55 protein-coding genes, 1 pseudogene and 1 riboswitch (1 of these 57 cut by a window edge) are annotated in these 53,449 nt (G+C 73.2%); of the genes and pseudogenes, 30 read left to right on the forward strand and 26 right to left on the reverse strand.

Annotation, left to right across the window (positions count from 1 at the left end; translation table 11 throughout):
• Positions 1–210: 210 nt before the first annotated feature.
• Positions 211–858 carry a hypothetical protein gene (locus ACFVU7_RS31170; protein ID WP_388048432.1) on the reverse strand — a complete coding sequence of 216 codons (648 nt, stop codon included), beginning with the start codon at positions 856–858 and terminating at the stop codon, positions 211–213.
• 93 nt (positions 859–951) lie between these two features.
• Here ACFVU7_RS31170 and ACFVU7_RS31175 point away from each other — a divergent pair, with 93 nt between their 5' ends.
• Both ACFVU7_RS31175 and ACFVU7_RS31180 read left to right on the forward strand, forming a co-directional pair.
• Positions 952–1,587, forward strand: a complete 636-nt coding sequence (locus ACFVU7_RS31175) for a TetR family transcriptional regulator (RefSeq protein WP_388048434.1) — start codon at positions 952–954, stop codon at positions 1,585–1,587.
• The gene (locus ACFVU7_RS31180; protein ID WP_380740683.1) at positions 1,584–2,345 is read left to right on the forward strand and encodes a TrmH family RNA methyltransferase; all 762 of its coding nucleotides are present in this window, start codon (positions 1,584–1,586) and stop codon (positions 2,343–2,345) included. Before ACFVU7_RS31175 ends, ACFVU7_RS31180 begins: the two co-directional genes overlap by 4 nt.
• Before the next feature lie 40 nt (positions 2,346–2,385).
• Here ACFVU7_RS31180 and ACFVU7_RS31185 read toward each other — a convergent pair whose 3' ends face one another.
• The 5 genes from ACFVU7_RS31185 to ACFVU7_RS31205 all read right to left on the reverse strand — a co-directional run bounded on the left by ACFVU7_RS31185 (position 2,386) and on the right by ACFVU7_RS31205 (position 8,949).
• The gene (locus ACFVU7_RS31185; protein WP_388048435.1) at positions 2,386–3,732 is read right to left on the reverse strand and encodes a peptidoglycan-binding protein; all 1,347 of its coding nucleotides are present in this window, start codon (positions 3,730–3,732) and stop codon (positions 2,386–2,388) included.
• A 157-nt stretch (positions 3,733–3,889) separates the two neighbouring features.
• The gene (locus ACFVU7_RS31190) at positions 3,890–4,801 is read right to left on the reverse strand and encodes a pyridoxamine 5'-phosphate oxidase family protein (RefSeq protein ID WP_388048437.1); all 912 of its coding nucleotides are present in this window, start codon (positions 4,799–4,801) and stop codon (positions 3,890–3,892) included.
• A 15-nt stretch (positions 4,802–4,816) separates the two neighbouring features.
• A complete protein-coding gene (locus ACFVU7_RS31195; protein WP_388048438.1) occupies positions 4,817–5,287 on the reverse strand; it encodes a VOC family protein in 471 nt (156 codons plus the stop codon).
• Positions 5,288–5,471: 184 nt separating this feature from the next.
• On the reverse strand, positions 5,472–6,485 hold the full coding sequence (locus ACFVU7_RS31200; RefSeq protein ID WP_388048440.1) for an XRE family transcriptional regulator: 1,014 nt from the start codon (positions 6,483–6,485) through the stop codon (positions 5,472–5,474).
• A gap of 307 nt (positions 6,486–6,792) precedes the next feature.
• Positions 6,793–8,949 carry a protease pro-enzyme activation domain-containing protein gene (locus tag ACFVU7_RS31205; RefSeq protein WP_082345817.1) on the reverse strand — a complete coding sequence of 719 codons (2,157 nt, stop codon included), beginning with the start codon at positions 8,947–8,949 and terminating at the stop codon, positions 6,793–6,795.
• 258 nt (positions 8,950–9,207) lie between these two features.
• Between ACFVU7_RS31205 and ACFVU7_RS31210 the strand changes: the two genes are divergently transcribed.
• The gene (locus ACFVU7_RS31210) at positions 9,208–9,774 is read left to right on the forward strand and encodes a CGNR zinc finger domain-containing protein (protein WP_074001964.1); all 567 of its coding nucleotides are present in this window, start codon (positions 9,208–9,210) and stop codon (positions 9,772–9,774) included.
• A 60-nt stretch (positions 9,775–9,834) separates the two neighbouring features.
• Here ACFVU7_RS31210 and ACFVU7_RS31215 read toward each other — a convergent pair whose 3' ends face one another.
• From ACFVU7_RS31215 to ACFVU7_RS31225, 3 genes are all read right to left on the reverse strand, one after another.
• A complete protein-coding gene (locus ACFVU7_RS31215; RefSeq protein WP_049652814.1) occupies positions 9,835–11,325 on the reverse strand; it encodes an FAD-dependent monooxygenase in 1,491 nt (496 codons plus the stop codon).
• Between the two features lie 145 nt (positions 11,326–11,470).
• Entirely contained in the window at positions 11,471–13,171 is a 1,701-nt protein-coding gene (gene paaN / locus ACFVU7_RS31220; RefSeq protein WP_388048442.1) for a phenylacetic acid degradation protein PaaN, read from the reverse strand.
• 161 nt (positions 13,172–13,332) lie between these two features.
• Positions 13,333–14,601 (reverse strand): hypothetical protein, encoded by a 1,269-nt coding sequence (locus ACFVU7_RS31225; RefSeq protein ID WP_388048444.1) that lies wholly within the window; start codon positions 14,599–14,601, stop codon positions 13,333–13,335.
• 129 nt (positions 14,602–14,730) lie between these two features.
• On the opposite strand from ACFVU7_RS31225, the gene ACFVU7_RS31230 reads away from it, so the two are divergent.
• Positions 14,731–15,315 carry a TetR/AcrR family transcriptional regulator gene (locus ACFVU7_RS31230; RefSeq protein WP_049652808.1) on the forward strand — a complete coding sequence of 195 codons (585 nt, stop codon included), beginning with the start codon at positions 14,731–14,733 and terminating at the stop codon, positions 15,313–15,315.
• Positions 15,316–15,363: 48 nt separating this feature from the next.
• Here the strand turns inward: ACFVU7_RS31230 and ACFVU7_RS31235 are convergent, their stop codons facing one another.
• Positions 15,364–15,825: an Lrp/AsnC family transcriptional regulator gene (locus tag ACFVU7_RS31235; RefSeq protein WP_049652805.1), complete on the reverse strand. Its 462-nt coding sequence runs from the start codon at positions 15,823–15,825 to the stop codon at positions 15,364–15,366.
• A 149-nt stretch (positions 15,826–15,974) separates the two neighbouring features.
• On the opposite strand from ACFVU7_RS31235, the gene pdhA reads away from it, so the two are divergent.
• From pdhA to ACFVU7_RS31255, 4 genes are all read left to right on the forward strand, one after another.
• On the forward strand, positions 15,975–17,117 hold the full coding sequence (gene pdhA, locus ACFVU7_RS31240; RefSeq protein ID WP_049652804.1) for a pyruvate dehydrogenase (acetyl-transferring) E1 component subunit alpha: 1,143 nt from the start codon (positions 15,975–15,977) through the stop codon (positions 17,115–17,117).
• A gap of 77 nt (positions 17,118–17,194) precedes the next feature.
• Positions 17,195–18,163: an alpha-ketoacid dehydrogenase subunit beta gene (locus ACFVU7_RS31245; RefSeq protein ID WP_388048573.1), complete on the forward strand. Its 969-nt coding sequence runs from the start codon at positions 17,195–17,197 to the stop codon at positions 18,161–18,163.
• Complete coding sequence (locus ACFVU7_RS31250; protein ID WP_388048575.1) at positions 18,163–19,488, forward strand: dihydrolipoamide acetyltransferase family protein; 1,326 nt, start codon at positions 18,163–18,165, stop codon at positions 19,486–19,488. Before ACFVU7_RS31245 ends, ACFVU7_RS31250 begins: the two co-directional genes overlap by 1 nt.
• Positions 19,489–19,920: 432 nt before the next feature.
• Entirely contained in the window at positions 19,921–21,390 is a 1,470-nt protein-coding gene (locus ACFVU7_RS31255; RefSeq protein WP_388048446.1) for a globin domain-containing protein, read from the forward strand.
• On the opposite strand, the gene ACFVU7_RS31260 is transcribed toward ACFVU7_RS31255, so the two are convergent.
• Positions 21,391–21,933, reverse strand: coding sequence for an NUDIX domain-containing protein (locus ACFVU7_RS31260; protein WP_388048448.1), 543 nt, complete (start codon positions 21,931–21,933; stop codon positions 21,391–21,393).
• A gap of 238 nt (positions 21,934–22,171) precedes the next feature.
• On the opposite strand from ACFVU7_RS31260, the gene ACFVU7_RS31265 reads away from it, so the two are divergent.
• Entirely contained in the window at positions 22,172–23,101 is a 930-nt protein-coding gene (locus tag ACFVU7_RS31265) for an IclR family transcriptional regulator (RefSeq protein WP_388048450.1), read from the forward strand.
• A gap of 197 nt (positions 23,102–23,298) precedes the next feature.
• Complete coding sequence (locus ACFVU7_RS31270; RefSeq protein ID WP_049653243.1) at positions 23,299–23,724, forward strand: SsgA family sporulation/cell division regulator; 426 nt, start codon at positions 23,299–23,301, stop codon at positions 23,722–23,724.
• A 96-nt stretch (positions 23,725–23,820) separates the two neighbouring features.
• On the opposite strand, the gene ACFVU7_RS31275 is transcribed toward ACFVU7_RS31270, so the two are convergent.
• Positions 23,821–24,201, reverse strand: a complete 381-nt coding sequence (locus ACFVU7_RS31275) for a phage holin family protein (protein WP_049653241.1) — start codon at positions 24,199–24,201, stop codon at positions 23,821–23,823.
• Between the two features lie 163 nt (positions 24,202–24,364).
• Between ACFVU7_RS31275 and tenA the strand changes: the two genes are divergently transcribed.
• The 3 genes from tenA (at position 24,365) to thiC (ending at position 27,582) form a co-directional block, all read left to right on the forward strand.
• Positions 24,365–25,036: a thiaminase II gene (gene tenA, locus ACFVU7_RS31280; RefSeq protein ID WP_049653239.1), complete on the forward strand. Its 672-nt coding sequence runs from the start codon at positions 24,365–24,367 to the stop codon at positions 25,034–25,036.
• A 272-nt stretch (positions 25,037–25,308) separates the two neighbouring features.
• Complete coding sequence (locus ACFVU7_RS31285; protein ID WP_049653234.1) at positions 25,309–25,509, forward strand: DUF5326 family protein; 201 nt, start codon at positions 25,309–25,311, stop codon at positions 25,507–25,509.
• Between the two features lie 129 nt (positions 25,510–25,638).
• Positions 25,639–25,773: riboswitch (TPP riboswitch) on the forward strand.
• Positions 25,768–27,582, forward strand: coding sequence for a phosphomethylpyrimidine synthase ThiC (gene thiC, locus ACFVU7_RS31290; protein WP_388048452.1), 1,815 nt, complete (start codon positions 25,768–25,770; stop codon positions 27,580–27,582). (Overlaps the previous riboswitch by 6 nt.)
• A 59-nt stretch (positions 27,583–27,641) precedes the next feature.
• Here the strand turns inward: thiC and ACFVU7_RS31295 are convergent, their stop codons facing one another.
• Both ACFVU7_RS31295 and ACFVU7_RS31300 read right to left on the reverse strand, forming a co-directional pair.
• Positions 27,642–28,073 (reverse strand): SRPBCC family protein, encoded by a 432-nt coding sequence (locus ACFVU7_RS31295; protein WP_388048453.1) that lies wholly within the window; start codon positions 28,071–28,073, stop codon positions 27,642–27,644.
• A gap of 17 nt (positions 28,074–28,090) precedes the next feature.
• Entirely contained in the window at positions 28,091–28,447 is a 357-nt protein-coding gene (locus ACFVU7_RS31300; protein WP_388048455.1) for a VOC family protein, read from the reverse strand.
• Between the two features lie 113 nt (positions 28,448–28,560).
• On the opposite strand from ACFVU7_RS31300, the gene ACFVU7_RS31305 reads away from it, so the two are divergent.
• A complete protein-coding gene (locus ACFVU7_RS31305) occupies positions 28,561–29,358 on the forward strand; it encodes a helix-turn-helix domain-containing protein (RefSeq protein WP_388048456.1) in 798 nt (265 codons plus the stop codon).
• 15 nt (positions 29,359–29,373) lie between these two features.
• Here ACFVU7_RS31305 and ACFVU7_RS31310 read toward each other — a convergent pair whose 3' ends face one another.
• Entirely contained in the window at positions 29,374–29,814 is a 441-nt protein-coding gene (locus ACFVU7_RS31310; protein ID WP_388048457.1) for a CBS domain-containing protein, read from the reverse strand.
• Between the two features lie 355 nt (positions 29,815–30,169).
• On the opposite strand from ACFVU7_RS31310, the gene ACFVU7_RS31315 reads away from it, so the two are divergent.
• Complete coding sequence (locus ACFVU7_RS31315) at positions 30,170–30,619, forward strand: DUF5994 family protein (protein WP_375876529.1); 450 nt, start codon at positions 30,170–30,172, stop codon at positions 30,617–30,619.
• A gap of 211 nt (positions 30,620–30,830) precedes the next feature.
• Positions 30,831–31,268, forward strand: a complete 438-nt coding sequence (locus ACFVU7_RS31320) for an SRPBCC domain-containing protein (RefSeq protein ID WP_049659222.1) — start codon at positions 30,831–30,833, stop codon at positions 31,266–31,268.
• Between the two features lie 91 nt (positions 31,269–31,359).
• On the opposite strand, the gene ACFVU7_RS31325 is transcribed toward ACFVU7_RS31320, so the two are convergent.
• Positions 31,360–31,746 (reverse strand): VOC family protein, encoded by a 387-nt coding sequence (locus ACFVU7_RS31325; protein WP_074001979.1) that lies wholly within the window; start codon positions 31,744–31,746, stop codon positions 31,360–31,362.
• A gap of 134 nt (positions 31,747–31,880) precedes the next feature.
• On the opposite strand from ACFVU7_RS31325, the gene ACFVU7_RS31330 reads away from it, so the two are divergent.
• The gene (locus tag ACFVU7_RS31330) at positions 31,881–32,804 is read left to right on the forward strand and encodes a LysR family transcriptional regulator (RefSeq protein ID WP_049659220.1); all 924 of its coding nucleotides are present in this window, start codon (positions 31,881–31,883) and stop codon (positions 32,802–32,804) included.
• A 21-nt stretch (positions 32,805–32,825) separates the two neighbouring features.
• Here ACFVU7_RS31330 and ACFVU7_RS31335 read toward each other — a convergent pair whose 3' ends face one another.
• From ACFVU7_RS31335 to ACFVU7_RS31355, 5 genes are all read right to left on the reverse strand, one after another.
• Positions 32,826–32,954: a hypothetical protein gene (locus ACFVU7_RS31335; protein WP_388048459.1), complete on the reverse strand. Its 129-nt coding sequence runs from the start codon at positions 32,952–32,954 to the stop codon at positions 32,826–32,828.
• Positions 32,955–33,383: 429 nt separating this feature from the next.
• Positions 33,384–34,859, reverse strand: coding sequence for an alpha/beta hydrolase family protein (locus tag ACFVU7_RS31340; RefSeq protein WP_388048460.1), 1,476 nt, complete (start codon positions 34,857–34,859; stop codon positions 33,384–33,386).
• A gap of 138 nt (positions 34,860–34,997) precedes the next feature.
• Positions 34,998–36,089: a hypothetical protein gene (locus ACFVU7_RS31345; protein ID WP_388048462.1), complete on the reverse strand. Its 1,092-nt coding sequence runs from the start codon at positions 36,087–36,089 to the stop codon at positions 34,998–35,000.
• A 272-nt stretch (positions 36,090–36,361) separates the two neighbouring features.
• On the reverse strand, positions 36,362–37,474 hold the full coding sequence (locus tag ACFVU7_RS31350) for a metallophosphoesterase (RefSeq protein WP_079272051.1): 1,113 nt from the start codon (positions 37,472–37,474) through the stop codon (positions 36,362–36,364).
• Positions 37,475–37,895: 421 nt separating this feature from the next.
• Positions 37,896–39,053 (reverse strand): LacI family DNA-binding transcriptional regulator, encoded by a 1,158-nt coding sequence (locus tag ACFVU7_RS31355; RefSeq protein WP_074001983.1) that lies wholly within the window; start codon positions 39,051–39,053, stop codon positions 37,896–37,898.
• Positions 39,054–39,395: 342 nt separating this feature from the next.
• On the opposite strand from ACFVU7_RS31355, the gene hisC reads away from it, so the two are divergent.
• The 5 genes from hisC to ACFVU7_RS31380 all read left to right on the forward strand — a co-directional run bounded on the left by hisC (position 39,396) and on the right by ACFVU7_RS31380 (position 44,943).
• Positions 39,396–40,475 carry a histidinol-phosphate transaminase gene (gene hisC, locus ACFVU7_RS31360; RefSeq protein WP_049651240.1) on the forward strand — a complete coding sequence of 360 codons (1,080 nt, stop codon included), beginning with the start codon at positions 39,396–39,398 and terminating at the stop codon, positions 40,473–40,475.
• A 323-nt stretch (positions 40,476–40,798) separates the two neighbouring features.
• A complete protein-coding gene (locus ACFVU7_RS31365; protein WP_388048464.1) occupies positions 40,799–42,181 on the forward strand; it encodes an efflux RND transporter periplasmic adaptor subunit in 1,383 nt (460 codons plus the stop codon).
• A 9-nt stretch (positions 42,182–42,190) separates the two neighbouring features.
• A complete protein-coding gene (locus ACFVU7_RS31370; RefSeq protein WP_388048577.1) occupies positions 42,191–43,045 on the forward strand; it encodes an ABC transporter ATP-binding protein in 855 nt (284 codons plus the stop codon).
• Entirely contained in the window at positions 43,042–44,253 is a 1,212-nt protein-coding gene (locus ACFVU7_RS31375) for an ABC transporter permease (RefSeq protein WP_380781635.1), read from the forward strand. Before ACFVU7_RS31370 ends, ACFVU7_RS31375 begins: the two co-directional genes overlap by 4 nt.
• A gap of 12 nt (positions 44,254–44,265) precedes the next feature.
• The gene (locus ACFVU7_RS31380; RefSeq protein WP_388048466.1) at positions 44,266–44,943 is read left to right on the forward strand and encodes a DUF5666 domain-containing protein; all 678 of its coding nucleotides are present in this window, start codon (positions 44,266–44,268) and stop codon (positions 44,941–44,943) included.
• Between the two features lie 83 nt (positions 44,944–45,026).
• Here ACFVU7_RS31380 and ACFVU7_RS31385 read toward each other — a convergent pair whose 3' ends face one another.
• Both ACFVU7_RS31385 and ACFVU7_RS31390 read right to left on the reverse strand, forming a co-directional pair.
• Positions 45,027–45,278: a hypothetical protein gene (locus ACFVU7_RS31385; protein ID WP_049651245.1), complete on the reverse strand. Its 252-nt coding sequence runs from the start codon at positions 45,276–45,278 to the stop codon at positions 45,027–45,029.
• A complete protein-coding gene (locus tag ACFVU7_RS31390; RefSeq protein WP_380743920.1) occupies positions 45,275–45,628 on the reverse strand; it encodes an ATP-binding protein in 354 nt (117 codons plus the stop codon). Before ACFVU7_RS31390 ends, ACFVU7_RS31385 begins: the two co-directional genes overlap by 4 nt.
• A 227-nt stretch (positions 45,629–45,855) precedes the next feature.
• On the opposite strand from ACFVU7_RS31390, the gene ACFVU7_RS31395 reads away from it, so the two are divergent.
• The 3 genes from ACFVU7_RS31395 (at position 45,856) to ACFVU7_RS31405 (ending at position 47,186) form a co-directional block, all read left to right on the forward strand.
• Complete coding sequence (locus ACFVU7_RS31395; RefSeq protein ID WP_117488826.1) at positions 45,856–46,722, forward strand: helix-turn-helix transcriptional regulator; 867 nt, start codon at positions 45,856–45,858, stop codon at positions 46,720–46,722.
• On the forward strand, positions 46,715–46,918 hold the full coding sequence (locus ACFVU7_RS31400; RefSeq protein ID WP_117488828.1) for a DUF397 domain-containing protein: 204 nt from the start codon (positions 46,715–46,717) through the stop codon (positions 46,916–46,918). Before ACFVU7_RS31395 ends, ACFVU7_RS31400 begins: the two co-directional genes overlap by 8 nt.
• Before the next feature lie 64 nt (positions 46,919–46,982).
• The gene (locus ACFVU7_RS31405; protein ID WP_375876519.1) at positions 46,983–47,186 is read left to right on the forward strand and encodes a DUF397 domain-containing protein; all 204 of its coding nucleotides are present in this window, start codon (positions 46,983–46,985) and stop codon (positions 47,184–47,186) included.
• 172 nt (positions 47,187–47,358) lie between these two features.
• On the opposite strand, the gene ACFVU7_RS31410 is transcribed toward ACFVU7_RS31405, so the two are convergent.
• Complete coding sequence (locus tag ACFVU7_RS31410) at positions 47,359–47,745, reverse strand: hypothetical protein (protein ID WP_387970805.1); 387 nt, start codon at positions 47,743–47,745, stop codon at positions 47,359–47,361.
• A 227-nt stretch (positions 47,746–47,972) separates the two neighbouring features.
• Between ACFVU7_RS31410 and ACFVU7_RS31415 the strand changes: the two genes are divergently transcribed.
• The 3 genes and pseudogenes from ACFVU7_RS31415 to ACFVU7_RS31425 form a co-directional block, all read left to right on the forward strand.
• Positions 47,973–48,266, forward strand: coding sequence for a hypothetical protein (locus ACFVU7_RS31415; RefSeq protein ID WP_143204522.1), 294 nt, complete (start codon positions 47,973–47,975; stop codon positions 48,264–48,266).
• 98 nt (positions 48,267–48,364) lie between these two features.
• The gene (locus tag ACFVU7_RS31420; protein WP_375876517.1) at positions 48,365–48,766 is read left to right on the forward strand and encodes a hypothetical protein; all 402 of its coding nucleotides are present in this window, start codon (positions 48,365–48,367) and stop codon (positions 48,764–48,766) included.
• Between the two features lie 92 nt (positions 48,767–48,858).
• A pseudogene (locus ACFVU7_RS31425) lies at positions 48,859–49,044 on the forward strand (DUF6879 family protein); the annotation flags it as partial.
• A 100-nt stretch (positions 49,045–49,144) separates the two neighbouring features.
• Here ACFVU7_RS31425 and ACFVU7_RS31430 read toward each other — a convergent pair.
• Together ACFVU7_RS31430 and ACFVU7_RS31435 are read right to left on the reverse strand one after the other, a co-directional pair.
• Positions 49,145–49,579: a VOC family protein gene (locus tag ACFVU7_RS31430; protein ID WP_074001997.1), complete on the reverse strand. Its 435-nt coding sequence runs from the start codon at positions 49,577–49,579 to the stop codon at positions 49,145–49,147.
• 125 nt (positions 49,580–49,704) lie between these two features.
• Positions 49,705–51,939: a transglycosylase domain-containing protein gene (locus ACFVU7_RS31435; protein WP_380782364.1), complete on the reverse strand. Its 2,235-nt coding sequence runs from the start codon at positions 51,937–51,939 to the stop codon at positions 49,705–49,707.
• A gap of 469 nt (positions 51,940–52,408) precedes the next feature.
• Between ACFVU7_RS31435 and ACFVU7_RS31440 the strand changes: the two genes are divergently transcribed.
• A complete protein-coding gene (locus ACFVU7_RS31440; protein WP_049651258.1) occupies positions 52,409–52,762 on the forward strand; it encodes a UBP-type zinc finger domain-containing protein in 354 nt (117 codons plus the stop codon).
• Between the two features lie 317 nt (positions 52,763–53,079).
• Positions 53,080–53,449 carry the beginning of an aspartate--tRNA(Asn) ligase gene (aspS, locus tag ACFVU7_RS31445; RefSeq protein ID WP_388048468.1) on the forward strand. 938 nt of this gene lie beyond the right edge of the window, so the window shows 370 of its 1,308 coding nt (coding positions 1–370); its start codon is at positions 53,080–53,082; its stop codon lies beyond the right edge, outside the window.

Here is a 53,449-nt window from a genome sequence, read left to right on the forward strand (position 1 = left end):
GCGTTCAGACCGTTGGCAGTCTGAAAATCACCCGTCACGCCCCTCTCCGCGGCCACCCCCTGCGCCACCCCCTCCCGCAGCGCGTCCCTCTCGCCAGAGGGGAGGGGCGGGTGGGTGGGGGTGGGGGTGGGGGCCCTGGTGCGGGAGTGGGTGGGCGCGCCCGCTGGGGGTGGGGGGAGGGTGCTGAGGGGCGTGACGGGTGCGTGGGTGTCAGGCGGCGTGGGCGGCTTGGAGCCAGTTGGTGAACTCGCAGGCGAAGTGCCACTGGTGGCCGATGGGGAGGAGGTCGGGGGCGGCTTCGGGGAACTGGACGGTGAGGCGGATGCGGAGGCCGTCGGGGGTGTCGGCGAACTCGTGCATGACGTGGAGGACTTCGGTGCCGTCGGCGAGGGTGCCGGTGCCGCCGATGCGGACGGGGAAGGTGGCGTTGCCGGGGGTGTCGTGGAAGTGGAGGAAGAAGCGGGTCGGGGTGGTGCCGAGGGTTTCGATGATCTCGACCCGGTCGCCGGTGGAGTCGGCGAGGTAGTGCTCGGGGTTGGCGGCGAGGAGGGCGGTGCGGTCGCCGGAGTGGAGGCGGGTCTGCCACCAGGTGAGGAAGGTCCGGGCGTCGATGCCGGTGGCGGTGAGTTCGGTGACGGCGGTGCGCCAGTGGCCGGCGGAGGCCTGGGCCCAGGTGGTCAGGGCGGTGTCGGCGGCGGTGGTGTCGGGGGTGAGGAGTTCGCGGGTGCGGGTGTCGCCGAGGCGCTGCTTGAGGAGGTGCAGGGCGGCGCGGGCGCGGTCGAGTTCCCAGGCGAGGACGGCCTCGCGGGGGTGGGGGGTGCCGTCGATCTCGGTGCGGATGGTGAGGCTGGTCGGCATGGTGGCGCTCCTCCGGGAGAGGCGGAGAGTTTTTCTCCGCTTCTGGTGACGCTAGCATAGGGGGAGAGATTTTCTCCGGTTAGGGAGTGGTGGATGAGGGCCGACGCGGAACGCAGCCGGCGCAGGATCCTGGACGCCGCCTGCGAGGTGTTCCTGGAGCGGGGCCCGGACGCCCCGTTGGACGCGGTGGTGCGGCGGGCCGGGGTCGGCCCGGGCACGCTCTACCGGCGCTTCCCGGACCGGGAGGCGCTGGTCCGCGCGCTGGTCACCGACCTGCTGGCCCGGCTCGGCGAGGCCGCGCGGGAGGCGCGGCGCGTCGAGGCGGACCCCTGGCAGGCGCTGCGCCGCTTCGTGCACGCCGCCGCCGATCTGCGGATGGGGGCGGCGATCGTGGTGCTGCTGGAGCGCCTGGTGGTGGACGAGGAGCTGGTGGCGGTCCGGCGGGGCACCGTGGAGGCCGTCGAGGATCTGCTGCGCGCCGCGCGGGAGGCCGGGCGGCTGCGCCCCGACGTCGGGATGGGGGACCTGGTGCTGCTCTGCGTCCGGGTGTCCCGTCCGCTGCCGGGCGCCCTGGCGGCGCTGGACGCGGACGGCTCGCTGGTCCACCGGCACCTGGACCTCGCGCTGGCCGGCCTGGCCGCCACGACGGACGGCCCGCCGGGGCGGGCGCTCGGTTTCGACGAGGTGATCGCCGCGGCGGGGCGCCCGGGGGAGATGATGGCGGAGTGAACAGGACGGACGAGGACGGGCTGGTGCGGGCGTGGCGGGCGGCCGAGCGGGAGCCGGGGGCGGTGCTGCTGGACGGCTTCCACGCGCTGAAGCACGCGCTGCGGTTCGGCGGCGAGGTGCGGCGGGTGCTGACCGCGGACCGGGGCGCGCTGCTGGCGCTGGCGGGTGAGTTGGCGCCGGACGTCGTGCCGGCGCTGGAGGGGCTCGCGGTGGAGCTGCCGGAGGCGGCGCTGCGGGGGCTGGTGCCGCGGCTGCACCCGACCGGGGTGGTCGCGCTGGCGGTGCGGCCCGGGGTCGAGGCGAACCGGGCGGTGCTGGGCCGGCTGCCGCGCCGGGCGCCGGTGGTGCTGTTGGAGAACCCGCGCAACCTGGGGAACGTCGGGGCGGTGATCCGGCTCGCGGCGGGCTTCGGTGCCACCGGGGTGGTGACCACCGGGGACCTGGATCCGTGGCACCCGAACGTGCTGCGGGGGAGCGCCGGGCTGCACTTCGCGACCGCGGTGGAGCGGCTGGCCCTGCCGGAGCTGCCGGACGGGCCGCTGTACGTGCTGGACCCGGAGGGCGCGGACATCCGGGACGTGCCGTTCCCGGACGACGCGCTGCTCGCCTTCGGGACGGAGCGGCACGGTGTGTCGGCGGAACTCAAGGACCGCGCCGACCGGTTGGTGGCGGTGCCGATGCGGCCCGGGGTGTCCAGCTTCAACCTGGCGACCAGCGTCGGGATGGGCCTGTTCCACTGGATGTCGGGGAAGCGCTGAGGCGCGGCGCCCGGGTGGGCACCGCGCCTCGGAGGGGGCGTCAGGAGAAGAGCCGGCGCCAGGTGTCGGGGCCCGGGTAGCCGTCGGCCTCGCTGCCGCGCCAGCCCTGGGCCTGCTGGAAGGCCTGGACGGCCCGGCGGTCGCTCTCCGTCCAGCGCGGTCCCGGGCCGACGCTGTACGAGCCGCCGAAGCCCTTGCGGACCAGCTGCTCGCCGAGCTGCCGGATGTGGTCGTTGCTCTGGCCGGGCCCGAAGTACTGCGCGCCGGGGAAGGCGGAGCCCCCGGTGACGGGCGGCGGCGGAGGCGGCAGCGGGGTGCCTCCCCCGCCGCCGATGTTGCGGCCCTTGCCGTTGACCAGGTAGTCCCAGGTGTCCTTGCCGGGGATGCCGTCGGCCTCGGCGCCGCGCCAGCCCTGGGCCTGTTGGAAGGCCTGGGTGGCCTTGCGGTCGGCCTCGCCCCAGCGCGGGCCGGGGCCCTCGGAGTAGAACCCGGCGCCGCCGCGCTGCACCAGCAGCTGGCCGAGCCTGGTGACGGACGCGTTGTTGGCGCCGGGGCCGAACTTGTCGGCCCCGGGGAAGGCGGTGGAGGAGGTGCCGCCGCCGTCGTTGCTGCCGGAGGACAGGCCGGTGTAGCGGTACGGGACGTAGGAGCCGGAGTTGTTCCAGTACGCGTACGGGGTGGAGCGCTTCTTGGCGGAGGGGCCGGTCTGCTCGTAGGCGACGTACTTGGTGCGGGAGGAGTCGGCCCAGCCGCCGAAGATCGTGACGTGCGAGCCGACCTGGGGGTTGGCCGGGTTGTTGTAGATGAGGACGTCGCCGGGCTGGAGGTCGTTCTTGCCGATCCGTTCGGCGAAGTTGGGCAGTGTCCAGGTGGTCTGACTGCTGCCCAGGCCCCAGGCCATCGAGACGAAGCCGGAGCAGTCCTGGCGGTAGCCGTCCGACCAGTAGCGGCTCATGCTGTACGGCACGCCCTGGTCGACCCAGGTCTGGGCGCGCTGGATGATCTGGGCCCGGGTGAGCGGCGCCGCGGCGGCGCGCGGCGCGGCGAAGGTACGGGCGCCGGGGGCCTGGCCGTAGAGGCCGCTGACCTCGCCCTGGGGGGTCTGGGACTGGCTGCTGCTGTTGCCGCCCGGGGTGGGGCCGGGTGCGGGGGCCGCGGCGGCGGTGCCGGCGGTGGCCGCTCCGCCGCCCAGTGCGGTGCCCACGGCGGCCATCAGGACGGCGGCCCGTCGGCGGACGCTGCGGGCGGAGGCGTGTCCGCCCTCGTGGACGGGCGCGGCGTGCAGCCGTGCTCGCCGGCGGGCGTTGCAGCCCCCGCATATGCAGTCCTCCGCCGGTTCGACGTCGTCGAACTCGATGAGCGGGGACAGGGGGTCGGTCAGGGTCATGCTCCGCCTCTTTCCCGGACTATTCCGCGTGTTATCCGGACCAAAGTCCCAAAGCGGGCGCGATGAGTCACGGTGGGTTAGGCCGAACGGGTGAGACCCGTTCGGCTCCCGGGCGTGGCGTGGGTCGGTGGGAGGGCTTAGGAGAGGTGAGGCGGGGTCAGCGCGGGATGGCGGGCGAGTACTCCGGGTCGGTCCAGGTCAGCGGGGTGGCGTCGGCCAGTTCGAGCACGCCGGTGACGGTCAGTTCGACCATCCGCTCGGCGCCCGGGACGCCCTGCCGGGCCTCCTCGGACCAGTCGGTGCGGGCCTCGCCGGTGACGAGCAGCGCCCCGCCGGTCTCCCAGTCGGGCAGCAGCAGGCCGGCCCGCGGGTCCAGCTCCAGGTTCCCGAGCGTCAGGAACATGCTGTTGCCCGGGTACTCGGGCCAGCGCAGCCGGTCCGGCGCCACCGGCTCCAGGAAGCCGGGGAAGCCGCCGCGGTGGGAGGCGTCCACGCTGCCGTCCGGGCCGGTGCTGGCGATGAAGAAGGTGTCCGCGGTGGCCGCCGCCAGTCGCTGGGCGGTGGTCAGTACGAGGCCGGCGGCGACCGTACGGGGCGGGCCGGCGGCCGGGCGGTCCGTCGGGGTGCGGCGCTGGATGTACTTCGGGCAGTTGGCGACCACCTCGTCGGCGTGCACTCGCAGCCCGCCCCGGCCGTCCGGGACGGAGCGGCCGTTGAGCCGCATCCGGCGCCGGCCGGCCGGGTCCAGCGCGATCGTGCCGACCCGGGCGGGGCCGGCCAGTGCCTCGGCCAGGGGATCGGCCCCGGCCGGGAGGGCGGCGACGGCCATGGTGCGTTCGTCCGGGGCGGTGAGGAAGCCCGCCGGGCCGGCCAGCTGGGTGGCCCAGACCCGGCCGTCCCGGTCGGCGGCGCCGAGGACCAGCATCCGGCGCTCGGTCAGGAAGCGGGCGGCGACCGCCGGGACGGTGCGGCGGATCGACCGGCCGGCGTGGTCGGCCCGCTCGGTCCGGCCGGCCCGGGCCTGGGCGGCCCGCTCGCCGGGGTGGTACGGCGTGCTGGTGGTGGTCATGGCCGGGCCCGGTTCCTAGAAGAACCCGCAGGTCGGGGCGGTGGCGGTGGGGGTGGCGGCCGCGGCACCGGCCACGCCGGTGCGGGTGTAGACCTCCAGCCGGATGCCGTCCGGGTCGGTGAAGAAGATGCCGCCGGAGGCCGAGCCCTCGCTGTGCGGGACGACGCCGTCGTAGGCGAACTCGGCGCCGAGTTGGCGCAGCAGCCGCTCGGTGGCGCGGACCTCGTCGAGGCTCTCGACCTCGAAGGAGAGGTGGTGCAGGCCGGGGTTGCCGGGGGCGAAGCGGCCCGCGCTCTGCTGCCAGAGCGTCACCACCAGGCGGCCGTCGCAGCCGAGGAAGGCGTAGCGGCGCTCGGGGTCGGTGCCCTCGGCGGTGACGTCGAGGCCGAACACGGCGCGGTAGAAGGCGATCGAGCGGGCCAGGTCGGTGACGTTCAGGCCCACGTGGCCGGTCTGCAGGGTGCGGAGCTGGGCGGTGCTGGACATGCCTGGTCACTCCCGGAGGCTTCGGCTGCCGGTGAGGCAGCCGCCTAACCGGTATTCACGAGAGTAGGAGTTAGGTGATGCAGCGTCAACCAGTGGAGGGAGCCGGAAGGGTCAGGTCTTCGGGCGGGCATGCGAAAGACCCGCCGGACCGTGAGGTCCGGCGGGTCTCGAAGGAGCGGAAGGGCTACGCCCACTCCCAGCGGATGCCGATGTGGCCCGGCTGCTGGTCCGGGGCCAGGACGTGGGCGCTCGCCGAGGCGCCGATCCACAGCTGCTCGCGGCGGTGGTCGACGTCGGCCCCCGGCTCGCGGTCGTAGCGCTCGCAGTGCGCCGGGACGGCCGCCGGGTCGAAGTGCACCTGGAGCACGTACTCGCGCACCGGGGTGGCGAAGCGGCGGCTGTACTCCGTGGTCGGGCCGCCGGGCGGGATCTCCACCTCGTACTCGAAGACCGTGCTGTCGCCGAGGCCGAGCGGGCGGTCCAGCATCAGCTCGCCGACGATCAGCCCGGCCTCCGGGCGGCGGCGCACCCGGCCCAGCCGGCCGTGCCGCACCGCGGTGATCTCCGGGCAGCCGGCCGCCTCCTCGTCGGCCATGTGCACCACCAGGCAGCGGCCGACGCCGCCGACCGTGGCGCGCACCACCTGGCGCATCCGCAGCAGGTTGCCGCGCCGCTCGGCGTCCACGTAGTAGGAGTCGTGGATGCTCAGGCGCTCCAGCTCGCCGGCCGGCGGGGCGTTGAGCTCGGCGAAGATGTTGGCGATCTCCTGCTCGCCCGGCCAGACGTCCTCCAGCCCGAGGTGGCAGGTGTTGGCCGCGGCGGCCCAGCGGCCGCGCGGGCGCGGCGGGCCGAGCAGCGAGGAGAGCGCGCTGTGCGGCAGCCCGAGCAGCTCCTCCAGCAGGTGGACGGCGCGCAGCGAGCTGGCCCGCTCGGGCTGGCTGCGGCCGCGCCGCCAGTAGCTCAGGGTCGTCACGCTGACCCTGACGCCGCGCCCGGCGAGGGCGGCGCGGATGCGGTCCAGGCTGAGGCCGCTGGCCTCGATCGCCAGGTGGAGGGTGTCCGCGAAGCCGCCGACCGGGGCGAGCCGGCCGGGGGGCGGTCCGGGGGTGGCGGGAGTCGGGCCGGGCGGGCCCGGGCGCTCCGTGTGCGATCCGACCAGCCGCAGCCGCGCGGCGTCCTGAGGTTGCTGTGCGGCCATACGGTGACCCTCCCCACCAGGTGAGTTCGGCGGGACCGGGTCGGCGCCGGGGCGCGCCGCCAGCGGCTTCACCGAGCTTTGGGGAACCCTATGCACGGTCGAGAGGCTACGTCATCAGTCGTGCGTATGACAGTGGTCACGGCAGGTGGACCGAAGGGTTATCGATCTTGAAACAGTCCGGAAACACGGGCCGCTGACCGGGGCCCGACCGGGCCGGCGGACGGCTCCGGCAGGGCCCGGGACGGACACCGCCGGGGCGGGCCCTGACGGCTCCGCCCCGGCGGGGATCGGGTGGTGCGGCCGGTGGTCAGCCGACGTTCAGCGCGACGTCGTCGATCACGAAGCTGGTCTGCAGCGAGGAGTCCTCGGTGCCGGTGAACTTGACGGTCACGGTCTGGCCCGCGAAGGAGGTCAGGTCCAGGGTGCGCTGGACGTAGCCGGCGGCGGCGTCCACGTTGGAGTAGGTCGCCAGCGTGGTGCTGTTGGCCTGGACGGTCAGCTTGTCGTACGCGGTGGTGCCGGTCTCCGCGGTGTCGACGTGCAGCCAGAAGGTCAGCTTGGCGGAGGCGCAGCCGGCCGGGATCGAGACGGTCTGCGACAGGGTGTCGGTGTGGGCCGAGCCGTAGCCGTCCAGCCAGGCCTTCCAGCTGCCCGAGTGGGCGGCCTCGGAGGAGCTGTTGCTGACCACGCCGCTGGAGGCGGTCCACGGGGAGGCGGTGCCGCTCTCGAAGCCGCCGTTGGCGACCAGCTGGGCGGCGGTGCAGCCGCCGGACGGCGGGGTGGTGCCGCCGCCGAGCAGGGCGGTGGTCAGCGCGTCGGCGACCGGGGAGCCCCAGCCGGTGACCTGGTCGTAGCCGGCCTTGGCGGAGAAGTCCTGGTTGGCGCCGGTGGTCACATCGTGGAAGGTGCTGCCGTAGCCGCTGCCGTTGGCCACCGAGTACAGCCGCGGGCTCGCCTCGCCGAGGACGGCCTGGCCGGCGGCCTTGGCCTTCTGGTTGAACTGGGCCGCGTAGCCGGACCAGAGCGGCGCGGCCGCGCTGGTGCCGCCGTAGACCTGCCAGGCGCCGGCGGTGTAGATCGCGAAGCCGCTCTGCGGGTCGGCGTTGGAGGAGACGTCCGGGACGGTGCGCATGGTGCCGCTGACGCCGGTGCCGGTCTGCCAGCTCGGCTTGGCGAACACGGTGGAGACGCCGCCGCCGGCGGTGCTCCAGGCGCTCTCCGAGGAGTAGGCGTTGCCGCTGGAGACCTTGAGGTTGGTACCGCCGACGCCGGTCTGGTGCGGGCTGGAGGCCGGGAAGTCGACCGCCTTCACGCCGGAGCCGCTGGTGGAGCGGGTGCAGTCGCGGGAGCCGTCGTCGCCGGAGGCGGAGAAGATCGAGATGCCCTGGGCGGCGGCCTGCTTGAAGGCGTTGTCGACCGCGGTCATCGAGGCGGCGGTGGTGTCCGGCTCGCAGGAGCCCCAGGAGATCGAGACCACCGAGACCCTGTTGTCGGTCACGATCTTGTTGGCCATGTCGATCTCGCCCTGGTCGCTGTTGGGCGCCTCGTAGACCAGCTGGGTGGCCTTGGGCGCCGCGCCGCGGACGATCTCGCTGTCCAGCTCGACCTCGCCCTGGCCCTGGCCGGGGGCGGAGTCGTAGTTGGCGCCGTCCACCGAGACGGTGGAGACGGCCGGGCCGGACAGGCCGTACTGGGAGTCGTAGGTGGTCAGGTTCGAGGACTGGTAGCCGTCGAACTCCCACAGCGCGACCGTGGTGCCGGTGCCGTCCGCGCCGGTCTTGTTGAGGTTGTACGCGCCGGTGTACTGGGCCGGGGCCATGCCGCTCGGGCTCGCGCTCGCCGTGTTCGGGGTGACCGAGTTCGGGGTGGCCAGGCGGTTCTTGCGCACCGCGTGGTTGTCCAGGCCGCTGACGCCCTGGACCACGGAGGCCAGGTCGGACGGGATCGAGGCGGCCGCGTCGTTGGCGAAGAAGGCGCGCTGGAGCTGCGGGTCGAGGTACGCGCTCTCGTGCGTCCCGAAGGCCTGGGAGACCTGGGCGGCGGTGCCGCGGGCGTTGACCACCTGGCGGTTGGCGCTCACGTCGGAGACGGTCAGGCCCTGCTGGGCCAGGTACGTCCGGACCTGGTCGACGGCGGCCTGGGTCGGGCCGAACCGCGCGGTGAACTGCTCCGGCGTCAGGTAGTGGCCGTACTCCGGGGCGCCCGGGGTGGTGACGGCGGTCAGGAAGCGGTCCAGGGCGTCGGTGTCGCGCAGCTTCAGGCTGACGGACACCGAGATCTGCTGCGCGGCCGGGACGTCACCCTTCTTCTCCGAGTGGGCCACCGCCGGGTTCACGGTGTTCGGCAGGGCGACGCGCGGGGAGGCGTTGGGAGTGGCGGCCTGCGCGGTGGAGACACCGAGCGAGACGGCGGTCAGCGGCAGCACGGCTATCGCCGCGGCGAGGGCAAGGGAGCGGGGACGCAACGGATCCTCCTCCAGCCGGCTGTGGGGGGCCGGCAAGGGACCAGGCGTTCAGGGGGGTCGAGAACGCTGGCTCGAACATGACAGAACCCGTGTGCGAATTGGCTCATGGCCGGGCAATTCGTTGCTAAAAAACAGTCAACTGTGGAGGGCCCCCAACTCGGCGGTTCCATACAGTGAATGACCGTGGTTCCGGGGCCGGTCCAGACCAGTCCGGGCGGAAGGGGCGGACGTAGAATCGGACCGATCCGAGGGAGAGCGATGACTGACGTGCAGCCGGACCCGAGGGACCCGCGACCGCTGATCGGTGAGCCGCTCGCACTGGACCTGCTCAACACGCGCTGGGCCGGAACGCCCGTCAACGACCTGCTCGCCGAACCGGACGGCTACGCGATCTGGCTCTCCTCGGCCGGCCTCGCGGACCGCTGCCGGGCCGCCGGGTCGGGGCTCGCGGCCCTGCGGGAGACCCGTGAGGTGATCGCCGAGGCCGTCCAGGAGCTGGGCGGGCAGGGGCAGTTGGGGCCGGAGGCGGTGGCCCGGCTGAACGGTGTGCTGGGCCACGGGCGGCTGCGCCGGGAGCTCGGCCCGCAGGGGCCGACCGCGCACGTCGAGGTGGACCGGCCCGAGTGGCTGGCCTCCTGGCTGGCGGCGGACGACTTCCTGGACCTGCTGGACCGGGGCGCCCAGCGGATCAAGCAGTGCGCGCACGAGGCGTGCGTCCTGTACTTCTTCGACACCTCGCAGAACGGCCGCCGGCGGTGGTGCCGGATGGCGGTGTGCGGGAACCGGGCGAAGGCGGCGCGGCACTATGTGAAGGCCCGGGGCTGAGCGGCCGGCGAACGACGGGCCGGGCGGGCGCGCGGTGGTCGCGGGCCCGCCCGGGGGTGGTCAGGCCGGGGCGCCGAGCCAGTCGGTGAGGGCGGCGCGCAGCTCGCCCTGGCCGGGGTCGACGGCGGCCCAGGCGACGTAGCCGTCCGGGCGGATCAGCAGGACGGTGTCGCGCAGCTTGCCGTGCGGGTCGGCGGGGGCGGCGGAGACCATGCGGTCGGCCCAGGGCTCGGCGGCGGCCAGCTCGTCATTGCTGACCAGAACGAACGTCCCGGCGCGCAGCGCCTCGTAGAGCCGCTCGGGCGCGGCCGGGGCGCCCTCGGCGGGCTTGCTCAGGGCGGTCAGCCGCAGGTCCGGGACGCGCTTGCCGACCTGCGGGTGGGCGTCCTTGGGCGCGGGGTAGGAGATGCCGATGCCGGAGACCAGCCGGGCGCCGCGCTCGGTGACCGGGTCGAGGTGGCCGCCCAGCGCGGTGAGCGCGCCGCGCAGGGCGCGGGTGGGGGCGGACTCGGCGAGGGCCAGCCGGATCAGCGCGCCGGAGGTGCGCAGCACCGTCTTGCCGACCGGGTGCCGCTCGGTCTGGTAGGTGTCCAGGAGGGCGTCGGTGGCGTGGCCCCGGAGTGCCGCGGCGAGCTTCCAGGAGAGGTTGGCGGCGTCCTGGAGGCCGGTGTTCATGCCCTGGCCGCCGGCCGGGGAGTGGCAGTGCGCGGCGTCGCCGGCCAGGAAGACCCGGCCGGAGCGGTAGTTGGGGGCCTGCCGCTCGTCGCTGTGGAAGGTGGAGCTCCAGCGCACCTCGTGCAGGCCGTAGTCCTCGCCGAGGATGGCCCGGACGAGGGCGGTGAGCTGCTCGGCGGAGGGGGTGGTGCCGTCCGGGTACCGCTCCTCGCGGTCCCAGGCGATGATCCGGAACCAGCCGTCGCCGAACGGGGCGATGAAGGCGAAGCCGGCCTGGTTGGCGCCGACGGTGATCGCCTGGGCGGGCTCGCGGTCCAGCCGGACGTCGGCCAGCACCACCGAGTCGACCACCGACTCCCCGGGGAAGGGGATGCCCAGCAGGTCGCGGACGGTGGAGTGGACGCCGTCGGTGGCGACCGCGTACGCGGCGCGGTGGCTCTGCCCGTCCCTGGTCTCCAGGGTCACGCCCTCGGCGTCCTGGCGCAGCCCGGTGACCTCGGCGCCGCGCAGGACGGTCGCGCCGGCCTTCTCGGCGCGGTCCAGCAGCAGCCGTTCGACGTTGTACTGCGGGGTGATCAGCACGAACGGGAAGCGGGTGGGCAGCGCGGCGAGGTCGATGCCGAAGCGGTCGAACATCCTCAGCTCGGCGAGCGGGCGGCCGGTGGCGATCAGCTCCTCGGCCAGGCCCCGGGCGTCCAGCAGCTCCAGGCTGCGGGCGTGCACGGCGAAGGCCCGGGTGAGGTTGGACTCGGCGGCCCGCTTCTCCAGTACCGTGACGCCGACTCCGGCGGCGGCGAGGTCGCCGGCCAGCAGCAGTCCGGTCGGTCCGGCGCCGACGATCAGGACGTCGGTTTCGGTCGTCGGCTTCACGGCCATGTATCAGCTCCCGTTGTTCGGAGGGCGGTCGTACGCCGTTCCCGGCGTTCTCCCAGCCTCCATCATCGCGGGCGCCGTCGGAGCTGTGAACCGCCGGGCCCCGGCGGTGGGTGACCGCCGGGGCCCGGTGACGGGGGTGAACGGCTCAGGCGTGCCGGCGGATCTCCACCGTGCGGAACCGGTTGGCGACGAACGCGCCGTCGCAGTAGGCCGAGTTGGCGGCCGGGTTGGCCCCGGTGCCGTGCAGGTCGGAGAAGGCGGCGGTCTGGTTGGGGAAGACGCCGCCGGTCAGGTTGAGCGAGAGCGAGACGCCGGAGTCCAGCGCGGCCTCGACCAGCAGCGCCTCCACCTCGGGCGAGGTGGTGTAGCCGGAGGCCGTCATGGCGCCCTTCTCGCGGACCGTGGTGCGCAGCAACTCGACGGCGGCGGCGGTGGATTCGACGGCGACGGCGAAGGAGACCGGGCCGAAGCACTCGCTGCGGAAGACCGCGCGGTCGTCCGGCTTGTCGGCGTCCAGCTTGACCAGCGCGGGGGTGCGGACGGTCGCGCCGGGGAAGTCCGGGGAGGTCACCGCACGCGGGGCGAGGGCGAGTTCGCCGTACTCGCCGCCGGCCGCGGCGGCCGAGCGCTGGAGCACCCCGGGGTTGACCACGGCGCCGAGGATCGCCGCGGCGCGGGCGTCGTCGGAGAGCAGGCCCTCGATGGCGCCGGCCAGGTCGGTGACCACCTGGTCGTAGGACTTGTCGCCCTGGTCGGTGGCGATGCCGCCGCGCGGGATCAGCACGTTCTGCGGGGTGGTGCACATCTGGCCGCTGTAGAGGGAGAGCGCGAAGGCGAGGTTGCCCAGCATGCCCTTGTAGTCGTCGGTGGAGTCGATGACGACGGCGTTCACGCCGGCCTTCTCGGTGTACACCTGCGCCTGCCTGGCGTGCTCCTCCAGCCAGTCGCCGAAGGAGGTGGAGCCGGTGTAGTCGATCAGCCTGACCTCGGGGCGGACCGCGAGGGCGGCGGCGACGGTGCCGCCCTCGTGCTCGGCGGCCAGGACGACCAGGTTCGGGTCGAAGCCGGCCTCGGCGAGCACCTCGCGGGCGACGGCGACGGTCAGCGCGAGCGGCAGGACGGCCCGCGGGTGCGGCTTGACCAGGACGGGGTTGCCGGTGGCCAGCGAGGCGAACAGGCCCGGGTAGCCGTTCCAGGTGGGGAAGGTGTTGCAGCCGATCAGCAGCGCGAGGCCGCGCGGGACGACGGTGAACTCCTTGGTCATCACCAGCGGGTCGCGCTTGCCCTGCGGCTTGGTCCAGCCGGCCTGCTTCGGCAGCCGGGTCTGCTCGGCGTACGCGTAGGCGACCGCCTCCAGGCCGCGGTCCTGGGCGTGCGGGCCGCCGGCCTGGAAGGCCATGCCGTAGGCCTGGCCGGTGGTGTGCATGACGGCCTGGGCGAACTCGTGGGAGCGGGCGTTGATCCGGTGCAGGATCTCCAGGCAGACGGCGGCGCGCTCCAGCGGGGTCGCGGCGGCCCAGCCGGGGCGGGCGGCGGTGAGCGCGGCGATCAGCGCGTCCGGGTCGGCGTGCGGGTAGGTGATGCCCAGCTCGACGCCGTACGGGGAGGCCTCGCCGCCGACCTGGTCGCCGTCGGTGGGGTGGCCTTCGAGGGTGAAGGGCTTGCCGAGCAGGGCGTCGAAGGCGGCCTTGCCGTCCGCCGGCCCGCTCTCGCCGTACGCCTTGGGGAACTCGGGGTAGGGCGACCAGTAGTCGCGCTCGGCGGCGGCGGCGAGCGCGGCGTCCAGGGTGGCCTGGTGGCGCTCGACCAGCTCGCTGACGAGGGGGTGGGTGACCGCTGCGGACATCTGTGCGCTCCTCGGAGGGCCTCGGAAAGCAGGACGGGACACGTCACAGAGTAACCGAACGATCGGTCGGGCCACGAGGGTGTGGTGGGAGGAATCCACCGGGAAACGCGCGGGGGCGCGTCCGTGGCGGACGCGCCCCCGGGGGCTCGGGTGGTCCGGGTCTACGGCACGCCCAGCTCGAAGATGACGTACCCGGCGTACCAGCCGGAGGCGACCGCGCCGGTGCCCAGGACGGTGGCCAGCACCGGCAGGCTCAGCTTGCGCATCCCCACCGCCAGCGCGATGAACAGCGGGAACGCGGGCAGCAGGTAGCGGGAGACGTTGCCGAAGATGCCCAGGCTGCCGAGCACCGAGACGATCGTGGCCAGCGTGTAGGCGGTCAGCACCAGCGGCGGGCGCAGCCGGACCAGCAGCACGATCAGCATCGGCAGGCTGAGCACGATCAGGGTGGCGAACAGGTCCGGTATCGGGAAGGCGAAGGGGTAGTCGCTGCGGCCCAGCAGCACCCCGCGGATCGCGTGCCAGGTGCCCTGGCCCCAGTCGAAGTAGTGCAGCCAGGCGTCGTGCTGCAGCCGGAAGTAGCCGCCCCACTCGCCGGTCCGCCAGCCCACCCAGCCCACGTAGCCGAGCAGGCCGAGCGGGGCCAGCAGCATCGCGGCCAGCGGGCGCAGGACGCCGCTCCCGCGGCGGTACAGCTCGACCAGCGCGGCCAGGCCGACCGCGCCGATCAGCGCCGCGGAGGTCGGCCGGTTGAGCCCGGCGACCAGGGTGATCACCCCGGCCGCGACCCACTGCTTCGTCATCACGCAGTAGCAGGCCCAGGCGGCCAGCGCGACGAAGAGGGAGTCCGAGTAGACCGCCCACTCGGCGCCGGAACCCGGGGCGATCGCCCAGATGCCGGCCGCGATCACACCGGAGCGGGCGTCGCCGGTCAGCTTCTCCACCACGGCGTAGATGCCGGCCGCGGCGAACAGCGAGGCCACCACCGAGACCAGCATCCCGGCGCCGTACAGGCCGAGGCCGGTGACGTCCGAGGTCATCCGCATCAGGCCGGGGTAGAGCGGGAAGAACGCGGCCGAGTTCTGCTCGACGCTGAAGCCGACCGGGCCGTTCGGTATCGGGACGAGCGCCGGGTGGTAGCCGAACCGAGCCACCTGCTGGTACCACCAGCCGTCCCAGGTGGCCACCACGTCCCAGGGGTTGGCGCCGCCGCCGAACCGGGCCGGCTTCTTGGCGTACTCCCCGGAGAAGGAGAGCAGCTTCATGAAGACGGTGAAGCCGATCAGCTTCAGCACCGCGTAGCACCACACCGCCGGTCCGAAGCGGACCACCAGGGCCCGGCCGCGCTCCTGCCAGGTGCGCGCGGGTCCCTCCGGCTCCTCGCTGCGCTTCTCTGGCACGTCGGAGGCGACTGCCGGTATTGCGTTCATGTCCCCAGCCTTGGACGTGGACGGATCGTCCGCAGAGTCTAGGGCCTGACCCCGTCGGCGTCCCTTGGTTGGTGTGGACCAGTCGGACCCGCTCGCGTGACGGGGGTGACGGCCGGGGATACTCGGAGGATGGCCGATCACACCACGCGCACCGCCTACACCGTGGAGTCACTGCTCGCGGTGACCGTCGACGTGTTCAACGAGCGCGGCTACGACGGCACCTCGATGGAGGACCTGTCCCGGGCGGCCGGGATCTCCAAGTCCTCCATCTACCACCACGTGCGCGGCAAGGAGGAGCTGCTGCGGCTGGCGGTCGGCCGGGCACTGGACGGGCTGTTCGCGATCCTGGCCGAGCCCGAGGCGGTCGCGGGCCCGGCGGTGGAGCGGCTGGAGCACGTGGTGCGCCGCACCGCCGAGGTGCTGCTGGACGAGCTGCCGTACGTGACGCTGCTGCTGCGGGTGCGCGGCAACACGGCCACCGAGCAGTGGGCGCTGGAGCGCCGGCGGGACTTCGACCACCAGGTCGCCGAGCTGCTGCGGGCGGCGGTCGCGGACGGCGCGCTGCGCGCGGACGTGGAGCCGCGGCTGGCCACCCGGCTGCTGTTCGGGATGATCAACTCGATCGTGGAGTGGTACCGGCCGGGGCTCAAGGCCGCCGACGGGGTCGCGGACGCGGTGGTCCACCTGGCCTTCGACGGGCTGCGGGCGCGCTGACCGGTCCTTCCCCCGGGCCCGGGCCCCGCCCATGAGGCGGAGCCCTCCTCAGAGCGGCGGCACCTGGTCGGTCTCCTCGAAGACCAGCATGGTGCGGGTGCCGAGCACCTGCGGGATGGACTGGATGCTGCCCAGCACCAGCTCCCGCAGGGCCTTGTTGTCGGCGGTGTGCACCAGCAGCAGGACGTCGAAGTCCCCGCCGACCAGCGCGATGTGTGCCACCCCGGGCAGCTCCAGCAGCTGCTCGCGCACCGTCCGCCAGGAGTTCTGGACGATTTTCAGGGTGACGTACGCCGACGCGGCCTGACCGGCCCGTTCGTGGTCCACCCTGGCGGTGAAGCCGCGGATGATGCCGTCCTCGACCATCCTGGAGATCCGGGCGTACGCGTTGGCCCGGGACACGTGCACCCGCTCGGCCACCGAGCGGATGGAGGCGCGACCGTCCTGCTGCAGCAGCCGCAGGATCGACCGGTCGACCCGGTCGAGTCTGGACATCTGTTCAGCCGACATGACCCCCCACCCCCACCGATTGGACGCACTGCCACCAGTCGACCGCCGTACAGGCCGAATGTCCACCACCTTGTCACGCTTCTGGTCAAGATGAACAGACGACCGAACAATCGGTAGGGAGCCCCCGCAACCCCTGGAGGTGCCCCGAGATGACCGTTCTCGACCACAGACACCACGCGGGTGTACCCGGTTGGCTGCCCGGGGCCACCGCCCCGCGCACCGATCCGGCACCCCTCCTCCCGGACCCCTCCCCCGTCCGGGCGATCGGCACCCCCGCGCTGGAGAAGTACGACCCCGCCCTGCTGCGCGAGCTGTACCGCCGCCTGGTCGTCGGCCGCCGGTACAACCAGCAGGCCACCACCCTGACCAAGCAGGGCCGGCTCGCCGTCTACCCGGCGTCCACCGGCCAGGAGGCCTGCCAGGTCGCCGCCGCGCTGGTGCTCGGCGAGCACGACTGGCTCTTCCCCAGCTACCGCGACACCCTCGCCGTGGTCTCCCGGGGCGTCGACCCGCTGGAGGCGCTGACCCTGCTGCGCGGCAGCGCCCACACCGGCTACGACCCGCGGGCCAGCCGCACCGCCCCGCTCTGCACCCCGCTCGCCACCCAGGCCCCGCACGCCGTCGGGCTGGCGCACGCCGCCCGGCTGCGCGGCGAGCCGGTGGTCGCGCTGGCGATGCTCGGCGACGGCGGCACCAGCGAGGGCGACTTCCACGAGGCGCTGAACTTCGCGGCCGTGCTGGACGCCCCGGTGGTCTTCCTGGTGCAGAACAACGGCTACGCGATCTCCGTGCCGCTCAGCGCCCAGTCCGCCGCGCCGAGCCTGGCCCACAAGGCCGTCGGCTACGGGATGCCGGGTCGGCTGGTGGACGGCAACGACGCGCCCGCCGTGCACTCGGTGCTGACCGAGGCGGTGGAGCGGGCCCGGGCCGGCGGCGGCCCGACCCTGGTCGAGGCGCTGACCTATCGGATCGACGCCCACACCAACGCCGACGACGCCACCCGCTACCGCACCGAGCCCGAGGTGGCCGCCTGGCGCGAGCACGACCCGATCCTGCTGATGGAGCGGGCGCTGCGCGGACTCGGCGTGCTGGACGACCGCCTGGTGCGGGAGGCGGCCGATGAGGCGGAGGCGCTGGCGGCCCGGATGCGGGCGGAGTTCCACACCGACCCGGAGCTGGACCCGATGTCGCTGTTCGCCCACGTCTACGCCGAGCCGACCCCGCAACTGCGCGAGCAGGCCGCCCAGTTGGCCGCCGAGCTGGCCGCCGAGGCGGAGGTGGCGGACCGATGAGCACGGCCCACCCGTCGCCCACCCCCACCCTTGGCGGAGCCTCTGCGCGGCGCCCCTCTGATGTCCGCACCGCCTCGATGGCGCAGGCGCTCAACTCCGCGCTGCGGGAAGCCATGCGCGAGGACCCGGCGGTGCACGTGCTCGGCGAGGACGTCGGCGCGCTCGGCGGGGTCTTCCGGATCACCGACGGGCTCACCGCCGAGTTCGGACCGGAGCGCTGCCTGGACACCCCGCTGGCCGAGGCCGGCATCCTCGGCACCGCGATCGGCATGGCGATGTACGGGCTGCGCCCGGTCGTCGAGATGCAGTTCGACGCCTTCGCCTACCCGGCGCTGGAGCAGCTGTTCTCGCACGTCGCCAAGATGCGCAACCGCACGGCGGGCCGGCTCCCGCTGCCGATCACCGTCCGCATCCCGTACGGCGGGGGCATCGGCGGCGTCGAGCACCACAGCGACGCCTCCGAGGCCTACTACACCAGCACCCCAGGCCTGCACGTGGTCACCCCGGGGACGGTGGCCGACGCGTACGGGCTGCTGCGCGCCTCGATCGCCTCCGACGACCCGGTGGTGTTCCTGGAGCCCAAGCGGCTCTACTGGGGCAAGGCCGAGTTCGACCCGGACGCGCCCGTCGAGCCGATCGGCCGGGCGGTGCTGCGGCGTACCGGCACCTCCGCCGTGCTGATCACCTACGGCCCCTCGCTGCCGGTCTGCCTGGCGGCGGCGGAGGCGGCGCAGGCCGAGGGCCGGGACCTCGCGGTGCTGGACCTGCGCACCCTGGTGCCGTTCGACGACGAGACGGTCTGCCGGGTGGTGCGCTCGCTCGGCCGGGCCGTGGTGGTGCACGAGGCGAGCGGCTTCGGCGGCACCGGCGCGGAGATCGCCGCCCGGGTCACCGAGCGCTGCTTCCACCACTTGGCCGCGCCCGTGCTACGGGTCACCGGCTTCGACGTCCCGTACCCGCCGCCGATGCTGGAGCACCACCACCTGCCCGGGGTGGACCGGATCCTGGACGCGGTCGCCCGGCTGCAGTGGGAGGACCGAGGATGATGCCCGTCGTACGGGAGTTCCGGCTGCCCGATCTCGGTGAGGGGCTCACCGGGGCCGAGGTGGTGCGCTGGATGGTCGAGGTCGGCGAGGTGATCGCGGTCGACCAGCCGGTGGTGGAGGTGGAGACCGCCAAAGCCGTGGTGGAGGTGCCCTGCCCGTACGGCGGGGTGGTCACCGCGCGGTACGGCGAGGTGGGCGAGGAGATCGCCGTGGGCGCGCCGCTGGTGACGGTCGCGGTGGCGCCGGCGGCGGGGAGCGGGCCGGAGGATGCGGCGGGGCCGGGCTCTGCCGCTGCGCCTGCCGCCGCCTCCGGGTCTGCCGAGGTGGAACGGCCGTTGGTCGGGTTCGGGGTCGCCGAGCCGGGCCGGGGCGGGCGGCGGCGCCGGGTCGGGGCACCGGCCTCGGCCTCGGCCGTGGTCGCCGCCGGTGCCGTGGCCGTGCGGGCTCCGGTCGTCCCGGCCGGGCCGGCGGTGGTGCCGGTGATCTCGCCGCTGGTGCGGCGACTGGCCCGGGAGCAGGGGGTCGACCTGGCCGCGCTCACCGGGAGCGGCCCGGACGGACTGATCATGCGCGCGGACGTCGAACGGGCGGTCGCGGCCAAGGTGGCCGCTCCGGCGCCGGCCGGGCCCGCCGGGCAGGACGGCGTGGTCCCGCTGCGCGGGCTGCGCAAGGCGGTGGCCGAGAAGCTGAGCCGCAGCCACCGGGAGATCCCGGCGGCGACCTGCTGGGTGGACGCCGACGCCACCGAACTCATGGCGCTGCGGCGGCAGTTGAACGCCACGCCGGGGCCGAAGGTGAGCGTGCTGGCGCTGCTGGCGCGGATCTGCACCGTCGCCCTGGCGCGCTTCCCGGAGCTGAACTCCTCGGTGACCGGGGATGGTTCGGGCATCGTCCGGCACTCGGCGGTGCACCTGGGCTTCGCCGCGCAGGGCGAGCGCGGACTGGTCGTCCCGGTGGTGCGGGACGCGCAGAACCGCAGCACCGGGCAACTCGGCGAGGAGCTGGGCCGGTTGACCGAGGCGGCGCGCAGCGGCGCGCTCACCCCGGCCGAACTGACCGGCGGCACCTTCACGTTGAACAACTACGGGGTGTTCGGCGTGGACGGCTCGACCCCGATCCTCAACCACCCGGAGGCGGCGATGCTCGGGGTCGGTCGGATCGTCGCCAAACCCTGGGTACACCAGGGGGAGTTGGCGGTCCGCGAGGTGACCCAGCTGTCGTTCACCTTCGACCACCGGGTCTGCGACGGCGGGACGGCGGGCGGTTTCCTGCGGTTCGTCGCGGACTGTGTGGAGCAGCCGGGGATGCTGCTGCGGCAGCTCTGAGGACCGCCGTCGAGCCCGGCTCTCCGGTTGCCCTGGGTGTGCGGACGGACACCCGGGGCGACCGGGGGCGGGGAGAGTAGCGCGTTCCGGGCCCGGATGTCCGGGCTTCGCGTGATTCGTCGGTCGGTCGGTCGGGCCGTGCCACGCTGCCTTGGCGCCAGTAGCGACAAGCCAGGTGGTGGCGCAGGCCGGCCGGAGGGCGAAACGATTCTCTTGGGTACTCGAAACGTAGCGGTGAAGTCCCGCGGAACAGTCCTGGTCCGTACCGGGCATGGCTCGGCGGGGGTCTCGTCCGTCCCGGGCCTGCGGCAGTCCGCGCCCGACGGGGGTCCGTCGCGGGAGGCGGTCGCCCGGCCGCCGGTGCCCCTGGCCCCGCCGGTGCGCCTGGACCCGCCTGCGCCCGTGGCCCCGCCTGTGCCCCTGGCCCCGCCGATGCCCGTGGCCCCGTCGGACCTGCCGCCGCTGGTGGCGGCGGAGGCGCCGACGGAGGTGCTGCCGCCGGTGGCGCTGCTGGAGCCCGTCCGGCCGCCGCAACCGCCGTTCGTCCCGGCCCCGGCCCACGTCCACGCCCCGGCTCCCGCCGCCGACTTCCGCCCGCTGTTCGCCGACGCTCCCGGCCTCAACCGGGTCGGCCCGGGCGACCGGTGGAGCGACGCCTGGGGCGTACGGACCCCTGCCGGGCAGCCCGCCGCCGCGCTCCCCGCCGCCGGGCAGGACCCGGCCACCGCCCGCCGGCCGCTCACCGCCCGGGAGGTCGGGCTGGTCCGGGCCGGCCTCGCCGCCGTCGAGCCGGTCGCCGACCGGGCCACCGCGCACTTCTTCGCGCTGCTCTTCCTGCGCCACCCCGAGCTCCGCTCGTCCTTCCCCGCCGCCATGGACGTCCACCGCGAGCGGCTGTTCCGCACCCTGCTGGCCGTGGTCCGGGAGCTCGACCGGCCGGCGGCCCTGCGCGCCACGCTGGCCGGGCTCGGCCGGTCCCACCGCCGGTACGGGGCACTGGCCGGGCACTACGCCGTGGTGGAGGAGTGTCTGGTGGGAACGCTGGCCCGGTACACGGGCGACCGCTGGGACGCCGAGGCCGAGTCGGCCTGGCGCCGCGCCTACCGGATGATCTCCTCGGCCATGATCGAAGCCGCCGAGGAGGACGCCCGCACCTCGCCGGCCTGGTGGCAGGGCGAGATCGTCCGGCACGAGCGCCGCACCCGGGACGTCGCGGTGGTCACCGTCCGGCCGGACCAGGCCTACCCGTTCCGGGCCGGGCAGTACACCGCGCTGGAGACGCCCTGGTGGCCGCGGGTCTGGCGGCACTACTCCTTCGCCGGCGCGCCCTGCCCGGACGGGCTGCTGACCTTCCACGTCAAGGCCGTCCAGGCGGGCTGGGTGAGCAACGCGCTGGTCCACCGGGCCGCGCCCGGGGACGTGCTGCGGCTCGGCCCGGCGGCCGGCGCGATGACCGTGGACCACGCGGCCGGCCGGGACCTGCTCTGCCTCGGCGGCGGCACCGGGATCGCGCCGATCCGCGCCCTGGTCGAGGAGGCCGCCGAGCACGGTGCGTCCGGCCGCCGGGTCGAGGTGTTCTACGGGGCCCGCCGGGCCGAGGAGCTGTACGCGCTGGACGGGCTGCGCGAACTGGCCGCTCGCCACCCCTGGTTGACGGTCCGTCCGGTGCTCTCCGGTGGCGGCCACGCCGGGGGTCCGCTGGGTGGCGAACTGTTGGCCGGCGGGCTGCTGACCGGCGAACTGCCCGATGCGGTGGGCCGGTTCGGCCCGTGGGCCGGTCGCGAGGCGGTGCTCAGCGGGCCGCCGGCGATGGTGCGCCGGGGCGTCGGGGTGCTGCTGCGGGCCGGGGTCCCGGCCGAGCTGATCCGGCACGACCCGGTCGGCGACCCGGCCGCCGTGTGATCACCCGAGGTCGGGGGCGAGGAGCGCGCGGATGCCCTCGATGTTGGCCGCCAGGTACGCCCGCAGTCGGGGCGGGACCACGTTGACCGAGGTGACGCCCTCGCGGGTGAACGGCAGCCGGACCACCTCGTACTCGCCGTTGGGATCGGTCACCTCGGGCCCGTGCCGTCGGTCGAGGTCCATCGAGGCGAGCCGGCAGACGAAGAAGTGCTGCACCTTGACCCCGTGCGGGTGCAGCGGGGTGCCGTCGTCATGGTGGGTGTGGCTGATGGTGTCGACGAAGGCGGGCACCACGTCCACGACCTTGCCGCCGAGCTCCTCGTCCACCTCGCGGTGCAGCGCCTCGACCACCGTCCGGTCCTCCCGCTCGACCCCGCCGCCGGGCGTGATCCAGTACGGGTGCGGCGAGTCCGGCCGGACCCGCCGCACCAGCACGATCGAGGCCGGGCCGTACGGATCGTCCGGGTCCAGCTCCAGCAGGATCGCCCGCGCGGTGCGCTTCACGACCGGGCGCGGTGGCGCGGTGCGGTTCTCGGGGCCCATGGCCACCTCCGGGACTGGCGCGTTGTGCGGAAGTCTCCCGCGCCGGGGGAGGAACGAAACCCGGGGAACGGGTCGAAACACACCGGGAACGGGTCGAAACGCCGACCCGGTCGGGTGCATCCGTTCGGGGTCCCGCTGTGCTGCAATGAGCAGCTATCGGGCAAATCGGAGGTTTCGTTCCGCATGCCCGTTCTGGGCACGGACCTGTACGAGGGACTCGGGCTGGGGGTTGGGTGTCATGGATCGGATCGCACAGCCGTTCGAGAAGACGCAACCGTTCGAGACAGCACGACCGTTCGGGGAGCACCCGTTCGGAGAGCAACCGTTCGAGGCGGCACGACCGCTCGGGCCCGCGCGGGAGGCCGGGCCCGCGCGGGAGGCCGGGCCCGCGCGGGAGGCCGGGCCCGCCGCGCCGCGGCCGCCCGAGGCGGACCGCGGGCCCACCCTGATCGGCTCCGTCCAGCGGGCGCTGCGGCTGCTGGAGGCCGTCGGGGGCTTCCGGCGCGGCGCGACCGCCAAGCAGTTGGCCCGGGCCGCCGAACTGCCCCTCGGCACGGCCTACCACCTGCTGCGGACCCTGGCCCACGAGGGCTACCTGCGGCGCTCCGAGGGGCGCTTCTTCCACGGGGAGGCGCTCGACGGCATAGCCCGCTCCCGCGGCCGGTGCGGCGACCCCGACCTGCGGACGCGGATGCGGTCCTTACGGGACGAGCTCGGCGCCGCGGTCTACTTCGCGCTGTACCGGGACGGCGAGGTCCACGTGGTGGACGTGGCCGAGGACCCGAACCGCCCGGCCGTCGAGCCCTGGGCGGACTTCCGGGCCACCGCCCACGCGCACGCCATCGGGCAGTGCCTGCTCGGCCAGCTGCCCGAGGAGGAGCGCCGCGACCACCTCGCCCGCCACCCGCCGGCCGGGCTCACCCCGTCGACCCTCACCGGCGAGACCGCGGTGCTGCGCCGACTAGCCTCGCTGCGGCCGACCATGCCGGTGCTGGAGCGTCAGGAGTACGCGCTCGGCACGGTCTGCGCGGCCGTCCCGATCACCATCGGCCCGGTGGTCGCCACGATGGCCCTGTCGCTCCCGGTCGAGCGGGCCGACCGGCTGGTCTCCGTCGCGTGCCAACTGCGGCGCGGGGTCGGGGCGATGAGTCCGTCGTTCATCTTCTGACACCACTTGGTCTGGACCTGCTCCGGCTCGTTCACCATTTGAAAAAGCACGCCTTGTCCACTACATCCCCAAACATGGACGATGATGATCGAACGTGGATTGGTTGCATAAACCGTCACAAAAACCGTCGAAAACATGTCCGCCGCCATCGGACCAAGCGAACCGACGGCGCGGGCAGAACGAGAGGTACTGGCGCCATGCAGCACAGCACAGTCCAGGGTCACCTGGTGATGAACCTCGTGGTCTCGCACGAGCTCTCCTTCCGCCTCCCGGTGGACCTGGCGTACGAGGCCGACGACCCGTACGCCGTCCGGCTCACCTTCCACCTGCCCGGCGACGCCCCGGTCACCTGGTACTTCGCGCGGGAGCTGCTGCTCGACGGGATCAGCGGACCGGCGGGCGAGGGCGACGTGCACATCCGCCCGGTCGGCGACGAGCTCTCGGAGGTCCGCATCGTGCTGCACTCCCCCGACGGGGACGCCCTGCTGTGCGCCTCGTCCGCGCCGCTGATCGCCTTCCTGGCGCGGACCGACCGGCTGGTGCCGATGGGGCAGGAGTTCTCCGGGCGGGACATCGACGCCCAGCTCGCGGACCTGCTCAAGGGGCGTGAGAACGCGGGGTGATCGCCCCGGCCGCGGTCGCACAGGAACGGCGAAGGGGCCCGTACCCGGTGGCAACACCCGGGTGCGGGCCCCTTTCGGCCGTCCGCACGGCACCGGTCAGTCGTCGTCCAGGGCCAGGTGCAGGCCCCACGCGACCAGGCTGATGATCAGTGAACCGACCAGCGCCGAGCCGAAGTTGGTCACGTGGAAGTCCAGGCTCAGCTTCCCGGAGGCCCAGGAGGTGAGCAGGAGCATCAGGGCGTTGATCACGAAGGTGATCAGTCCCAGCGTGAGGATGAACAGCGGGAACGAGAACAGCTTGACCACTGGCTTGATCAGCCAGTTCACCACGCCGAACACGACGGCGACGCCGAGCACCGTCAGCGCCTTGTGCTGCCAGTCGGCCTTGCCCTGGGCGAGTTGGATGCCGCTGACGATCCAGGCGGCGACCCAGATGGCCGCCGCGTTGATCAGTGTCTTGATGAGGAAACCCTTCATGCCGCCCAAGCCTGACAGGAACCACCCTCCCGGCGGAACCACCACACGGCGGGGTCGTGCTGAATGCCCCTGGTCCGGGAGGTGGACGGACGGGCCCGGGGACGGGGGAGGACAGCGGCACACTGGGCGGAGGACCGGCCGCCCCGGCGGTTAGGGTCGCGTCATGAGCACCAAGACGCTGACCGAAGAACTCTGGGCGGCCATCGAGCCGGTGTACGCCGAGATCCTCGCCCACCCATTCCTGGCCGGGCTCACCGACGGCACCCTGCCGCGCGAGGCCTTCCGCCACTTCGTCGTCCAGGACTCGCACTACCTGCGCGACTACGCCCGCGCGCTCGCCGTCTGCGCCGCCAAGGCGCCCGGCGAGGAGGACGTCCGGGCCTTCGCCGACGACGCGGTCGGCGCGCTGGCCGCCGAGCAGGGCATGCACGCCGAGTTCCTGACCGCCTTCGGCGGCAGCGCCGAGGAGGCCGCCGCCGAGCCGGTGCTGCCCACCACCCGGGCCTACACCAGCTACCTGCTGGCCACCGTCTACGGCGGCTCCTTCGCCGAGGCGCTCGGCGCGGTGCTGCCCTGCTACTGGATCTACGCCCGGGTCGGCGAGGCGCTGCTCGCCCAGGGCTCGCCCGACCCGCTGTACGCCAAGTGGATCTCCACCTACGGCGACGAGGCCTTCCAGTCGGTGGTCCGCCGGGTGCTGGCGCTGACCGACCGGCTGGGCGAGGAGCTGTCCGCGGCCGAACGCCGGAAGGTGGTCGGGCACTTCGTGACCACCTCGCGCTACGAGTGGATGTTCTGGGACGCCGCCTGGCGCGGCGAGCGCTGGCCGGTCTGAGCCGTCCGGGCGGCGCCCGCCGCCTGCCGCCCGTCGTCCGGACGGGCTTGCTTCCGGCGTCGCTCGGACAGGTCGTAAAGGCCCGGGGCCGTGCCCCCGCCGGAGGAGTTCTCGGGGGTCACCCGGGGGGTCGGGATCGGGGGGATCTCGGGGTTCTCTCCGGGCCGTTGGGCCTCGTTCCGGCACTCGCGCCACCGTACGATCGAAGTACCGAAAGCAAGCGGGATGCGGCACCGGACGGCGGCCGACCCGAGGGGAGAAGAGGAACCGACATGGCTGAGCTCTGGAAGTCGCTGCCCTCCTGGGTGCGCAACATCGTCATCCCGGTGCTGGTCCTGGTGCTGGCCTGGAACATCGTCGCCTTCGTGTTCGGCGTCGTCGGCGCACTGCTCTCGATCGTGATCAAGCTGCTGGTGGTGGTCGGCATCGCGGCCGCCGTGGTGGTCCTGGTGAAGAAGGCGGCCAAGAGCTGACCGGCCGCCCCGACCGCCGCCCTGAGGCCCGGCCCCCCGCGAGACGGGGAGCCGGGCCTCTGGCGTGAGGCGCTCTGGACCTGCGGCGATCCGCTCGCTACGGTGTTGGGCGTCGTGTGCAGGCAACACCGCCTGCGACGCGGGAGCTCGGAGCACCGGGCTGAGAGGACGCTGACCGGGACGTCGACGGACGGACCGACGGCTGCGTCGACCGCAGGAACCTGACCGGGTAATGCCGGCGTAGGGAGTAGAGGTCAGATGACCACGTTCGAAGCACAGCCGCAGTCTGTCCGGAGCGCCCCCAGCAGCGAGCGCACCGGCTACCCGACCCCGGCCTGGCACAAGGCCTACCGCGAGGGATCGCGCCCCGACCTGCGCGTCCCGTACCGCGAGGTGCGGCTCACCAACGGCGGGACCGTCCCGCTGTACGACACCTCCGGCCCGTACACCGACCCGTCGTACGAGCCCGACGTGCGGCGCGGCCTGCCCGCGCTGCGGGACCCCTGGATCCGCCAGCGCGGCGACGTCGAGGAGTACGACGGCCGCGAGTCGCGCCCCGAGGACGACGGGATCAAGCACACCTCGCCGCGCGGCGGGAACCTGCGCAACCTGGACGCCGTCTTCCCCGGCCGCCCGCGCCGTCCGCTGCGCGGCCGCGGTGGTGCCGCCGTCACCCAACTCGCCTACGCCAAGCGGGGCGTGGTGACGCCGGAGATGGAGTTCGTGGCGCTGCGCGAGGGCCTGGCGCCCGAGTTCGTGCGGGCCGAGGTGGCCCGCGGCCGGGCTGTCATCCCGGTCAACGTGAACCACCCCGAGGTGGAGCCGGCCGTCATCGGCACCAACTTCCTGGTGAAGATCAACGCCAACATCGGCAACTCGGCCGTCACCTCCTCGATCGAGGAGGAGGTGGAGAAGATGACCTGGGCCACCCGCTGGGGCGCCGACACCGTCATGGACCTCTCCACCGGCCGCAACATCCACACCACCCGCGAGTGGATCCTGCGCAACTCCCCCGTGCCGATCGGCACCGTGCCGCTGTACCAGGCCCTGGAGAAGGTGGACGGCCGCGCCGAGGAGCTGAGTTGGGAGGTGTACCGGGACACCATCGTCGAGCAGTGCGAGCAGGGCGTCGACTACATGACCGTCCACGCCGGCGTGCTGCTGCGCTACGTCCCGCTCACCGCGCGCCGCAAGACCGGCATCGTCTCGCGCGGCGGCTCGATCATGGCGGCCTGGTGCCTGGCCCACCACCAGGAGAACTTCCTCTACACCAACTTCGAGGAGCTCTGCTCCATCCTCGCCTCCTACGACGTCACCTTCTCGCTCGGTGACGGCCTGCGTCCGGGCTCGATCGCGGACGCCAACGACGAGGCGCAGTTCGCCGAGCTGAAGACCCTCGGCGAGCTCGGCCGGATCGCCCGCGGGCGGGACGTCCAGGTGATGATCGAGGGCCCGGGCCACGTCCCGATGAACAAGATCCGGGAGAACATGGATCTCCAGAAGGAGATCTGCGACGAGGCGCCGTTCTACACCCTCGGCCCGCTGACCACGGACGTCGCCCCCGGCTACGACCACATCACCTCGGGCATCGGCGCCGCGATGATCGCCTGGTGGGGCACCGCGATGCTCTGCTACGTGACCCCCAAGGAGCACCTGGGCCTGCCCAACCGGGACGACGTCAAGACCGGCGTGATCACCTACAAGATCGCCGCCCACGCCGCCGACCTGGCCAAGGGCCACCCCGGCGCCCAGGCCTGGGACGACGCCCTCTCCGACGCCCGCTTCGAGTTCCGCTGGGAGGACCAGTTCAACCTGGCCCTCGACCCGGAGACCGCCCGCGACTTCCACGACGAGACCCTCCCCGCCGAGCCCGCCAAGACCGCGCACTTCTGCTCGATGTGCGGCCCGAAGTTCTGCTCGATGAAGATCTCCCAGAAGATCCGCGACGAGCACGGCGACGGATCCACCGCCGTCTCCAGTGAGTTCGACGCCGAGGCGCTGGCCGGCATGGCCGAGAAGTCCGCCGAGTTCGCGGCCCAGGGCAACAAGGTCTACCTCCCGTTGGTGGACTGACCCGGGACACCCGAGCGCCGCCCCGAAGTACCTCGGGGCGGCGCTTTCGCGGTCCTCCGCTACCTCCCGGCGTCGTGGCCGGCGACCGGTGCGGCGCCCTCCAGCGTGCGGCGGATCACCGCCGAACCGTGCTCGACGGACTCGGCGATCGGTGCGGCCAGGGCCTCGGGCAGGACGTCGGTGTGCCACACGAACCTCGTCCGGCCGCCGGCCTCCGGAAGGGCCTGCATGGACGCGTGGTGGTGGGACGGGTGGAGGCTGCCGCCGACGACCGTGTAGGCGACCCGCATCGCCTCGTGGTCGAGGTCGACGAGCCGTTCGAGCACGATCGTGCCGTCGGCGAAGGTGACGGTGCGCGTGTCCGAGCTCAGCCGGGTGTCGGTGACGAACCCGGGCGCCAGCCGCTCGTGCACCGCGCCGTAGTCGCTGAGCACCGACCACACCGCCTCGGGGCGGGCGTCGATGACGAGTTCCTTGTGGATCGAGGCCATGGGTGGTCGACTCCTCGTCAGGCCGAAGCGATGCAGAACAGGTGGCCCTCGGGGTCGGCGAGAACGGTCCAATCGCCTTCGCCGGGCTGGAACTCCGGCCTGGTCGCCCCCGCCGCGAGCAGCTCCTGCACCGCGGCCTCGGGGTCGGCGACGGCGAAGTCGAGGTGGGCGTGCTTCGCGGCGTCGGGCCAGCCGGGCCCCCGGTAGCCGGCGACCCGCTGGAAGGCCAACCGGACCGGCCCCGCGCCGAGTTGGACGAAGTCGTCGTCGGCCTGCCCGAGGTCCCAGCCGGTGACCTGGCGGTAGAACCCGGCGAGGGCCCGGGGGTCGGCGCAGTCGATGGTGATCGCGGTGAGCTCCGCGTGGACGGCCATGGATGGCTCCCTTCCTGTCGTCACGTGGGCCCCAGCATCCGGGGTGACGGCACCGGAGGTCTTGAAGATCCTTGCGGGCCGTCCTGTCGTACCCGGCGGGTACCGTCCGCGGCATGCTGTCCGCATCGACCCTCGCCGCCCGGCCGGAGTTCACCGTGACCGTGGTGGGGTGCCGCTCCGACCACACCCGGTGGTCGCGGCCGGAGACCCGCGACGACCACCGCCTGGTGCTGGTGCGACGCGGCAGGTTCCGGCGGTCGGCCGACGGCACCGACACCGATCTGGACGCGACCACGGCCTACCTGGGCGCGCCCGGCGAACAGGAGCGCTTCGCGCACCCGGCCGGCGGCGACGTCTGCACGTCGGTCAGGTTCGAGCCCTCCCTGCTCGGGCGCCCGCCCGCCGCGACGACGGTGTACGTCGACGCGCGCGTCGACCTCGCCCACCGCCGTCTGGTCGCCGCCGCGGGCACCGGCGACATCGACTACGCGCTGGCGGAGGAACTGCTCCGCCTCGTCGCGGCCGCGGCCGGTGAGCCGACCGCCCGCGCCCGGCGGGCAGGCCGGCCGGCCGACCGGGCGCTGGCCGCGGCGGCGCGCGAGGCGATCATCGAGGAGGCCCCGGAGGCCGGTGGGCTCTGCGCGCTGGCCGCGCTGCTGGAGGTGTCGCCCTACCGGCTGAGCCGGGTGTTCTCCAGGGAGACGGGCGTCTCGCTGACCCGCTACCGCAACCGCGTACGCGTCACCCGGGCCATGGACCGGATCGTCGAGGGCGAACCCGGCCTCGCCGCCCTGGCGGCCCAGCTCGGCTTCGCCGACCAGGCGCACCTGACCCGCGCCGTCCGCGAGCACGTGGGGCACACACCCACGGCACTGCGCCGGCTGCTCGCCCCGGGCCCGGGCCCGTCATGAGCCGGCGGGGCGGGGTCACGCGGGCACGGTGACGACCAGGTCGGTGGCGAGCAGGCCGGCGGCGCGGTCCGCGGTCAGTGCGCCGAGGATGTAGCCGTCCTCGTCGACGACGGGCCAGACCGCGAGGTGCTTGATCCGCATGGCGATCGCGGCCAGGGCCAGGCCCATGGTCGGCCAGGCGAACGGGCCTCGCTGGTGGGTGGTCGAGCTGATCGCGGTCCGCTCGGCGTACCAGGAGCGGGTGAGGAACGGATGGAGTCCGGTGCGGGTGACCAGCCCCTCGCAGCGGCCGTCGTGGCCGCGGACGAGCAGGTAGTCGAGGTGGGCGACGCGGAGGACGTCGTCGGCCTGGTCGACGGTGCTGTCGTCGGCTATCTGGTAGTCGCAGGGGTCCATGGCGTCGGCGACCGTGAGGCCGTGGCCGGGTCGTGCGGGCTGGGGCGAGTGAGTGGTCACGGCGTTCACCGCTTCCCGTCTCCGGCCGCCCGCCGGAGCGGGGCCTGCCGGGCTGTCCTTCACCCAGAACGAAGCCGGAACGGGACCGGGATGCGGGTTGCCCTGGATGTCTCCGAGGCTACTCCCCGGGCGGACGGGGCGGAGTGCGGTGCGCGGGACGGGGCGGAGTGCGGTGCGCGGGACGGGGCGGAGAGCGGGGCGGCGGGCGGGGCGGAGAGCGGGGCGGCGGGCGGCCCGGGGGAGGCCGTGGCGGAGTAGCGTGGGAGGCAGCCGAGGACATTCCGCACACCGGCATCAGCGTCGACGTCGCCCTGGGTCATGACGGGTCCCTCGTGGACCGGACGGGCGGCCTCAGATGATGCCGATCCCCCTCCCCAACCCTTCGCCCACCGGGCCGTGGACGGTGCCCGGTGCGCCGCTGCTGCCGCGCCTGGAGCTGGAGCCGACGCAGTCGCGGGAGGGTGTCTTCGACGGGGCCTGGTGGCCCCGCTCGAACCAGGTCAGCACCGAACTGCCGGACCTGATCACCGCGCTCGGCGCCCACTTCGGGCGCATCCTCCGGGTCGGCCTCGACACCTCGGCGTGGGACGGTGTGCCCCGGTCCGTGATGGCGAACGGCCTGATGATCAGGATCAACTGGTTCCCGGGCAGCGACGCGACGATCAGCGTCACCCGGGGCCTCCAGGACCACTTCCTGCTGCTGGTGGTGCCGCCCGGCACCGACCCGACGACGGCCGCCTCGGCGATGGCCGGCGCCTCCGCGACCGGGAACCACACCCCGGCGGCGGAACTCCTGCTCGGCTGACGGCCGTCGGCGCTGCGCGGGCAGCGGGCAGCGGGCAGCGGGCAGCGGGCAGCGGGCACCGGCTCCGGGTCAGGCTCAGGCTCAGGAGAGCTCGTCGGAAGAGCTCCGGAGAACTCGTCGGAAAAACTTTCGCGGGGAGCGATGAGTTCTCGGGGCGGTCCCGGTCTACCCCTGTGCAAGCGACAGACGTGACCACGGAGGAGATTCCGAGATGACCGAGAACCTGGGCGAGCTGACCATCACCCGCGAGCTGCCGGGCGCCCCCGCCGCCGCGTTCGAGGCGTACTTCGAGCCGGAGCAGTTCGTCCGCTTCTGGGGTCCGGTCGGCACCCACGTGCCGCTGGACACCGTGACCATCGAGGCGAAGGAGGGCGGGCGCTACGACAGCACCATGGTGGTCGACGAGACCGGCGACCGGTACCCGTTGAAGGCGGAGATCACCGAGATCCGGGCGGGCGAGTTCTTCGCGATGGTGGAGGAGGGCTCGGGCATGCGGTCCACCCTCACCTTCACCGGGCTCGACGAGGGCCGCACCCGGGTGGTGCTGCACCAGACCGGGGTGCCGGAGATGTACCGCGGCCCGGAGGCCGAGGCGGGGCTGAACTCCAGCTTCGACCGGCTGGTCGAGCACCTCGCCGGCCGGAGCTGACCCGGCGGCCGGCCGCGTGCCGTCCCGGCCCGGTGCTCGGGCCGGGGGCGGCGCCGCTCGGCGGTCGGCGCCCTTCGGCGGTCGGCGCCGCTCAGCGGTCGGCGTCCTGGGGGTACCAGCGGAGTTCGACGGTGTTGCCGTCCGGGTCCTGGACGTAGACGGAGGTCGCGGTGCCGCGGGCGCCGTAGCGGGGGACGGGGCCTTCGAGGACGGTGAAGGTGCCGGCGTCGATGACCTCCTGCCAGTCGAGGGGCTCGACGGTGAGGCAGAAGTGGTCGACGTTGGACTCGTGCCGGGGGCCGTGGACCAGGTCGATGATGGTCTCGGCGCCGACCCGGACGGACGGGAACGGCGCCCGGCCGGCCCGCCACTCGTCGACCCGGACGGGGGCCAGGCCGAGCAGGCCGGAGTAGAAGGCCAGCGAACGCTCGACGTCGGCGACGTTGAGGACCAGGTGGTCGAAGGCTACGACGCGCATGGGTGATCGGCTCCGCTCGGGTGCGACTGCTGGGGACGGGTTCCACGATCCTCCTGGCCGGAGGCCTGATCAACGCGTGATCGTCGTACGATCGTTGAGCCGCATTCAACGATCGAGGGGCGGGCGGGGCCGGGATGCTGGAGCGGCTGGAGATCGAGGTCGTCCTCGCGCTCGCCGAGGAGCTGCACTTCGGGCGGACCGCCGAGCGGCTGCACCTGACCACGGGGCGGGTCAGCCAGGTGGTGCGGAAACTGGAGCGCCGGATCGGCGCGCAGCTGTTCGACCGCACCAGCCGGTCGGTCCGACTCACCGCAGTGGGGCGGCAGTTGGCCGAGGACCTGGTGCCGGTGGCGGCGGCGACGGAGGCGGCGCTGCGCCGGGCGGAGGACGCCGCCCGGGGCGTCACCGGGGAGCTCCGGGTGGCGTTCCTCGGGGAGTGGACGGCGCCCGTGCTGCTCAAGGCGGCCGCGCTGTTCGGCGAGCGGTACCCGGACTGCCGGGTGGACGTGCGCGAGGTGCAGCTGTCCAACTCCCGGTCGAGCCTGGAGGACGGCTCGGTCGACGTCCTGATCGCCTCCTACCCGTTCGACGGCATGGCCCGCGGCCCGGTGCTGCTGACCGAGCGGCGGGTCCTCGCGGTGGCGGCCGGGCACCCGCTGGCCGCGGAGCGGTCGGTGTCGGTCGAGGTGCTCGCCGACCACCCGGTGGTGCAGTACCCGGCCGTCACCTCGGCGGGCTTCAAGCGCGACCGCACCCCCGACCGCACCCCGTCCGGCCGTCCGGTGCCCAAGGGCCCGTCCGGCGGCACCTTCTCCGAGCTGCTCAGCCTGGTCGCGATGGGCCGCGGCGTCCTCCCGGTCGGCGAGCACTCCCGCCACTACTACCCGCGCCCGGACGTCGCGTACGTGCCGATCCACGACGCGCCCCCGATCGAGCGCGGCCCGGTCTGGCTGGAGAGCAACACCACCGCCCGGGTCCGCGCCTTCGTCCGGGCGGCGACGGACGTCGTCGCGGAGCGGCCAGGGGGCGCGCCGCTCCGCGCGCCGGCGACGGACTGACCGCGCCCGCCCCGAAGCGGTTCAACTCGCCCTGCGCCGACGGTAGTAGTGCACGGTGAGCACGGCGAGGAGCGGACCCCAGGCGGCCGGCGGCAGGTAGCCGATCCAGAACACGACGGTCTGCCAGCCGTGGGTGACGACCCCGGCCACACCTCGCCCCAGCGGGCGACCAGGCCGAAGCAGAGGAGGGCCAGCGCCTCGCTGACCACGCTGAGCGCGAGGATGTACGCCCAGCCTCCGTCGAACGGGGCGGGGTCCCGCTCCGGTGGTGTCGGGCCGTGGTCGAGCAGCGGCAGGCCGACGATGAAGCCGCCGATCCGCCAGAGGCAGGAGGGCAGGACGGCCAGGGTGATCGCGTACCCGGTGCGGACCGCCCAGCGGGGCACGCCCGGTGCGGGGGTGCCGTGCAGTCGTGCCGCGATCGTCCGTGCGCTCATGGTTCCGCCTCCCGACCCGGGCGGACGCGGTCCGTCCACCACCGGCTCCGACCCTCCCGGAGCGGGCCGGCCGGGGCGTCCTCATCCGGGCCGAACCCGCTCCCCCGGGCGAGGGAGCGGGCCGTTGCCCCGATGGCGGGGGTCAGGGCAGCAGCAGTCCCCAGGACAGGGCCCAGGGCAGGAACACCAGCCCGGCCAGCAGCAGGGCGCCCAGCCGCGCCCGGTCGGCCAGGGAGGCGGCGGCCAGGGCGGCCCGCTCCCGCCGGGCACCGGCCGCGGCGACGGCGGCCGCCCCGAGGGCGAACAGCGCGAGCAGCTGGACGGCCAGCCAGACCACCGGGCGGCCGAACAGGACCGGGCCCGGGAACATCGCGGCGGTGAGCATCAGGAAGAGCAGGTAGCCGAGGGCGCCCAGGAGGGCGGCCGTTCCGGCGAGGGCGGCCCAGCGGGCGGCCCGGGGCAGGGCGGCCGGGCGCGGCCGGCGGCGCAGGCGGCGGACGGCGCCGCTCAGCGCGTAGCCCGCGAAGCCGGTCAGGCAGAGCAGGGTGGCGACGACCTCGAACCAGGTGGACTCGTACCAGGGGAGCGGGTCGAGCGCGAGGCTGCGGGTGTCCTGGTGCGGGACCGGGTCGGCGGAGGCGGCGGGGAGGCCGGTGGCGAGCCGCTGGATCCAGGCGGACTCGGTCCCGGCGTAGTCGGCGGGGAGCTGGTCGGGCCGGTCGTAGCCGTCGTCCCGGGTCAGGTGCAGGTTGTGCCGGACGTCGGGGACGGTCCGCAGCGTGTAGTGGGTGTTGCCGCCGCGGTCGAGGGCCCGGCGGATGATCGTCGCGCTCTCCTCGGGGGCGGCCTCGCGGTCGAGCGTGCCCCACTCGGCCAGGACGGGCTGCCGGACCCGCTCCCACACCGGCACCGGGTCGTAGTCGGCCTCCGGGAAGAGCCCGGCCGCCGAGAGCAGGCGGACGGAGGTGTCCGAGAGCGCGGTGACCAGCGAGCCGGAGACGCCGGCGTGGCGCAGGTAGCCCCGGTACGCCCAGGCCTGCTGGCGGGCCGGGGTGAGGCCGACCGCCCCGACGGTGACCAGGTACGCCGCCTCGGTGGTGCGGGTGGCGGCGAGCGAGGCCACCCAGGCGCCCTCGGACAGGCCCCACAGGCCGACCCGGTCCGGGGTGACCTCCGGCCGGGCGCGCAGCAGCCGGACGGCGGCCAGGGCGTCGTCGGCCAGCTGCCCGTAGTCCCGGTGGGTCGTCGAGTAGCCGTCGGTGCGCTTGTCGAAGACGAGGACGGTGACGCCGTGCCGCGCGTACGACTCGGCGTCGGCCCGCAGCTCGGCGAGCGGGCCCGGGCCGGCCCCGGGGAGCATGACCAGTCCCGGGCCGGGGGTGCCGGCCTTCGCGCCGGGCGCGGCCAGCAGCAGGCCGTGCAGGACGGTGCCGCCGGCGCCGGTGAAGTCGACCGGGCTGGGGACCGGATCGCCCGCCGCGGGCGCGTCGCCCGCCGCCTCGGCTGCGGCTGCTTCGGCTCCGACGCCGGGGAGCAGCCCCAGCAGGGCCGCCAGCAGGGCGGTGACCAGCAGCAGGGCCGGTCCGGTGCGGGCCGGTTGGACGGGTCCGGTGCGCATCGCTGGTCTCCCCCGGGTCGTGCTCCACTCGTGGGTTCCAGCCTGGCGGGCAGCGGGGCCCGGGACGATGGTGGCCGCCCCCGGACCGGGGGTGGGGATGTCCCCCGGTCCGGGGGCGCCGGCCGGGGAGCGGAGGGTTCAGCGGACTTCGTCGGGTCCGGTGAAGTCGGGTGGGGTGTACCCGGGGCCGGTGAAGTCGGGTGGGGTGAAGCCGGCCGGCCGGGGGACGCGGCCTTCGCGGTCGGTGAGTTCTTCGGCGTCGGGCCCGGTGAAGTCGGGTGGGGTGTACCCGGGTCCGGTGAAGTCGGGTGGGGTGAAGCCGGCCGGGCGGGGGACGCGGCCTTCGCGGTCGGTGAGTTCTTCGGCGTCGGGTCCGGTGAAGTCGGGTGGGGTGTACCCGGGTCCGGTGAAGTCGGGTGGGGTGAAGCCGGCCGGGCGGGGGACGCGGCCTTCGCGGTCGGTCAGTCCTTCGGCGCCGGGGCTGGTGAACGAGGGTGAGCTGTAGCCGGGGCCGGTGAAGTCCGGGCTGCTGAAGTCGGGGCCGGTGCCGTCGGGGCGGCTGACGCCGGGTCGGGCCGCCGGGGTCGGCACCGGCGGCAGCGCGTCGAGCAGGTACGGGAGGAGTCCGCGCTCGCGCAGCGCGGTGCGCCATTCGCCGTGGGCGTCGCCGAGTTCGGCGGCGAGCTCCGGGTCGGTGCCGGCCGGGGCGGTGGCGGCGCCGTCGCGCAGGGCGGTGAGCAGCAGCCCGATGATGCCGATGGCCATCGCGGCGACCCCGGCGGCGAGCGCCACCCAGCCGGCCGTGACCAGGGAGCCGGCGAGGGCGAGGCCCGGCTCGGCGGCGCGCAGCAGGTAGCCGATCAGCAGCAGGAACAGGGCGGCGGCCCAGGCCAGGATCGGGGTGAGCACGGTGAGGACGGGGAACGGTCCGCCTCCGCCGCCGCCGGTGCGCAGCTGGGTGAGCAGCCCGGGGTTGGCGGGTTCGCCGCCGGGCGGTGGCGGGGGCGTGCTGTGCAGGGCCTCGCGCAGCCGGGTGTAGTGGGCGTACTCGGTGGCGGCCGCGGCGTTGACGCGGTCGGCGTCGCGCAGGGCGCGGAGGCGCAGTTCGGCGGTGGCGAGCGCGCCGGGTGCGCGCAGGGCGGTGAGGACGGTGCGGTCGCGCAGGGCTTCCGTGAGGAGGCGCTCGTACTCCGGGCGGTCCTCGGCGAGCAGGGGCGGGGGGTTGGTCATGGGGACCCCGTTCGTGCGGACCCCGTTCGCTCGGCCCCGGGGGCGCACGGCCCTCAGGACGCCGAAACGGGCGCGGAGGCGGGCCGCCGGACGGGCGGCCGGGTGTGGTGTGCCTCATGGTAGGGGCGGGCACGCCCGGGCTGACAGTCGGTTTCCGGAATTTCGCGCCCCCGGACGCGCGCGTGCGACGGTTCGGGCGCCGGGAACAACTGTTCTATGCCTGGCGTCAGTTGGCGTACGGCCGGGCGGTCGGGTGACAGGCGGCCGGGCGGTCAGCCGATGGGCAGCCGGGCGACCAGCAGCCGTCCCTCCATGGTGACGCCGCCGTCCATCGCCACCGCGAGGTCGTCCGCGTACACGTACGGCCCGGGGATGTGCGGCGGCTGGCCGTCGTCGTTGTGCACCGCGCCGGTGAGGTACGGGATCGGGCTGTGCCCGTGCACGATCCGGCTGCCGCCGTAGGTGTCCAGCAGCTCGTGGACGGCCAGCGGCCCGGCTTCGCCGCGGAAGGCGAACCGCTTGGTGAAGCGGCGGAAGCAGTCCCACCACTCGTCCACGCTGCCGTCGGCGAGCAGGCTGTGCACCGCGTCGTTGACGTCGGGGATGGACTCGCCGTACTCCAGGTACGCGGTGGTGTCGGAGTGCAGCAGCAGGTGGCCGTCCTCCACCGCCATGGCGGGGAGCCGGGAGAGCCAGCTGATGTGGTGCGCCTCCAGGCGGTCCAGGTCGTTCTGCTGGCCGCCGTTGAGCCGCCAGGCGGCGAGGAAGGAGGCGGTGCCGGCGGTGGACTGGACGGGCTCGTCGCCGTACTTGGCGGCGCCGAGGAAGAGCAGTTCGTGGTTGCCCATCAGGGCGCGGCAGTAGCCGCCGGCCGCGGCGGCCTCGGCGGCCAGCTGCATGACCAGGTCGATGACGCCGATGCCGTCGGGGCCGCGGTCGGTGAAGTCGCCGAGGAACCAGATCCGGGCGCGGCCGGCGGACCAGTGGCCGTCGGCGTCGATCAGGCCCTGGTGGCGCAGCTCGGCGCGCAGCTCCTCCAGGTAGCCGTGGACGTCGCCGACGACGTAGACCGGGCCGGGGGGCTCGCCGGGGCCGGGGGCCGGGTACGGGTAGGTCGGCGCGGCGGGGTCGGGCAGCGGCGGGCCGAGCTCGATGGTCGGCGGGTCGTCGCGGCCGGCGAGCTGGAGCGCCGGGGAGGGCTGGTCGGGCAGGGTGGGCTCGTAGCCGCCCTGGTCCTGGCCGTCGTAGCCGCTCCGCTCCTGGCCGCCCTCGTACCCGTTCTGCTCCTGACCGTCGTACCCGCCCTGCTCCTGGCCCCCCTCGTACCCCGGTCCGTTCTCGTAGCCGCCCTGTCCCTGCTGCGCGAAGGCCGGGCTGTGGTCCATGCCGATCCCCTGGGCGTGCACGGTGTGGCCCTGGCCGTCGGCGGGCCAGTGCTGCTCCAGGTAGCGGGCTCCGCCGTAGCCGCTGTAGGTCTCCCCGTCGTGGCTCTCCCCGTCGTACGGGGCCGCGGGGTAGCCGGTGGAGGGATCGGGTTCGTAATAGGTGCCGTACGGCAGCACGTCGAGGTCCGGCTGGTGGCGGGGGCCTGAGTGGGGGTGCTCAGGCCCGGGGAAGCGGTCCTCGGGTGTCATTCGCCCATCATAGGAAGACCACTCTCCCGGCGTCGTCACCTGGTGGGTATCCAATCCTCCGGAGCGTCAGCCGGGCGGCCCCACAAGGTCCGTTTTGTCCCGGCTCGGTACGGTCTCGTCAGCTCTGCCCGGGCGCGGCGGCCCGGTCCCGGGGCCGCCGCGGCGCGGTGGTCTAAACCTCGCCCGGCGACCGGGGCGGGCTGACGGTGGTGCGCGGACTCCGGCGCTGGGAGGACGCGCGGACGATCAGTTCGGTCGGCATCAGGGTGCCCGGCGGCGGCCCGGTGCCGGCGGTGCGGAACCGCGGCGGGAAGAGCCGGGCGATGTCGACGCCCGTCCCGGAGTCCACGCCCTCGATCGCGTCGATGAGCAGGTTGACCACGGTGGTGCCGATCTTGCGCGGCTTGAGCGAGAGCGTGGTGATCGGCGGTTCGGTGGTGGCGTAGACGTCGCTCTCGCTGCAGCAGACCAGCAGCAGGTCGTCCGGCACCCGCAGGCCGTACCGGCGGGCGGCGGCCAGCAGGTCGGTGCCGTTGGGGTCGAACAGCCCGTAGACGGCGTCCGGCCGGTCGGGCCGGGCGAGCAGCCGGTCGGCGGCGACGGCGCCGGCGGCCGGGTCGTGCGCCGGGTAGGTCTCGTACACCGGTTCCTGGCCGACCTTGGCGCACCAGCCGAGGTAGGCCTCGGTGGAGAGCCGGGTGTAGGTGTCGGTGCTGGTGCCGGTGAGCAGGCCGATGCGGCGGGCGCCGGCCTCGGAGAGGTGGTCGAGGATGCCGAGCACGGCGGCCTCGTGGTCGTTGTCGACCCAGGCGGTGACCGGGCAGTTGCCGGGCTTGCCGTCGCTGACCACCGGGACGCCGGACCGGTACAGCTCGCTCACCAGGGGGTCCTGGTCGGGCGGGTCGATGACCACGGTGCCGTCGAGGGCGATGTTGCCCCAGACGTCGTGGCGGGAGGAGGCGGGCAGCACCACCAGCGCGTAGCCGCGGCCGAGGGCGGCGCTGGTGGCGGCCCGGGCCATCTCGGCGAAGTACGCGAACTCGGTGAAGGTGAACGGCTCTTCACCGTAGGTCGTGACGGTCAGGCCGATCAGGCCGGACCGTCCGGTGCGCAGGGTGCGGGCGGCCGCGGAGGGGCGGTAGCCGAGGCGCTCGGCGACCTCGCGCACCCGGCTGCGGGTCTCGTCGGGCAGGCGGCCCTTCCCGTTCAGCGCATCGGAGACAGTGGTGATCGACACTCCGGCGGCTGCTGCCACATCCCGGATGCCGGCCCGCTCCAGACGCCGTGAGGTGGTGGGACGCCGACCGCTCTGGTTGGCTGCTGCTGTCATGGCGGACCGATCGTATGGCTCCTGACAAGGGTCTGTGACCGGCGCATCGGGAGCCCGCAAAGATACGTTTCTCCACGAGTGAGCCGGGGTGCGCCCCTTCGATACCCGCCTGAAACCAGGCCTCTTACCTCTGACATGTGCCAAAGGAACCGGGCAGAATGGCTGATCTGCGCCTGTAACCCGACCGGGCATCTCACTCCTACGGGTGAGGGCGGTCGGTATCGTGCAAGGCACCCGACCGGGGTGGTCCGGACGCGTCACGAGGTCCCGGGCACGGCGGCGACCCCGTCCGTGGCGGGCGAGCGCACCGGAGAGTTCCGCAACTGGAAACGGAGTACGACCGTGAGCAGTGGTACGTCAGCGCAGGGCCCGCGGCTGCGGCCGACCCTCGACGGCATCCCCACGTACAAGCCCGGCAAGCCGGCCGGCGCCGACGCCTACAAGCTGTCCTCGAACGAGAACCCCTACGAGCCGCTGCCCGGCGTGCTGGAGACGGCGGTCAAGGCGGCCGGCTCGTTCAACCGCTACCCCGACATGGGCGTCACCGAGCTGACCTCGGTGCTGGCCGAGCGCTTCGGGGTGCCCGCCGAGCACATCGCCACCGGCACCGGCTCGGTCGGCATCGCCCAGTCGCTGGTGCTCGTCACGGCCGGCCCGGGCGACGAGGTGATCTTCGCCTGGCGCTCCTTCGAGGCGTACCCGATCGTCGCCACCGTCGCCGGGGCCACCCCCGTCCCGGTGCCGCTCAAGGCGAACGGCGACCACGACCTGGACGCGATGCTCGCCGCGATCACCCCGAACACCCGGCTGGTCTTCGTCTGCAACCCCAACAACCCCACCGGCAACGTGATCCACCGCGCCGAGCTGGAGCGCTTCCTGGACGCCGTCCCGGCCGACGTCCTGGTCGTGGTCGACGAGGCCTACATCGAGTTCATCCGCGACCCCGAGGTGCCCAACGGCATCGACCTCTACCGGGACCGCCCGAACGTCTGCGTGCTGCGCACCTTCTCCAAGGCGTACGGCCTGGCGGGCCTGCGGGTCGGCTTCGCGATCGCGCACGAGCCGGTGGCGGCCGCGCTGCGCAAGGTCGCCACCCCGTTCGGCGTGAGCCGGCTCGCCCAGGACGCGGCCGTCGCCTCGCTGCGCGCCGAGGAGGCGCTGCTGGAGCGGGTGGAGGCGCTGGTCGAGGAGCGCACCCGGGTGGTGGCCGGGCTGCGCGCCCAGGGCTGGGAGATCCCGGACTCGCAGGCCAACTTCGTCTGGCTCTGGCTCGGCGACCGCTCGCAGGAGTTCGCAGCCGCGTGCGCCGAGGCCGGCGTGATCGTGCGGCCGTTCCCGGAGGGCGTGCGGGTGTCGATCGGCGAGGCCGAGGGCAACTCGATCTTCCTGGCGGTGGCGGAGGCCTTCCGCAAGTCGCTCTGACTCTTCCCTCGGGGCCCGCAGGGGCGCGTCGGTCCTCCGGCGCGCCCCTGCGGCGTTCCCGCGCGGGTGCCGCGTGGCGCCGCGCGCCTCCCCGGAGCTCCCGGCGGCTCCTCGCGCCTCCGTGAGAACGTCCTCAGAACGCCCTCCCGGATGGCTGGAGATCGCTGGGAGCCCGCTGGGAGTTCGCCCAACGGCCGCCCACGGGACGGCCAAGGCGCCCGCGCGGGACGGGTGTTCTGTCCGCAATGCCCGGATCCGGCCGGTCAGGCTTCTCCCAGCCGCCGCCCAGCACGACGCAAGAGCCCGCCGGGAAGCTGTCCGCCATGAAGGTGCTCCCACGGCGGCGAGGCGCCGTCCTCGTCAACTCCGCGCTCGGCGTGGCCCTGCTGGGCGGCGCCGCCCTGGTGTACGCCACGGTCAGCGGCAGCTCGGGCCCGGCTTCCGCGAAGCCCGCGGCCCGTACCGCCACGGTGTCCAAGGGCACCGTCCTGGCCACCGTGTCCGGAACCGGCACCCTGGTCTCACCGACCGACGCCGCCCAGGACTTCACCACCGGCGGGAAGCTCACCGCGGTGAAGGTCGCGGTCGGGGACGCCGTGCAGAAGGGCCAGGTGCTCGCCACCGTCGACACCACGGTGGCCCAGCAGCAGGTGGACGCGGCCCAGGCCGCGCTCACCACGGCCCAGGCCAACCTCACCAAGGCCCAGGCCGGGGTCACCACCACGACCACCGAGCAGCTGCCGGGCGCCACCTCCGCCGCCTCCCCCGGCGGCGGGGCCGGCAGCGGTGGACGCGGGGCGGGCGGGAGCAGTACGCCCGCCCCGCAGACCACCACCGTCACCACCACCAAGGTCGACGACGCGGCCGTGGCCCAGGCCCAGCAGCAGGTCGCCACCGCGCAGACCAACCTGGCCAACGCCCAGGCGGCGCTGGCCGGCACCACCCTGACCGCCTCGGTGGACGGCACGGTCGCCTCGGTCTCCGGCAAGGTCGGCGACACCGTCGGGGCCACCGGCTCCGGCGCCTCCGCCTCGTCCTCCTCCGGCAAGTCCACCGGGACCGGCACGGGTTCGGCGGCCGCCCCGAGCGGCTTCATCGTGCTCACCAACCCGACCGGGATGCAGGTCACCGCGAACTTCTCCGAGCTTGACTCGCTCAAGCTGAAGAAGGGCGAGGCGGCCACCGTCACCCTGAACGCGCAGTCCGACACCAAGCTCAACGCGACGGTCCTGTCGGTCAGTTCGCTGCCCACCGGCAGCGGCTCAGGCGGCGCGGCCGGCTCCGCCGCCGTCCAGTACGCGGCCATGCTGCAGATCACCGGCGACACCAGCACGCTGCGCACCGGCCTCAGCGCCACCGTCCAGGTGATCACCGGCGAGGCCGACAACGCGCTCTCGCTGCCCACCTCCGCGCTGTCCGGCACCGGCACCTCGCGCACCGCGACCCTGGTGCAGCCGGACGGCGCCTCCGAGCGGGTCACCGTCGGGGTCGGGGTCGAGGGCGACAGCACGGTGCAGGTGGTCTCCGGGCTGAAGGAGGGCGACAAGGTCGAACTCCCCACCACCAGCGGCGGGAACGGCTTCCCGAACGCCTCCTTCCCGGGCCTCGGCGGCAACCGGGGCGGGGCCGGCGGCGGGGTCTTCCCGGGCGGTTCCGGTGGCGGTGGCGGCGCCGGTGCCGGGGCCGGTCGCGGCGGCAAGGGCTGAGTCGTGAGCATGCGTCACGTCATCGACAAGCGCGTCCCCGCGCACCCCGTCCCGGTGATCCGCATCCGCGGGCTCACCAAGGCGTACGGGCACGGCGACGCCACCGTGCACGCGCTGCGCGGCCCCTCCGACCCGGAGACCGGTGCGCCGCGGGGCGTCAGCCTGGACATCGAACAGGGCGACTTCGTCGCCGTGATGGGCAGCTCCGGCTCCGGCAAGTCCACCCTGATGAACATCCTCGGCTGCCTGGACGTCCCGACCGCCGGCCGCTACCTCCTCGACGGCACCGACGTCGGCTACCTGGACGAGCAGCAGCTCGCACTGGTGCGCAACCGCAAGATCGGCTTCGTCTTCCAGTCCTTCAACCTGGTGCCCCGCACCACCGCCCTTGCCCAGGTCGAGCTGCCGCTGGCCTACGCGGGCGTCCGGACCGCCGAGCGGCGCCGCCGGGCGATGGCCGCGCTGTCGCTGGTCGGGCTCGCCGAGCGGGCCGGCCACAAGCCCAACGAGCTCTCCGGCGGCCAGCAGCAGCGCGTCGCGGTGGCGCGGGCGCTGGTGACGGCGCCCGCGATGCTGCTCGCCGACGAGCCGACCGGCAACCTCGACAGCCGCTCGACGGAGGAGGTGCTGGCCCTGATCGACGGGCTCAACGCCACCGGCCGCACGGTCGTGCTGATCACCCACGAGGACGAGGTCGCCCGGCACGCCAAGCGGGTGCTGCGACTGGTCGACGGGCAGATCGTGAGCGATCTGCGGCAGGCGCCCGTGAAGGGGCCGCCGCCCTTCCTGGACACGGCCTACGCGGAGCTCGCGGCGGGCCCGGCGGGCGCGGCCGGCGTGGCGGGCGCGGAGGTGCCGGCGTGATCCTCTGGCAGACGCTCCGCTTCGCGGTCGGCGGCCTGGCCGCCAACAAGGTGCGCTCGGCGCTCACCATGCTCGGCGTGCTGATCGGCGTGGCCTCGGTGATCCTGCTGCTGGCGGTCGGCAACGGCTCGTCGGTGGCGGTGAAGGACTCGATCACCTCGCTCGGCACCAACTCCCTGACGGTCAGCTCCGGTTCGGCCAACGGCGGCTCCCGGGCCACCTCCTCGGTGAAGAAGCTGACGGTCGCCGACGCCAAGGCGCTGGCGAGCGACACCGACGCGGGGGCGATCAGGTCGGTCGCCCCGGTGGTCACCACCAGCGGCACCGCGTTGTACGGGAACATCTCGTACAGCCCCGGTTCGATCGTCGGCACCTACCCGTCGTACTTCGAGACCGCCAACCAGAAGGTCGCGCACGGCGAGTACTTCACCGACGACGACGTGCTCGACTCGCGCAAGGTCGCGGTGCTCGGCGCGACGACGGCCAAGCAGCTGTTCGACACCGAGAACCCGGTCGGCAAGTCCGTGGTGCTGGGCGGCACGCCGTTCACCGTGGTCGGCGTGCTCCAGGCCAAGGGCGGCAGCGGCTTCACCGACCCGGACGACGTGGTCATCGCCCCGCTGCCGACGGTGCAGAACGCCTTCACCGGCTTCGGCTCCGTCAACCAGATCCTGGTCCAGGCCGCGAACGCGGACAGCACCACGGCCGCCCAGTCCGAGATCACCCGCGTCCTGCTCGGCACGCACGCGATCGCCGACCCCGCCAAGGCGGACTTCCGGATCACCAGCCAGGCCTCCCTGCTCACCGCGAGGGAGAGCACGACGAAGACCTTCACCGTGCTGCTCGGCGCGGTGGCCGCGATCTCGCTGCTGGTCGGCGGGATCGGGATCACCAACATCATGCTGGTGACGGTCACCGAGCGGACCAGGGAGATCGGCATCCGCAAGGCGCTCGGCGCCCCGCGCGCGGTGATCCTCGGGCAGTTCCTCACCGAGTCGACGCTGCTCTCGGTGATCGGCGCCGGGTTGGGCGTGGCCGCCGGAATCGCCGGCTCGCACTTCAGCATCGTCGGCATCAAACCCGTGGTGATCCCCGAATCGGTGCTCGGCGCCTTCGCCATCGCCGTCGCCATCGGGCTGTTCTTCGGCAGCTACCCCGCCAACCGGGCCGCCTCGCTGCGGCCGATCGACGCCCTCCGGCACGAGTAGGACTCCACTGTCATGAGCAAAGAGATCGCCACCGTCGGGCCCGGAACCCCCGCCGAGCAGGTCGCCCTCCTCGCCACCCCGCCGGACGCGCGGGACGTGAGCGCCGAACTGGCCGCGCCGCCGAGGCGGAAGCTGCCCTGGCTCAGCCTGCTGCTGGCGGGCGGCGTGATCGCCACCGGGGCGTTCGCGGGCGGGGTCTGGTACCAGCAGAACAACGGGCCGACGGGCGGCGGGAAGTCCTCCGCCCGGCCGGCGGCCGCCGCTGCGGGTGCGGCTGCTCAGGGAGGTGGCTACGGGCAGGGGCAGGGCGGCTCCCGCCGTGGGGGCCAGGGCACCGGGCAGGGCGCTGGGCAGGGCGGGCAGGGGCAGGGCGGGCAGGGGCAGGGCGGGCAGGCCGGCTTTGCCCGGGGCACGGTCAAGGCCGTCGACGGCAACACCGTCTACCTGACCGACACCAACGGCAACACCATCAAGGTCACCACCGGCGACGCGACGAAGGTCCAGCTCAACAAGGAGGGCAAGGTCGGGGACCTGCAGCCCGGCCAGAGCGTGACGGTCGTCGGCACCCCCGACGCCAACGGCGGCTACACCGCCAGCCAGCTGGTGGAAGGCGCCGCCGGCGGATTCGGTGGTGGTGGCTTCGGCGGCGGTGCCGGTGGCGGCGCCCCCAGGAACCCGTCCGGCGGCTGACCCGGAGCCGACGGACGCCGGGAGGCCCTCGCCCCTTCGGTGGGCGAGGGCCTTCGCATGTGTTCAGCGCGGTTCGAGGAGGCTCACCGCTCCCACGCCGCCTCCCGGTCCAGGTCCCGCAGCAGGTGGAGGAGGTTGACGAGGGTGCTCACGGGCGCGTTGCCGAAGTCGACCAGGAGACGCCCGTCGAGGATCGTCTCGCCCGCCGAGGCCGAGCCCCAGAGCAGCCCGTACGGGAGGCCCCGACGGTGCAACTCCCCGAGCAGGCCGGTGATGTGCGGGGCGGCGAAGTTCCGCATCCGGGGGTCGTCGGGGGCGATCGGTTCGCGGGTCACGCGGCGGAGTCCAGCTCGTACCAGACCGTCTTGCCACGCTCCTGGGGGTCGACGCCCCAGCGGTGGGTGAGCCCGGCGACGAGCTGGAGGCCCCGGCCGGACTCGGCGAGCAGGGAGAGGGGCTTCTCCTGGGGGAGCAGGGCGCTCTCGTCCGCGACGCAGACCCGGAGGGTGTCGACGTCCAGGGAGAAGTAGACGACGGGCGAGGCGGTACCGGCGTGCCGCCACGCGTTGACGATGAGTTCGCCGAGGGCGAGTTCGGCGTTGAAGATGGTCTCGGTGTCCCAGGAGGCGCGGGTCAGGGCGCTCCGCAGGGCCTGCCGGGTGAGGGTGAGGGAGGGGGTGTTCAAGGTGCACACGGGAACCTCCGAGAGGTATGGGTGTGGAGGGGGAGAGCCGCGAGCCGGACCAGGGCGTGGCCGCTCTTCGGCCGGAGGGCAGCAGGCGCCTACTGCCCTGAACCAAGGCGTGTCTGACGATCCATCGGATCGTTCTGAGGGTGACGATAGCGTGAGGCGCCACAGATTTGTGGCGATCCACGAGAAGTTCCCCCGAACGGGGCTGGCAGACTGGTCCCATGGCCCTTCGATCGAACCCGACGCTTCGCCAGTTGCGGTTGGGTGCCGAACTTCGCAGGATGCGGGAACAGGCCGGCCTCGGCGGCAGCCAGCTCGCCCGCGCACTGGGCATCAACCCCGCCCACGTGACGCAGATGGAGAGCGGCAAGACCGGCATCAGCGTCGAACGCCTGCGCACGATCGCGGCGTTGTGCATGTGCGTCAACGAGCCCCTGATCGACGCGCTCGCGGACATCATCACGGACCGCGACAAGGGAGGCTGGTGGGAGGAGTACCGGGGTCGTCTCTCGCAGGAATTCCTTGAGATGGCCGAGATGGAGAGTCGTGCTTACGCGCTCTCCACCTACACCATGGCCTTCATTCCCGGGCTACTCCAAACCACTGATTACGCTTCTGCGGTCTTCGCCCGAGGGTTCCCGCCTCTTCCCCAGCATGAGGTTGACCTGAGGGCCGCCTTCCGTATGCATCGGCAGAACGTGGTCCGCTCCGGTGAGATTCCGTACTCGGCCTTCATCCATGAGGCGGCGCTGCGTATGCAGTTCAGCGGCCCCAAGGTCCAAGCCGAGCAGCTTGGCGGCCTCATCGAGGACTCCGAACGGTCGACCATCTCACTCCGAGTCGTCCTGTTCGATGTGGATACTCTTCCGGTCAACCAGGAAAACTTCACGTACGTTGAAGGCCGGATCCCTGAGCTTGACACCGTGCAGATGGACTCAGGCCTCGACAGTGTGCTCTTCGATGCGCCGGCCCACATCGCCCAGTTCCGGTCCCGGCTCGACCGGCTCGATTCGGCGGCTCTCTCGCAGGAGGAGTCTCGGGAGTTCATCCGATCCATCAAGAAGGATATGGAAAGTAAATATGTCTGACTCCACTTGGCAGAAGTCCAGCTACTCGGCTGCCAACTCCGAATGCGTTGAGGTTCGCACCGCTGGTGGTGTGATCGAACTCCGCGAGTCCGACGAGGGCGAGGTCATCGTCCGCACCATCGCCCCCAAGTTCGCGGCCTTCCTCCAGGGCGCGAAGGCGGGCGAGTTCGACCACCTGGTAACCGTCGGCGCCTAGCGAACTCTTCCGGCGGCGTGGCCCCTTGTTCACCAGCAACCACCGCGGATAGGTCGTGGCAACCATGAGTAGCCTCTTGTGGCAGAAGTCCAGTTTCTCGGGCTCGAACGCAGACTGTGTTGAGGTGCGAGCCGATGCTGGTGTGATCGAACTCCGGGAGTCCGACGAGGGCGACGTCATCGTCCGCACCACCGCCCGCAACTTCGCCGCGTTCCTCCAGGGCACTCAGGCGGGCGAGTTCGACCACCTGGTGACCATCACCGCCTAGCGAACCGTTCCGGCGGCCCCTTGCTCTTCCGCAAGGGGCCGCCGGCGTGCTTCAGAAGTGGTCGGGGCCCGACCCTGCCACCGCGAACTCCACTCCGCCGTCGACCAGTTCGGCGTCCCGGACCGGATGACCCCCGATCCAGGCCTGGGTGCGGTCCGTCCCTCTCCCGTGCCTACGGCTGGATCACGAAATACACCACGAAGCCCGCGGTCACGCACAGGAAGAACTGCACCATGAAGCCCCAGGTGAGCGGCACTTCGTCCCTGTCGCCTGCCTCGTCGGCCGCCAGTTGCAGACGCGCCATACGTCCGAGGTGCCCGGCCGTTCCCAGCGTCAGCGACAGCATCGCCAGCGCGTACATCGACAGCGCGCCGGCCGAGGTCGTCCCGTTCATGTGGGAGCGCCCGACCAGGAAGAGCGCTCCGACCAGCGGCGCCAGGGCCACCATGATCCGGTACTGCCGGGTCACCTGCGGCGGTATCGCCATCGCCCAGAACAGCACCGTCGTCAGCGCGACGATCCACCACCAGGTGGCCACGCTCAGGCCCAGTGGAGTCATGCCCCCACCCCCCACATCACGGACGTTCGCTCACGTCCACTGACGATCACACTATTCAGACCAGCCCCCGCCCCGCGCCGCCCGGACCCCGCAAGATCCCGCCCGGTCCCCTGCCGGTTCCCGGCAAGAACCCGATAAGACCCTGCGTAGGAAGTCGGCCGGCCCGACTTCCTGCGCACCGCCTCCGCCCCGGCGGCCCCTCCTGCCGGTGCCGCTACGGTTCCGGCATGGGAAAGCGGGAGCCGTACTGGCGCAGACTTGGCACTCCGGCGATGCTCGTCCTGTACCGGACCCCGAACCGGTGGCGGTACGCCGTCTACTTCACCGGACCGGGCGGCATTGCCGACGGGGGACTCGACGAACCCGCGCCCTCCTGCGAGCCCGTGATCGCGCAGACGGCCATGCACCGCAAGGCCGAGGAGCTCACCCACCGCACACTCGAGGTCACCTGGCAGGAGGCCGACCAAGACGGCTGCTGGACCGGAGTCATCACCAACCCGGGTCCACTGCCCGCTTCATAAGTGGGGCTGGACCCACCCCCTTGTGGGGCTGGACCCATACTCGGCCGCGCGTCCGCTCCGTAGCGTCGTTCCCACAACGACACTGAGGGGAAAGAACCATGGCGCCCACGGCCCACCAGTCCACCTTCACCACGGTGAAGAAGTGCATCACGCTCTTCGGCCTAGCCGGTGCCATCGTCCTCGGCACGGTCGCCGTGATGGCGTCCATCGGCCACCCGACGACCCCGTTCATGTGGATCCGCGGCGTCATCTTCCTCGCCGTCGCCCCGTACCTCCACCGGCTGGCCACCCGCGCCGCCGACGGCTCCGCCAAGGCCTTCGACCGCGTCCGCACCCTCTCCACCGTCATGCCGATCGCCATCATCGCCGTGGACCTCATCCCCGGCCTCTGCCCGCCCTGGTACGCCGTCCTCCAGGGCCTCTCCGCCCTCGCCCTCCTCGCCGTCGCCGTCCTCACCCGCACCCCCGCCCTGCGCGCCGCCTTCCCCACCGCCGACTGAACCCCCACCCCCACCCCGACTCGGCGCAGGAAGTCGGCCGTTCCGACTTCCTGCGCCGGTAGCCCTACCCGGCGGCTCCTCGCTCCCCGCAAGGAACGCCCGACTTCTGGATGTTCGACAACCAGGTCGTCGGAGCGATGGGCTACGACGACCACGGGAAGTACCTCGGCACGGACTTCACCGCGAGCGAGCGTCTGCCGGCGTTCAAGGCCTGGCGCGACATCGCGCTCGCCCACGCCGAGCTGCTCGCCAACTGGTGGGCACGCCACGGTGAGTGAGCTCTGAACCCTCGGCGCTGTGTCTATGCGGGAACGTGAATGATCCTTGTCCGTTTCCCGCGCGGGAGGTTGGGGAAACCCGGCGGTGCTCAGGCGGTGCTCAGTCGAGGCAGAACTCGTTGCCCTCGACGTCCTGCATCGAGAGGCACGACTCGTTCTCCTCGTCGGCGACCAGCAGCTGGACGCGGGTCGCGCCGAGGGCTACCAGTCGGGCGCACTCGGCCTCCAGGGCCGCGACGCGCTCCGCGCCGACCAGGCCGGTGCCGGCCCGTACGTCGAGGTGCACCCGGTTCTTGACGACCTTGCCCTCGGGGACGCGCTGGAAGTACATGCGCGGGCCCGCACCGGTGGGGTCACTGGCGGCGAACCACGAGCCCCGCTTCTCGGGCGGCAGCGAGCGCTGGTAGTCGTCCCAGGTGTCGAACCCCTCCGGCGTGGACGGCGGGACGTACCCCAGGGCCTCGCACCAGAAGCGGCCGACGCGCTCGGGCTCCGCGCAGTCGAAGGTGACCTGGAACTGCTTGATCGATGCCATCGGGCCACCATAGCCATGACAAGAAGGTCACACCGCTCAATTTCCGGCACCGTACAGGGGGGGGAGAGAACGACATCGCCCCGCCGAGCCGGTGCTCGACGGGGCGACGCGCGGGGAACGCGGCGTCAGGGCTGCTGGTCGTTCTCGGTGGTGGTCGCCGGGCCCGCCGGGGCGGTCGCCTGGCCCCCGGGGGCGCCGGTGCCGGTGCCGGACGGGGTCTTGTTCGGGTCGGTCCGGGGGGCCGGGTCGGGGATGTCGGCCATCGGCAGGGACTGCTTGGGGGTGCCGCGCAGGGCCTGGTTCATGGCGTCCCGCCAGATCGGGCCGGGGCCGTCGGCGCCGAACACCTCGGCCCGGTACTTCCCGTTGATGGTGATGTTGCGCATCTCGACGCCGCCCTGGGGGCCGCCGATCCAGACGGCGGTGGCGAGCTGCGGGGTGTAGCCGTTGAACCAGGCGGCCCGCTTGCGGTCCGAGGTACCGGTCTTGCCGGCGATCTGCCGGTTGTCGTCCAGGCTGAGCGCCGCGCCGGTGCCGTTGTTCTCGGTGACGCCGTTCAGGACGGTGTTCAGCGCCCGTGCCGTCGAGTCGGAGAACGCCTTCTCGCACTGGGAGGACGGGACGGGGACGTCCTTGCCCTCCACGGTGGTGATCCGGTTGATGGCGACCGGGGCGCAGTGGGTGCCCTGGGCGGCGAAGGTCGCGTAGACGTTGGCCATGGTCAGCGGGCTCATCTCCTCGACGCCCAGGGCCATCGCGGGGACCTCCTCCAGGGGCTTGCCGCTGGCCTTGGTGGTGATGCCGAGCTTGTTGGCCATCTGCTTGACCGCGCAGAGGCCGATCTCCTGCTCCATCTGGATGAAGTAGGTGTTGACCGAGAGGGCCATCGCCATCTTCAGCTGGTACGGGCCCTTCTCGCTCGCGGACTCGTTGGGCACCACCGTCCTGGGCCTGGCCTCGTTCTTCCAGGTGCCCTCGCAGGTCTTCATCGTCGGGTACTCGAGCTTGTTCGGGGACGAGTACTCCTGGGTCGCCGGCAGGCCCGCCTCCAGGGCCGCGGCCGCGACGACCGGCTTGAAGGTGGAGCCGGGCTGGAAGCCGTTGCCGCCGCCCATCGCCGCGTCGACGTTGAGGTTGACGACGGTCTGGTTCTGGTTGGTGTCCAGGCCGTACGGGCGGGTCTGGGCCATGGCGAGGATCTTGCCGGTGCCGGGTTCGACCATGGAGGCGGCGGCGGAGACGCTGTCCGTGACCCGGACGTTGCTGCTCACCGCGTTCTGGGCGGCGGCCTGCTTCTCCGGGTCCAGCGTGGTGTAGATGTTCAGGCCGCCCTGGTTCCAGAACTTCTTGCGCTCGTCGGAGCTCTGGCCGAAGGCCGGGTCCTGCTTGACCACGTGGCGCACGTAGTCGCAGAAGAAGCCCATGCCGGCCTGGGCGGTGATGCAGCCGTTCTGCGGCGCCTTGTAGTTCAGGCCGAGCGGGGCGGCCTTCGCCTCCTTCGCCTGCTCGGCGGTGATGTGCTTGTTCTCCAGCATCTTGTCGATGACGGTGTCGCGGCGGTTCTGCGCGGCCTGCGGGTGCAGCTTCGGGTCGTACTGCGACGGGTTCTGCACCAGTCCGGCGAGCGTCGCCGCCTCGGCGACGGTGAGGTCCTTGTTGCTCTTGCTGAAGTAGCGCTGGGAGGCGGCCTCGACCCCGTAGGCGCCGTTCCCGTAGTACGTGATGTTGAGGTAGTTGGTGAGGATCTGCTCCTTCGGCACCTCCTCCTCCAGCTTGATCGCGACCTTGAGCTCCTGGATCTTGCGGCCCAGGGTCTTGCGCTGGGCCTCCAGGACGGCGTCCCGGTCGTCGCCGGCCTGCTCGACGTTGACGTTCTTGACGTACTGCTGGGTCAGCGTGGAGGCGCCCTGGGAGGCGGTGCCGCTCTCCGCGTTCTTGCTGATCGCGCGGAGGACGCCCTTGAGGTCGACGGCGCCGTGCTCGTAGAAGCGGGCGTCCTCGATGTCGACCTGGGCCTGGCGCATGAACGGCGACATCTGCTCGGCGGTGATGACGGTGCGGTCGCGCTCGTAGACCTTGGCGATCAGGCCGCCCTTGGCGTCGAAGATCTGCGTCGCCTGGGTGAGCGGCGGGGTCTTGAAGTCGGACGGGACGTCCTCGAACCCCTCCGCCGTGCTCTTGGCCGTCAGCCCGATGCCGCCGGCGACGGGTAGGACGAGGCCTGCCAGCAGCACACCGGACACGACGCTCACCCCCAGGAAGGTCGCACCGAGGCGGGCCAGCCGGAGCGGGGCCTTGCGGGACGGCTGGAGGTCCGCGTTCTCGGAGGAACTCCATATCGGGGGGAGGTTCGATTCCATTCCGGAATGCTAACCCTTGGAAGTCTCCGGTCGAACGGTTTTTCGCCTGCGGCTGTCACGGCTCTGCAACAGGCTCCGGGGTCGATTCCCGGGGGGTGAATCGCATACGTACCGAATGAATTCGGGGGAATTCGGCGGCCGGCCCCCGACTCGGTCCGCCCCGCCCCGCCCCCGGCCGCCCTGGTCCGCCCCGTCTGCGGCGCCCCTCCCGTGGCCCGCCCCCTACCAGGTTGATGCCGTGAGCGGGCCGAAAGGTTGCGGCGCCCGGACGGTCAGGTGCCCCGGACGGTCAGGTGCCCCGGACGGTCAGGTGCCCCGGACGGTCAGGTGCCCCGGACGGTCAGGTGCCCCGGACGGTCAGGTGCCGCGGACGGTCAAGTGCTGCGGACGGTCAGGTGCCCCGGACTGGCAGCGCCGCCACGGCCGGGCCAGGCTGGTGGGGACGGACCGCCCAGCCGAGGAGGCAGCTATGACCGGCGAGCCGATCCCGGGAATCGACCCCGCCGCGGTGCCCAGCGGCGACGGCTGCGCGGAGTGCCTGGCCGGCGGCGGATGGTGGTTCCACCTGCGCCGCTGCGCGGCCTGCGGCCACATCGGCTGCTGCGACTCCTCCCCCGCCCAGCACGCGACGAAGCACGCGCGCCAGGCCGGCCACCCGTTCCTGGTCAGCTTCGAGCCCGGCGAGGAGTGGTTCTGGAACCTGGACACCGGCGAGTACTACGAGGGCCCGCCGCTGGCACCGCCCACCGCCCACCCGGTCACCCAGCCCACCCCGGGCCCGGCCGGCCGGGTCCCCGTCGACTGGCAGTCGCAGCTGCACTGACGATCCCCACCGCGACGGCCACCGCCTCCTCCCCGTACGAGGCGGTCGGCCGACGGTGACCGCACCGTTCCGGCGGCCCCTCGCACCGCGCAGGGGCCGCCGACCCCTGTCCGCCGTCCGCCCGGACACCGGCCGCCGTCCGCCCGGACACCGGCCGCCGTCCGCCCGGACACCGTCCGCCGTCCGCCCGGACACGACGGAAAACCCCGCGACTCCCACGGGCTTGATCCTCTACGGTGAACGCGCCCAGGGCGGCCGTTTACCGCCCGTCGACGTGGCGCGACCAACGCGCCCGCAAACCCGGGGAGTTCCCTGTCATGACGCGCACCCTTGTCGCCGAGCTGCCCGCGCACCTGGAGGAGACGGTCACCGTCTACGGGTGGGTGAACACGCTCCGACTCCAGCGGCGCATCCAGTTCGTCCTGGTCCGGGACCACACCGGTCTCGCGCAGGTCACCCACCTCCGGGGTGGGGAGGACGACGTCATCGAGGCCGCCTTCGAGGGCGTGACGGTCGAGTCCGCCGTGAAGATCACCGGCCGGGTGGTCGCCAACCCGCAGGTCAAGCTCGGTGGTCTGGAGACCGTCCCGACCCGCGTGGAGGTCGTCTCACCGGCCGAGCCGAAGCTGCCGATCGACGAGAAGACCGGGATCGACCAGCGCCTGGACTGGTGGTTCCTCGACATCC

The organism is Kitasatospora sp. NPDC058046, from assembly GCF_042885595.1.
Lineage (GTDB): Bacteria > Actinomycetota > Actinomycetes > Streptomycetales > Streptomycetaceae > Kitasatospora.

Excerpts from the sequence above, each read along its gene's own strand:
- ACFVU7_RS31170 (WP_388048432.1), bottom strand. The coding sequence starts at position 858 with ATGCCGACCAGCCTCACCATCCGCACCGAGATCGACGGCACCCCCCAC.
- ACFVU7_RS31175 (WP_388048434.1), top strand. The coding sequence starts at position 952 with ATGAGGGCCGACGCGGAACGCAGCCGGCGCAGGATCCTGGACGCCGCC.
- ACFVU7_RS31185 (WP_388048435.1), bottom strand. The coding sequence starts at position 3,732 with ATGACCCTGACCGACCCCCTGTCCCCGCTCATCGAGTTCGACGACGTC.
- ACFVU7_RS31190 (WP_388048437.1), bottom strand. The coding sequence starts at position 4,801 with ATGACCACCACCAGCACGCCGTACCACCCCGGCGAGCGGGCCGCCCAG.
- ACFVU7_RS31195 (WP_388048438.1), bottom strand. The coding sequence starts at position 5,287 with ATGTCCAGCACCGCCCAGCTCCGCACCCTGCAGACCGGCCACGTGGGC.
- ACFVU7_RS31200 (WP_388048440.1), bottom strand. The coding sequence starts at position 6,485 with ATGGCCGCACAGCAACCTCAGGACGCCGCGCGGCTGCGGCTGGTCGGA.
- ACFVU7_RS31210 (WP_074001964.1), top strand. The coding sequence starts at position 9,208 with ATGACTGACGTGCAGCCGGACCCGAGGGACCCGCGACCGCTGATCGGT.
- ACFVU7_RS31215 (WP_049652814.1), bottom strand. The coding sequence starts at position 11,325 with ATGGCCGTGAAGCCGACGACCGAAACCGACGTCCTGATCGTCGGCGCC.
- paaN (WP_388048442.1), bottom strand. The coding sequence starts at position 13,171 with ATGTCCGCAGCGGTCACCCACCCCCTCGTCAGCGAGCTGGTCGAGCGC.
- ACFVU7_RS31225 (WP_388048444.1), bottom strand. The coding sequence starts at position 14,601 with ATGAACGCAATACCGGCAGTCGCCTCCGACGTGCCAGAGAAGCGCAGC.
- ACFVU7_RS31230 (WP_049652808.1), top strand. The coding sequence starts at position 14,731 with ATGGCCGATCACACCACGCGCACCGCCTACACCGTGGAGTCACTGCTC.
- ACFVU7_RS31235 (WP_049652805.1), bottom strand. The coding sequence starts at position 15,825 with ATGTCGGCTGAACAGATGTCCAGACTCGACCGGGTCGACCGGTCGATC.
- pdhA (WP_049652804.1), top strand. The coding sequence starts at position 15,975 with ATGACCGTTCTCGACCACAGACACCACGCGGGTGTACCCGGTTGGCTG.
- ACFVU7_RS31245 (WP_388048573.1), top strand. The coding sequence starts at position 17,195 with ATGGCGCAGGCGCTCAACTCCGCGCTGCGGGAAGCCATGCGCGAGGAC.
- ACFVU7_RS31250 (WP_388048575.1), top strand. The coding sequence starts at position 18,163 with ATGCCCGTCGTACGGGAGTTCCGGCTGCCCGATCTCGGTGAGGGGCTC.
- ACFVU7_RS31255 (WP_388048446.1), top strand. The coding sequence starts at position 19,921 with ATGCCCGTGGCCCCGTCGGACCTGCCGCCGCTGGTGGCGGCGGAGGCG.
- ACFVU7_RS31260 (WP_388048448.1), bottom strand. The coding sequence starts at position 21,933 with ATGGGCCCCGAGAACCGCACCGCGCCACCGCGCCCGGTCGTGAAGCGC.
- ACFVU7_RS31265 (WP_388048450.1), top strand. The coding sequence starts at position 22,172 with ATGGATCGGATCGCACAGCCGTTCGAGAAGACGCAACCGTTCGAGACA.
- ACFVU7_RS31270 (WP_049653243.1), top strand. The coding sequence starts at position 23,299 with ATGCAGCACAGCACAGTCCAGGGTCACCTGGTGATGAACCTCGTGGTC.
- ACFVU7_RS31275 (WP_049653241.1), bottom strand. The coding sequence starts at position 24,201 with ATGAAGGGTTTCCTCATCAAGACACTGATCAACGCGGCGGCCATCTGG.
- tenA (WP_049653239.1), top strand. The coding sequence starts at position 24,365 with ATGAGCACCAAGACGCTGACCGAAGAACTCTGGGCGGCCATCGAGCCG.
- ACFVU7_RS31285 (WP_049653234.1), top strand. The coding sequence starts at position 25,309 with ATGGCTGAGCTCTGGAAGTCGCTGCCCTCCTGGGTGCGCAACATCGTC.
- thiC (WP_388048452.1), top strand. The coding sequence starts at position 25,768 with ATGACCACGTTCGAAGCACAGCCGCAGTCTGTCCGGAGCGCCCCCAGC.
- ACFVU7_RS31295 (WP_388048453.1), bottom strand. The coding sequence starts at position 28,073 with ATGGCCTCGATCCACAAGGAACTCGTCATCGACGCCCGCCCCGAGGCG.
- ACFVU7_RS31300 (WP_388048455.1), bottom strand. The coding sequence starts at position 28,447 with ATGGCCGTCCACGCGGAGCTCACCGCGATCACCATCGACTGCGCCGAC.
- ACFVU7_RS31305 (WP_388048456.1), top strand. The coding sequence starts at position 28,561 with ATGCTGTCCGCATCGACCCTCGCCGCCCGGCCGGAGTTCACCGTGACC.
- ACFVU7_RS31315 (WP_375876529.1), top strand. The coding sequence starts at position 30,170 with ATGATGCCGATCCCCCTCCCCAACCCTTCGCCCACCGGGCCGTGGACG.
- ACFVU7_RS31320 (WP_049659222.1), top strand. The coding sequence starts at position 30,831 with ATGACCGAGAACCTGGGCGAGCTGACCATCACCCGCGAGCTGCCGGGC.
- ACFVU7_RS31325 (WP_074001979.1), bottom strand. The coding sequence starts at position 31,746 with ATGCGCGTCGTAGCCTTCGACCACCTGGTCCTCAACGTCGCCGACGTC.
- ACFVU7_RS31330 (WP_049659220.1), top strand. The coding sequence starts at position 31,881 with ATGCTGGAGCGGCTGGAGATCGAGGTCGTCCTCGCGCTCGCCGAGGAG.
- ACFVU7_RS31340 (WP_388048460.1), bottom strand. The coding sequence starts at position 34,859 with ATGCGCACCGGACCCGTCCAACCGGCCCGCACCGGACCGGCCCTGCTG.
- ACFVU7_RS31345 (WP_388048462.1), bottom strand. The coding sequence starts at position 36,089 with ATGACCAACCCCCCGCCCCTGCTCGCCGAGGACCGCCCGGAGTACGAG.
- ACFVU7_RS31350 (WP_079272051.1), bottom strand. The coding sequence starts at position 37,474 with ATGGACCACAGCCCGGCCTTCGCGCAGCAGGGACAGGGCGGCTACGAG.
- ACFVU7_RS31355 (WP_074001983.1), bottom strand. The coding sequence starts at position 39,053 with ATGACAGCAGCAGCCAACCAGAGCGGTCGGCGTCCCACCACCTCACGG.
- ACFVU7_RS31365 (WP_388048464.1), top strand. The coding sequence starts at position 40,799 with ATGAAGGTGCTCCCACGGCGGCGAGGCGCCGTCCTCGTCAACTCCGCG.
- ACFVU7_RS31370 (WP_388048577.1), top strand. The coding sequence starts at position 42,191 with ATGCGTCACGTCATCGACAAGCGCGTCCCCGCGCACCCCGTCCCGGTG.
- ACFVU7_RS31380 (WP_388048466.1), top strand. The coding sequence starts at position 44,266 with ATGAGCAAAGAGATCGCCACCGTCGGGCCCGGAACCCCCGCCGAGCAG.
- ACFVU7_RS31395 (WP_117488826.1), top strand. The coding sequence starts at position 45,856 with ATGGCCCTTCGATCGAACCCGACGCTTCGCCAGTTGCGGTTGGGTGCC.
- ACFVU7_RS31400 (WP_117488828.1), top strand. The coding sequence starts at position 46,715 with ATGTCTGACTCCACTTGGCAGAAGTCCAGCTACTCGGCTGCCAACTCC.
- ACFVU7_RS31405 (WP_375876519.1), top strand. The coding sequence starts at position 46,983 with ATGAGTAGCCTCTTGTGGCAGAAGTCCAGTTTCTCGGGCTCGAACGCA.
- ACFVU7_RS31410 (WP_387970805.1), bottom strand. The coding sequence starts at position 47,745 with ATGACTCCACTGGGCCTGAGCGTGGCCACCTGGTGGTGGATCGTCGCG.
- ACFVU7_RS31415 (WP_143204522.1), top strand. The coding sequence starts at position 47,973 with ATGGGAAAGCGGGAGCCGTACTGGCGCAGACTTGGCACTCCGGCGATG.
- ACFVU7_RS31420 (WP_375876517.1), top strand. The coding sequence starts at position 48,365 with ATGGCGCCCACGGCCCACCAGTCCACCTTCACCACGGTGAAGAAGTGC.
- ACFVU7_RS31430 (WP_074001997.1), bottom strand. The coding sequence starts at position 49,579 with ATGGCATCGATCAAGCAGTTCCAGGTCACCTTCGACTGCGCGGAGCCC.
- ACFVU7_RS31435 (WP_380782364.1), bottom strand. The coding sequence starts at position 51,939 with ATGGAATCGAACCTCCCCCCGATATGGAGTTCCTCCGAGAACGCGGAC.
- ACFVU7_RS31440 (WP_049651258.1), top strand. The coding sequence starts at position 52,409 with ATGACCGGCGAGCCGATCCCGGGAATCGACCCCGCCGCGGTGCCCAGC.